General features: G+C 63.7%; 54 protein-coding genes, 1 tRNA gene, 1 pseudogene and 1 riboswitch (1 of these 57 running past the window's edge). Of the genes and pseudogenes, 24 read left to right on the top strand and 32 right to left on the bottom strand.

All coding sequences use genetic code 11. The features are described 5' to 3' along the window. Positions 1 to 604, bottom strand: partial view of a homoserine O-acetyltransferase MetX gene (gene metX, locus AC0L2K_RS24330; RefSeq protein WP_473532517.1) — the 5' portion only. The gene continues 566 nt to the left of window position 1, outside the view; 604 of the gene's 1170 nt are visible here — the first part of the coding sequence; its start codon is at positions 602 to 604; the stop codon falls past the left edge of the window. A gap of 109 nt (positions 605 to 713) precedes the next feature. Continuing rightward, positions 714 to 791: riboswitch (SAM riboswitch) on the bottom strand. A 138-nt stretch (positions 792 to 929) separates the two neighbouring features. Here metX and hisC point away from each other — a divergent pair. Both hisC and AC0L2K_RS24320 read left to right on the top strand, forming a co-directional pair. Next, on the top strand, positions 930 to 2039 hold the full coding sequence (gene hisC / locus AC0L2K_RS24325; RefSeq protein ID WP_128168737.1) for a histidinol-phosphate transaminase: 1110 nt from the start codon (positions 930 to 932) through the stop codon (positions 2037 to 2039). Between the two features lie 6 nt (positions 2040 to 2045). After that, entirely contained in the window at positions 2046 to 2981 is a 936-nt protein-coding gene (locus tag AC0L2K_RS24320) for a prephenate/arogenate dehydrogenase family protein (protein ID WP_473532516.1), read from the top strand. Between the two features lie 21 nt (positions 2982 to 3002). Here AC0L2K_RS24320 and AC0L2K_RS24315 read toward each other — a convergent pair whose 3' ends face one another. Together AC0L2K_RS24315 and AC0L2K_RS24310 are read right to left on the bottom strand one after the other, a co-directional pair. Then, positions 3003 to 3929, bottom strand: a complete 927-nt coding sequence (locus tag AC0L2K_RS24315) for a sugar kinase (RefSeq protein ID WP_128168735.1) — start codon at positions 3927 to 3929, stop codon at positions 3003 to 3005. Between the two features lie 49 nt (positions 3930 to 3978). Further along, the gene (locus tag AC0L2K_RS24310) at positions 3979 to 4977 is read right to left on the bottom strand and encodes a DUF2125 domain-containing protein (RefSeq protein WP_128168734.1); all 999 of its coding nucleotides are present in this window, start codon (positions 4975 to 4977) and stop codon (positions 3979 to 3981) included. Positions 4978 to 5094: 117 nt separating this feature from the next. Between AC0L2K_RS24310 and AC0L2K_RS24305 the strand changes: the two genes are divergently transcribed. The 3 genes from AC0L2K_RS24305 (at position 5095) to AC0L2K_RS24295 (ending at position 7501) form a co-directional block, all read left to right on the top strand. Beyond that, positions 5095 to 5673, top strand: coding sequence for a gamma-glutamylcyclotransferase (locus AC0L2K_RS24305; RefSeq protein WP_128168733.1), 579 nt, complete (start codon positions 5095 to 5097; stop codon positions 5671 to 5673). 115 nt (positions 5674 to 5788) lie between these two features. Then, positions 5789 to 6736: an aldo/keto reductase gene (locus AC0L2K_RS24300; RefSeq protein ID WP_128168732.1), complete on the top strand. Its 948-nt coding sequence runs from the start codon at positions 5789 to 5791 to the stop codon at positions 6734 to 6736. A gap of 147 nt (positions 6737 to 6883) precedes the next feature. Beyond that, a complete protein-coding gene (locus tag AC0L2K_RS24295) occupies positions 6884 to 7501 on the top strand; it encodes a LysE family translocator (RefSeq protein WP_128168731.1) in 618 nt (205 codons plus the stop codon). A 25-nt stretch (positions 7502 to 7526) separates the two neighbouring features. Here the strand turns inward: AC0L2K_RS24295 and AC0L2K_RS24290 are convergent, their stop codons facing one another. After that, on the bottom strand, positions 7527 to 8321 hold the full coding sequence (locus tag AC0L2K_RS24290) for a lysophospholipid acyltransferase family protein (protein ID WP_128168730.1): 795 nt from the start codon (positions 8319 to 8321) through the stop codon (positions 7527 to 7529). 111 nt (positions 8322 to 8432) lie between these two features. Continuing rightward, positions 8433 to 9344: a LysR family transcriptional regulator gene (locus tag AC0L2K_RS24285; protein ID WP_473532515.1), complete on the bottom strand. Its 912-nt coding sequence runs from the start codon at positions 9342 to 9344 to the stop codon at positions 8433 to 8435. A 106-nt stretch (positions 9345 to 9450) separates the two neighbouring features. Here AC0L2K_RS24285 and AC0L2K_RS24280 point away from each other — a divergent pair, with 106 nt between their 5' ends. From AC0L2K_RS24280 to AC0L2K_RS24270, 3 genes are read left to right on the top strand one after another with little or no spacing between them, the layout of a single operon-like run. Further along, complete coding sequence (locus AC0L2K_RS24280; RefSeq protein ID WP_023797207.1) at positions 9451 to 10002, top strand: carboxymuconolactone decarboxylase family protein; 552 nt, start codon at positions 9451 to 9453, stop codon at positions 10000 to 10002. A gap of 20 nt (positions 10003 to 10022) precedes the next feature. Further along, the gene (locus tag AC0L2K_RS24275; protein WP_023797208.1) at positions 10023 to 10493 is read left to right on the top strand and encodes a nuclear transport factor 2 family protein; all 471 of its coding nucleotides are present in this window, start codon (positions 10023 to 10025) and stop codon (positions 10491 to 10493) included. A gap of 12 nt (positions 10494 to 10505) precedes the next feature. Next, positions 10506 to 11138: a pyridoxamine 5'-phosphate oxidase family protein gene (locus AC0L2K_RS24270; protein ID WP_473532514.1), complete on the top strand. Its 633-nt coding sequence runs from the start codon at positions 10506 to 10508 to the stop codon at positions 11136 to 11138. 24 nt (positions 11139 to 11162) lie between these two features. Here the strand turns inward: AC0L2K_RS24270 and AC0L2K_RS24265 are convergent, their stop codons facing one another. From AC0L2K_RS24265 to ftsE, 3 genes are all read right to left on the bottom strand, one after another. Then, positions 11163 to 11882 (bottom strand): YdcF family protein, encoded by a 720-nt coding sequence (locus AC0L2K_RS24265; protein WP_128246093.1) that lies wholly within the window; start codon positions 11880 to 11882, stop codon positions 11163 to 11165. Between the two features lie 81 nt (positions 11883 to 11963). Further along, positions 11964 to 12950: a cell division protein FtsX gene (locus AC0L2K_RS24260; protein ID WP_128168726.1), complete on the bottom strand. Its 987-nt coding sequence runs from the start codon at positions 12948 to 12950 to the stop codon at positions 11964 to 11966. Next, complete coding sequence (gene ftsE / locus AC0L2K_RS24255; protein ID WP_023797212.1) at positions 12943 to 13602, bottom strand: cell division ATP-binding protein FtsE; 660 nt, start codon at positions 13600 to 13602, stop codon at positions 12943 to 12945. The genes AC0L2K_RS24260 and ftsE overlap by 8 nt, the downstream gene beginning before the upstream one ends. 194 nt (positions 13603 to 13796) lie before the next feature. On the opposite strand from ftsE, the gene AC0L2K_RS24250 reads away from it, so the two are divergent. The 3 genes from AC0L2K_RS24250 to AC0L2K_RS24240 all read left to right on the top strand — a co-directional run bounded on the left by AC0L2K_RS24250 (position 13797) and on the right by AC0L2K_RS24240 (position 15447). Beyond that, positions 13797 to 14444 (top strand): hypothetical protein, encoded by a 648-nt coding sequence (locus tag AC0L2K_RS24250; protein ID WP_128168725.1) that lies wholly within the window; start codon positions 13797 to 13799, stop codon positions 14442 to 14444. A 27-nt stretch (positions 14445 to 14471) separates the two neighbouring features. After that, the gene (gene hpt, locus AC0L2K_RS24245) at positions 14472 to 15014 is read left to right on the top strand and encodes a hypoxanthine phosphoribosyltransferase (RefSeq protein ID WP_023797214.1); all 543 of its coding nucleotides are present in this window, start codon (positions 14472 to 14474) and stop codon (positions 15012 to 15014) included. A gap of 61 nt (positions 15015 to 15075) precedes the next feature. Further along, on the top strand, positions 15076 to 15447 hold the full coding sequence (locus AC0L2K_RS24240) for a response regulator (RefSeq protein WP_127316022.1): 372 nt from the start codon (positions 15076 to 15078) through the stop codon (positions 15445 to 15447). Between the two features lie 12 nt (positions 15448 to 15459). On the opposite strand, the gene AC0L2K_RS24235 is transcribed toward AC0L2K_RS24240, so the two are convergent. Next, positions 15460 to 16410, bottom strand: a complete 951-nt coding sequence (locus tag AC0L2K_RS24235; RefSeq protein WP_287229574.1) for a DMT family transporter — start codon at positions 16408 to 16410, stop codon at positions 15460 to 15462. 312 nt (positions 16411 to 16722) lie between these two features. Here AC0L2K_RS24235 and AC0L2K_RS24230 point away from each other — a divergent pair, with 312 nt between their 5' ends. After that, complete coding sequence (locus AC0L2K_RS24230; RefSeq protein WP_128168723.1) at positions 16723 to 17580, top strand: LysR family transcriptional regulator; 858 nt, start codon at positions 16723 to 16725, stop codon at positions 17578 to 17580. A gap of 12 nt (positions 17581 to 17592) precedes the next feature. Here AC0L2K_RS24230 and AC0L2K_RS24225 read toward each other — a convergent pair whose 3' ends face one another. Together AC0L2K_RS24225 and AC0L2K_RS24220 are read right to left on the bottom strand one after the other, a co-directional pair. Then, positions 17593 to 20241: a TIGR02302 family protein gene (locus AC0L2K_RS24225; protein ID WP_128176072.1), complete on the bottom strand. Its 2649-nt coding sequence runs from the start codon at positions 20239 to 20241 to the stop codon at positions 17593 to 17595. Positions 20242 to 20415: 174 nt separating this feature from the next. Next, positions 20416 to 21356 (bottom strand): annotated as a pseudogene (locus tag AC0L2K_RS24220) (threonine/serine dehydratase). 50 nt (positions 21357 to 21406) lie between these two features. Between AC0L2K_RS24220 and AC0L2K_RS24215 the strand changes: the two are divergent. After that, positions 21407 to 21709: an ArsR/SmtB family transcription factor gene (locus AC0L2K_RS24215; protein ID WP_128168720.1), complete on the top strand. Its 303-nt coding sequence runs from the start codon at positions 21407 to 21409 to the stop codon at positions 21707 to 21709. Positions 21710 to 21784: 75 nt separating this feature from the next. Here AC0L2K_RS24215 and lysA read toward each other — a convergent pair whose 3' ends face one another. The 3 genes from lysA to argH all read right to left on the bottom strand — a co-directional run bounded on the left by lysA (position 21785) and on the right by argH (position 24780). After that, entirely contained in the window at positions 21785 to 23053 is a 1269-nt protein-coding gene (gene lysA / locus AC0L2K_RS24210) for a diaminopimelate decarboxylase (RefSeq protein ID WP_128176066.1), read from the bottom strand. A gap of 52 nt (positions 23054 to 23105) precedes the next feature. Further along, positions 23106 to 23312: a hypothetical protein gene (locus AC0L2K_RS24205; protein WP_023797221.1), complete on the bottom strand. Its 207-nt coding sequence runs from the start codon at positions 23310 to 23312 to the stop codon at positions 23106 to 23108. 67 nt (positions 23313 to 23379) lie between these two features. Beyond that, positions 23380 to 24780, bottom strand: a complete 1401-nt coding sequence (gene argH, locus AC0L2K_RS24200; RefSeq protein WP_287175589.1) for an argininosuccinate lyase — start codon at positions 24778 to 24780, stop codon at positions 23380 to 23382. Positions 24781 to 24814: 34 nt separating this feature from the next. On the opposite strand from argH, the gene tlpA reads away from it, so the two are divergent. From tlpA to AC0L2K_RS24175, 5 genes are all read left to right on the top strand, one after another. Continuing rightward, positions 24815 to 25501, top strand: a complete 687-nt coding sequence (gene tlpA / locus AC0L2K_RS24195) for a thiol:disulfide interchange protein TlpA (RefSeq protein WP_128176062.1) — start codon at positions 24815 to 24817, stop codon at positions 25499 to 25501. Between the two features lie 239 nt (positions 25502 to 25740). Then, entirely contained in the window at positions 25741 to 27051 is a 1311-nt protein-coding gene (gene ugpB, locus AC0L2K_RS24190; protein ID WP_128176060.1) for a sn-glycerol-3-phosphate ABC transporter substrate-binding protein UgpB, read from the top strand. A 72-nt stretch (positions 27052 to 27123) separates the two neighbouring features. Next, a complete protein-coding gene (gene ugpA / locus AC0L2K_RS24185; protein ID WP_287229619.1) occupies positions 27124 to 28008 on the top strand; it encodes a sn-glycerol-3-phosphate ABC transporter permease UgpA in 885 nt (294 codons plus the stop codon). Positions 28009 to 28016: 8 nt separating this feature from the next. Beyond that, entirely contained in the window at positions 28017 to 28865 is an 849-nt protein-coding gene (gene ugpE / locus AC0L2K_RS24180) for a sn-glycerol-3-phosphate ABC transporter permease UgpE (protein WP_023797226.1), read from the top strand. A gap of 7 nt (positions 28866 to 28872) precedes the next feature. Further along, positions 28873 to 29940, top strand: coding sequence for a sn-glycerol-3-phosphate import ATP-binding protein UgpC (locus tag AC0L2K_RS24175; protein ID WP_128176058.1), 1068 nt, complete (start codon positions 28873 to 28875; stop codon positions 29938 to 29940). Positions 29941 to 29979: 39 nt separating this feature from the next. Here AC0L2K_RS24175 and AC0L2K_RS24170 read toward each other — a convergent pair whose 3' ends face one another. From AC0L2K_RS24170 to AC0L2K_RS24160, 3 genes are all read right to left on the bottom strand, one after another. Further along, positions 29980 to 31062 carry an ABC transporter ATP-binding protein gene (locus AC0L2K_RS24170; protein WP_128176056.1) on the bottom strand — a complete coding sequence of 361 codons (1083 nt, stop codon included), beginning with the start codon at positions 31060 to 31062 and terminating at the stop codon, positions 29980 to 29982. Further along, positions 31059 to 32639, bottom strand: a complete 1581-nt coding sequence (locus AC0L2K_RS24165; RefSeq protein ID WP_287181195.1) for an ABC transporter permease — start codon at positions 32637 to 32639, stop codon at positions 31059 to 31061. The genes AC0L2K_RS24170 and AC0L2K_RS24165 overlap by 4 nt, the downstream gene beginning before the upstream one ends. Positions 32640 to 32815: 176 nt before the next feature. After that, a complete protein-coding gene (locus tag AC0L2K_RS24160) occupies positions 32816 to 33823 on the bottom strand; it encodes an iron ABC transporter substrate-binding protein (protein WP_128176054.1) in 1008 nt (335 codons plus the stop codon). A 206-nt stretch (positions 33824 to 34029) separates the two neighbouring features. On the opposite strand from AC0L2K_RS24160, the gene AC0L2K_RS24155 reads away from it, so the two are divergent. Beyond that, entirely contained in the window at positions 34030 to 34581 is a 552-nt protein-coding gene (locus tag AC0L2K_RS24155; protein WP_287229571.1) for a sigma-70 family RNA polymerase sigma factor, read from the top strand. A 1-nt stretch (position 34582) separates the two neighbouring features. After that, on the top strand, positions 34583 to 35221 hold the full coding sequence (locus tag AC0L2K_RS24150) for an NrsF family protein (RefSeq protein WP_473532513.1): 639 nt from the start codon (positions 34583 to 34585) through the stop codon (positions 35219 to 35221). A gap of 111 nt (positions 35222 to 35332) precedes the next feature. Here the strand turns inward: AC0L2K_RS24150 and AC0L2K_RS24145 are convergent, their stop codons facing one another. From AC0L2K_RS24145 to AC0L2K_RS24115, 7 genes are all read right to left on the bottom strand, one after another. Beyond that, positions 35333 to 36211 carry a 3-hydroxybutyryl-CoA dehydrogenase gene (locus AC0L2K_RS24145; protein WP_023797239.1) on the bottom strand — a complete coding sequence of 293 codons (879 nt, stop codon included), beginning with the start codon at positions 36209 to 36211 and terminating at the stop codon, positions 35333 to 35335. 117 nt (positions 36212 to 36328) lie between these two features. Next, on the bottom strand, positions 36329 to 37258 hold the full coding sequence (locus AC0L2K_RS24140; protein WP_128168703.1) for an electron transfer flavoprotein subunit alpha/FixB family protein: 930 nt from the start codon (positions 37256 to 37258) through the stop codon (positions 36329 to 36331). 157 nt (positions 37259 to 37415) lie between these two features. After that, positions 37416 to 38165 carry an electron transfer flavoprotein subunit beta/FixA family protein gene (locus AC0L2K_RS24135; RefSeq protein WP_473532512.1) on the bottom strand — a complete coding sequence of 250 codons (750 nt, stop codon included), beginning with the start codon at positions 38163 to 38165 and terminating at the stop codon, positions 37416 to 37418. A gap of 350 nt (positions 38166 to 38515) precedes the next feature. Continuing rightward, positions 38516 to 39310, bottom strand: a complete 795-nt coding sequence (locus AC0L2K_RS24130) for a rhomboid family intramembrane serine protease (protein WP_473532511.1) — start codon at positions 39308 to 39310, stop codon at positions 38516 to 38518. A gap of 23 nt (positions 39311 to 39333) precedes the next feature. Further along, positions 39334 to 39915: a cob(I)yrinic acid a,c-diamide adenosyltransferase gene (locus tag AC0L2K_RS24125; protein ID WP_128168701.1), complete on the bottom strand. Its 582-nt coding sequence runs from the start codon at positions 39913 to 39915 to the stop codon at positions 39334 to 39336. Between the two features lie 28 nt (positions 39916 to 39943). Then, positions 39944 to 40135 carry a twin transmembrane helix small protein gene (locus tag AC0L2K_RS24120; protein ID WP_123149186.1) on the bottom strand — a complete coding sequence of 64 codons (192 nt, stop codon included), beginning with the start codon at positions 40133 to 40135 and terminating at the stop codon, positions 39944 to 39946. A 24-nt stretch (positions 40136 to 40159) separates the two neighbouring features. Beyond that, complete coding sequence (locus AC0L2K_RS24115; protein WP_128168700.1) at positions 40160 to 41026, bottom strand: SDR family oxidoreductase; 867 nt, start codon at positions 41024 to 41026, stop codon at positions 40160 to 40162. Positions 41027 to 41083: 57 nt separating this feature from the next. Between AC0L2K_RS24115 and AC0L2K_RS24110 the strand changes: the two genes are divergently transcribed. Continuing rightward, the gene (locus tag AC0L2K_RS24110) at positions 41084 to 41935 is read left to right on the top strand and encodes a YihY/virulence factor BrkB family protein (protein ID WP_128168699.1); all 852 of its coding nucleotides are present in this window, start codon (positions 41084 to 41086) and stop codon (positions 41933 to 41935) included. A 50-nt stretch (positions 41936 to 41985) separates the two neighbouring features. Here the strand turns inward: AC0L2K_RS24110 and AC0L2K_RS24105 are convergent, their stop codons facing one another. Together AC0L2K_RS24105 and gluQRS are read right to left on the bottom strand one after the other, a co-directional pair. Beyond that, entirely contained in the window at positions 41986 to 42861 is an 876-nt protein-coding gene (locus tag AC0L2K_RS24105) for a DMT family transporter (protein WP_473532510.1), read from the bottom strand. A gap of 406 nt (positions 42862 to 43267) precedes the next feature. Continuing rightward, positions 43268 to 44143 carry a tRNA glutamyl-Q(34) synthetase GluQRS gene (gluQRS, locus tag AC0L2K_RS24100; RefSeq protein ID WP_128168696.1) on the bottom strand — a complete coding sequence of 292 codons (876 nt, stop codon included), beginning with the start codon at positions 44141 to 44143 and terminating at the stop codon, positions 43268 to 43270. A gap of 81 nt (positions 44144 to 44224) precedes the next feature. Between gluQRS and AC0L2K_RS24095 the strand changes: the two genes are divergently transcribed. Both AC0L2K_RS24095 and AC0L2K_RS24090 read left to right on the top strand, forming a co-directional pair. Then, a complete protein-coding gene (locus AC0L2K_RS24095; protein ID WP_128168695.1) occupies positions 44225 to 44866 on the top strand; it encodes a DNA-3-methyladenine glycosylase family protein in 642 nt (213 codons plus the stop codon). 229 nt (positions 44867 to 45095) lie between these two features. Beyond that, on the top strand, positions 45096 to 45653 hold the full coding sequence (locus AC0L2K_RS24090) for an HNH endonuclease (protein ID WP_023797250.1): 558 nt from the start codon (positions 45096 to 45098) through the stop codon (positions 45651 to 45653). Positions 45654 to 45810: 157 nt separating this feature from the next. Here AC0L2K_RS24090 and AC0L2K_RS24085 read toward each other — a convergent pair whose 3' ends face one another. Both AC0L2K_RS24085 and AC0L2K_RS24080 read right to left on the bottom strand, forming a co-directional pair. Next, the gene (locus AC0L2K_RS24085; protein ID WP_023797251.1) at positions 45811 to 46329 is read right to left on the bottom strand and encodes a disulfide bond formation protein B; all 519 of its coding nucleotides are present in this window, start codon (positions 46327 to 46329) and stop codon (positions 45811 to 45813) included. A 92-nt stretch (positions 46330 to 46421) separates the two neighbouring features. Then, the gene (locus AC0L2K_RS24080; RefSeq protein WP_128168694.1) at positions 46422 to 47009 is read right to left on the bottom strand and encodes a YqaA family protein; all 588 of its coding nucleotides are present in this window, start codon (positions 47007 to 47009) and stop codon (positions 46422 to 46424) included. 288 nt (positions 47010 to 47297) lie between these two features. On the opposite strand from AC0L2K_RS24080, the gene AC0L2K_RS24075 reads away from it, so the two are divergent. Next, positions 47298 to 47382 (top strand) — tRNA-Leu (locus AC0L2K_RS24075). A gap of 100 nt (positions 47383 to 47482) precedes the next feature. Here AC0L2K_RS24075 and AC0L2K_RS24070 read toward each other — a convergent pair. The 4 genes from AC0L2K_RS24070 to secA form a co-directional block, all read right to left on the bottom strand. Next, a complete protein-coding gene (locus AC0L2K_RS24070) occupies positions 47483 to 48091 on the bottom strand; it encodes a hypothetical protein (protein WP_128170427.1) in 609 nt (202 codons plus the stop codon). Positions 48092 to 48636: 545 nt separating this feature from the next. Continuing rightward, positions 48637 to 49917: a GNAT family N-acetyltransferase gene (locus tag AC0L2K_RS24065; RefSeq protein WP_473532509.1), complete on the bottom strand. Its 1281-nt coding sequence runs from the start codon at positions 49915 to 49917 to the stop codon at positions 48637 to 48639. Further along, on the bottom strand, positions 49917 to 51317 hold the full coding sequence (locus tag AC0L2K_RS24060; RefSeq protein ID WP_128170429.1) for a lipopolysaccharide biosynthesis protein: 1401 nt from the start codon (positions 51315 to 51317) through the stop codon (positions 49917 to 49919). Before AC0L2K_RS24060 ends, AC0L2K_RS24065 begins: the two co-directional genes overlap by 1 nt. A gap of 375 nt (positions 51318 to 51692) precedes the next feature. Continuing rightward, positions 51693 to 54425 (bottom strand): preprotein translocase subunit SecA, encoded by a 2733-nt coding sequence (secA, locus tag AC0L2K_RS24055; RefSeq protein ID WP_473532508.1) that lies wholly within the window; start codon positions 54423 to 54425, stop codon positions 51693 to 51695. Positions 54426 to 54782: the final 357 nt, after the last annotated feature.

Below are 54782 nucleotides of genomic sequence, written 5' to 3'. Positions count from 1 at the left end.
GGCCGACCTCATGGAAGGCGATGTTCTGCGAGGAATGACGCGCGCCGGTGGCGATCGGCAGCGCCGAGAAAACGCGCTCCGGATAGCTCGACGCCCATTGCAGCACCTGCATGCCGCCCATCGAGCCGCCGAGCACCGAGAACAGTTTTTCGATGCCGAAATGGTCGACCAGCATCAATTGCGCCCGCACCATGTCGCGGATGGTGATGATCGGCAGGTCGAGCCCGTAGGGCTTGCCGGTGGCGGGATTGGTCGAGGCGGGGCCGGTCGAGCCGAGGCAGCCGCCGATGACGTTAGAGCAGATGACGAAGAAGCGACTGGTGTCGATTATCTTGCCGGGGCCGATCAGCACTTCCCACCAGCCCGGCTTGCCGGTCACCGGATTGGTGCTGGCAACATGCTGTTCGCCGGTCAGCGCATGGCAGACGAGGATGGCGTTGGAGCGGGCGTCGTTGAGCGTGCCGTAGGTCTTGTAGGCGATCTGGAACGGCGACAGCAGCGTGCCGGCATCGAGCTTGAGCGGCCTGTCGGCACCAAAACGCAACACCGGGCTCGACGGCTCGTCGGCCTCGTTGTTGGTTCTTTTTGTGCGCAGCGCGACCATCGCGTCCTCTTACATTAACCCTTCGCAAAATCGATTCCGTTTTTCGGGTCGACGCGATTGTCCGGCCGGCTGCGGACAAAAAAACCGGCATTGCCTTCGCAAAGCCGGTTACAGGATGCAAACGGCCCTTTAGCGAGTTGTTTAACGTGGCTGCAAGCCGACCGGCCAAATCACCACGGGATTTCAGCTTCTTCTAGGACCGGCGCGCCTCGGCGTCAACGGCCAGCGCTCTCCGATCATTTGCCGCCTCTCGACATTCCGGGCCACGGCTTGTATTTCCGCTGCGGCTTCCCGGGCGGAAGCGTTCTCGACGGATTTTTGCAATATGGACCAGGCATCGGATCAGGTACGTCCAACACCCCGCGCGGGGATCATGGACATCGAAGCCTATGTGCCGGGCAAGAGCACGGCGCCGGCCGACGTTGGCAAGGTCCATAAATTGTCATCGAACGAGAACCCGCTCGGCCCCTCGCCGAAGGCGATAGAGGCCGCGCGCGACGTCGCGGCCAAGCTCGACCTATATCCCGACGGCACCGCCAGGCGCCTGCGGGAGGCGATCGCCGATGTGCATGGCCTCAACCCGGCGAACATCGTCTGTTCCAATGGTTCCGACGAGATTCTCGGCCTGCTTGCGCAGACCTATCTCGCGCCCGGCGATGAAGCTGTGATCACAGAACACGGCTTCATGGTCTACAAGATATACATCCAGTCGGCGGGTGCTGTGCCGGTGTCGGTCAAGGAAACCAAGGAGCGTGCCGACGTCGATGTGATCCTCGCTGCGGTGACGCCGCGTACGCGGATCATCTTCCTTGCCAATCCCAACAACCCGACCGGCACCTATTTGCCGTTCCAGGAGGTGCGCCGCCTGCATGCAGGCCTGCCTCGAAACGTGCTTCTGGTGCTGGATGCAGCCTATGCCGAATATGTCCGCCGCAACGACTATGAAGCCGGCGTCGAACTGGTGGCTGGTGCGGAAAACGTGGTCATGACCCGCACCTTCTCCAAGCTCGGCCTCGGTGGTGCGCGGATCGGCTGGATGTACGCGCCAATGCATATCATCGATGCGATCAACCGCGTGCGAGGTCCCTTCAACGTCAACGCGACGGCGATCGAGGCCGGCATTGCGGCGATCCGCGACCGGGCCCATGTCGAGCGCAGCGTGGCGCATAACGAGACCTGGCTGACCTGGGTGAGCGAGGAATTGACCAGGCTCGGACTGCGGGTGACGCCGAGCGTCGGCAATTTCGTCCTCATCCACTTTCCCGAGGACCAAAAGCATTCGGCGGCGGCTGCGGACGATTACCTCTCGGCGCACGGCTATATATTGCGGCGCGTTTCCGGCTACGGCTTCCCGAATGCGCTGCGCATGAGCATCGGCACCGAAGAGGCCAATCGTGGCGTAGTCGCCGCCCTCGCGACGTTTCTGAAAAGCTAAAACACCATGACATCACCCATGTTCGAAAAGATTGCGCTGATCGGCATCGGCCTGATCGGCTCGTCGCTGGCCCGCGTAATCCATCGCGAAGGCCTTGCCCGCCACGTTGCCATCGCGACGCGCAGCGAAACGACGCTGGCGCGGGCGCGGGAACTCGGCCTCGGCTCTTCCTACGCGATGGACGCGAAAGAGGCGGTCGGCGATGCCGACCTGGTCATCGTTTCGGTGCCGGTCGGTTCTTCGGGCGAGGTCGCCGAGGAAATCGCACCGGCGCTGAAGCAGGGCGCAATCCTCACCGATGTCGGCTCGACCAAGGTCTCGGTCATTGTGCAGATGCAGCCGCATGTGCCTGCCGGCGTGCATTTCATTCCCGGCCATCCACTGGCCGGCACTGAAAAATCGGGTCCGGACGCCGGCTTTGCCGAACTGTTCGAAAACCGCTGGTGCATTTTCACGCCGCTACCCGGCACCGATCCCGAGGCGCTGGAAAGACTCTCGGAATTCTGGCGCCGCTGCGGCTCCAACATCGACACGATGGATCCTCAGCACCACGACATGACATTGGCCATCGTCTCGCACCTGCCGCACATCATCGCCTATAACATCGTCGGCACCGCCGACGATCTGGAGTCGGTGACCAAGTCGGAGGTGATCAAATATTCGGCCTCCGGCTTTCGCGACTTCACTCGTCTGGCCGCTTCCGACCCGACGATGTGGCGGGACGTCTGCCTGCACAACAAGGAGGCTATCCTCGAAATGCTGGCGCGCTTCTCGGAGGATCTGGCCTCGCTGCAGCGGGCGATCCGCTGGGGCGACGGCGAAAAGCTGTTCGACCTGTTCACCCGCACCCGCGCCGTGCGCCGCTCGATCATCGAGGCCGGCCAGGACATCGACGTGCCGGACTTTGGCCGGCAGGCAGTCGAGCACCCGGCCAAGCAGTAGCCTGTCTCGACCGCCCGGCCGTCAGTCCGCCGGCCAGTGAGCCGCCATCATCGCCAGCGTCTCGGCCCTGTCCGGCGCGCCCAGCCTGCCGCCGAAGCGCATGCATTTGAGCGCGGCGGCGGCGCTGGCAAAGCGCAATGTCCGTTCGATCGGCATGGCCTCGGCCAGCCCGACGGCAAAGGCGCCGTGAAACACGTCGCCGGCGGCAAGCGTATCCACTGCCTTGATCCTTGGCGCCGCGACGTGGCGCACCGACGCCAACGAGCGGTCGAACCACCAGCTTCCCGCTGCGCCGCCGGTCACCGCGACGAATGCATCAGTGCGTCTGGCCAGCGCTTCACAGGCCTCCTGCGGGCCTTGCTCCTCACCGCACAGGAGGAACGCCGCCGGCTCCGACGCGACGATGTGCGAGGCGAGTGGAAACAGCCGTTCCAGCACGGCCCGTGGCGCGGTGTCGGCATCGAGTATGGCTGGACGGCCGATTGCGCGCGCCGCCGTCAGGGCCAGAGCTGCCGCGCCCGGCCAGCGCACGTCGACCAGGACGGCGTCGAATGCGGTGAGATCCTGAATGGGAAGCGCTTCGGGGTCGGCCTGCGCGAGCTTGTCATAGAACGGAACGATAATGCGCTCGCCATGCGTGTCGACCAGGATGGCCGACAGTGCCGACCGCGCGCCGGCGACGCGCCGGACAAAGCTGCAATCGACGCCTTCGGCCTCAATGCCGGCGACCAGCTGATCGCCGACGAGGTCGTCTCCCGCGCTCGCCCACAGCGATACGTGCGCGCCGAGGCGGCGTGCGGCGCAGGCCGCGCTCGAAGCCATCCCGGAGGCGATCTGAACGCCGTCGGCCGCGATGAACTTGCCCTGACGCGCCGGAAGGGTGTCGACACGAAGGATCGTATCGAGCGTCAGCGCGCCAACGCTCAGGAGCTTCACCGGGCGGTTCATCTATTTTCCTGTTTTGCCATGGTCTTTCAGAACTGGAGGTTCGCATCGCCTAGTCGACCGGCTCGATGCTGCCCAGCGGGATAAAACCGAGCGAGGCCTTGCCTTTGACGATCTTAAGCGGCATCGACGGTTCGTTGCCAAGCAGCGCCAGCCCGGAAAAGCCGGTTTTGATCTGGCTTTTCTGCTCGGGAATGGCCTTGCCGAGGATTGCCGCCACCGCCTTCGGATCGTGGAGCCTGATCATCAGGTCGGCGTCGATCAGCCCGTCGGCATCGACCGAAACCGGTCCGGAAACGGTGACGCGCGCGCTCCCCGACGACAGATCGAGCTTGCCGATATCCACCGCCTGGCCGCGCAGGCTCTCTGTTTGTGTCTTGATCAGCGCCACGCCGTTCTTCAGCGTCACGTCGCCGCCGCCGTCGAGCGGCGGCAGCACGCGGCCATCGATTGCGCCCGGATCGATTTCGAGATCGGTAAAACTCCCGGCATAGTCGATGTCTTGGCCGTTCGGACGCAATTCTCCGGCCGCTGTCCCAGCGCTGAACAGCTCGACCGGGTCTGTGCCATCGGCCGGATCGGTCTGGGCTGACAGGCCCTCCGCCTCCAGTGAAACGCTCCGGGGCAGGGGCCAGGACAGTCTGACGTTGGCTCGCAGATCGTCCCAGTCGATCCACAGCGGCGCCATCCCCGGCACGGAGGTCCTGAGCGGCCCGCGCAGGTCGGCGCCAGGCGACAGGATATGGGTGATGTGCGTGACTGCTTTGAGGCTGCCGAGCGAGGCGGCGACGTTCCTGGTGTCGTCCTGATAAGCCAGACTGTCGCAGGAAACGGAGAAGCTCGAGGGATAGCCGCTGACCGTGAGATTGGTGCAGTCTGCCTCGATGCCATTGCCGTTGAGCTCGGCCACCGCTTTGCCGGCTTCGCTCTTGACCTTGTCTGCCAGGTAGAACCAGCCGGCGCTGTAGAGGCCAAACAGCACGACGATGAAAACGCCGAGCCAGAACAGCCGGCGGAGAAAATTCGGCGGGCGTTCGTCATTTGACGTCATGCTGCGGCTCTCGTTGGCGCGTGTTGCAGAGGTGTCGTTTCCGGCAAGATCGGGTAGACGGAGACGGATTGAAAAAAACACCGATTCCAGTGCGGTGCTGCAACCAGGCTTGGCGATATGGGCGATTTTTGGGTTTTTGGCTACGGCTCGCTGATCTGGCGGCCGGGATTTGCGCATGTCGAGACGCGGCGGGCCCGCCTCCATGGCTATCGCCGCTCGCTGTGCGTCTACTCCTTCGTGCATCGCGGCACGCGCGAACGGCCCGGCCTGGTGCTCGGCCTCGACCGTGGCGGCTCCTGCATCGGGCTGGCTTTCCGCGTCCCCGGCGATCTGCGCAACGAGGTCATCACCTATCTGCGTGAGCGCGAACTGGTCACCAATGTCTATCTTGAGCGCATGCTTAGCATTCGCCTCGACAAGGGGGGCACGCGTAAGGCCGACAAGGGTTGGGGCGAGAATGGCGGCGAGACGGACGGAGGCGAGACGGTCGAGGCTGTCGCCTATGTCGTCGACCGTACCCACGAGCAATATGCCGGTGCGCTCGATGCGGCCGATGCGGCGAGCGTCGTTCGCGGCGCCGTCGGCCAGTCGGGAAAGAATGAGGACTACGTGTCCAGCACGCTGGAGCACCTCGAGGCGCTGGGGATCCGCGACCATTGGCTGGAAGAGGTGGCGAAACGGATCGCGCCTTTGTGAAGCGCTGGTCGGTGGAAAAGTCGGCCGGCCCTTTGACGTTGGTGCGGCCCGCCATAGGTTAAGCCGGTCACGGGGCTTTTCGCCCGCTTCTTTCCATTCCCCACGGAGATCAGTCTTGCAGAAACGTCGTCTCGGTCAAACCGACCTGTCCATCGCGCCGCTGGTTCTGGGTGGCAACGTCTTCGGCTGGACCGCCGACGAGAAAACCTCTTTCGACCTGCTCGACCGGTTCGTCGGCGCCGGCCTCAACGCCATCGACACCGCCGATGCCTATTCGCGCTGGGTTCCCGGCAACAAGGGCGGCGAATCCGAAACGATCATCGGCAAATGGATGAAAAGCCGCGGCAATCGCGACAAGGTTGTGGTGATCACCAAGGTCGGGTCGGACATGGGGCAGGGCAGGAAAGACCTCTCCGCGGCCTATATCGAAAAGGCCATCGATGCGTCGCTGAAGCGGCTGCAGACCGATGTCGTCGATCTCTATCTGTCGCACTGGCCGGACCCGGCCACCCCTTACGAGGAAACGCTTGGCGCCTATCAGAAGCTGCTCGACAAGGGCAAGATCCGCCACGTCGGCGCCTCCAATCTCGATGCCGGCCAGATGCGCGCCGCGCTCGACGTGGCAAGCTTGCGGGGCCTGCCGCGCTATTCGGTGCTGCAGCCGGAATACAATCTCTACGATCGCGCCTCTTTCGATGGACCGCTGCGCGATCTGTGCATGGCCGAGGATATCGGCGTCATCACCTATTTCAGCCTCGCCAAGGGGTTTTTGAGTGGCAAGTACCGCAGCGAAGCCGATCTCGGCAAAAGCGCGCGTGGCGACGACGTGAAGAACTATCTCAACGCGCGCGGCATGCGCGTCCTGGCGGCACTCGACGCTGTGTCGGCGCGTCACTCGGCCAAGCCGGCGGAAGTGGCGCTCGCCTGGGTGATCGCGCGGCCCGGCGTAGCTGCGCCGATCGCCAGCGCCACGACGCTGGACCAGGTCGACAGCCTCGTCCGCGCCGCATCATTGGAGCTCAGTCCGGACGATATCGCCGAGCTCGACAGCGCGAGCGCATAGACGCCAGCGCGAAGCGGCGGCTTGATCAAACAGCAGCCAAGAACCCTGCGTGGCCTGCGCCGGAAGGCTCCCTGCACGATCGTTCAAGACGCCCTGGTGTGCCCTGCCATACCCTTGCCGGCATCGCGCCTGGATACTGGTATACAGATGGCCGAACAGGTCTTTTCCCATCCGGAACTATGGCAGCAATTGCTCGCGCTTGTGCTGGCATCGGCGGTTGTGATGGGCAGTCCGGGGCCGGCGACGATAAGCGTCACCGCCGTCGGCGCCGCCTTCGGCCTGCGCGATTCGCTCCGCTATGCCTCGGGCATCATTCTTGGTACGGTCGCCGTGCTTTTGGTCGTGGCGACGGGCATTACGACCATGCTCGCCTCTGTGCCGACGCTCACACCGCTCCTGGCAGTGGCATCCGCAGCCTACATCCTCTACCTCGCCTTCCAGATAGCAACGGCCCCGCCTCTGGCCGTGCGTAGCGGCGGGGCGGCGCGTCCCACATTCCTCGGCGGGTTTCTTCTGGCCGTCGCCAACCCGAAAGCCTATGTGGCGATTGCCGCCGTATTTGCCGGCACGTCGTCCGCCGGTGAGCTCGATGCAGGGCTCAGGTTGGCGGTCCTCGCTTCGATGATCGTCGCCATCCATGTCCTGTGGCTTCTCGCCGGGGCAGCGTTTGCGCGGTTCCTGCGCAAGCCGCTGGCCTCGCGGATCATTAATCTGACGTTCGCGGCAACACTGGTGTTGACCACGGCGCTGGCTGTGATTCGCTAGGGGACAGTGCCGCAAGCTTAGATGGTCAGGTCGGGGCATCGGAGCCAAGTTCCCCCAGCCGCTTTACCGCCGTCGGCGGCATTGGCGGCGGGTTTGGCGCCTGGGACGCCTCGATGAGCAGCTGGTCGCAGGCGGCTTCCGTCTCGCCGATCAGCCGTTCCATGAATTCTTGCTTGCCCAAACCCGCCGGGATCGGCGGCAGGAAGCGGGCCTTGATCGTGCCGGGATAGCGCAGGAATTTCCGCCGCGGCCAGTAGAGGCCGGCGACATGGGCGACCGGCACCACCGGAATGTCAAGCTGGGTATAGAGCTCGACGATGCCGTATTTATAGGCCGGCTCGTCGCCCGGCGCCCGGCGCGTGCCCTCGGGATAGATGATCAGCTGGCGGGGATTGCGCGCCAGCTCCTGCCTGGTCGCGGCGACCACCGCTTTCAGCGCCTTTGAGCGGCTGCCGCGGTCGACCGGGATCATCCGCATTTTCAGGATGTACCAGCCGAAGAACGGGATCCAGGTCAGTTCCCGCTTGAGGATGTAGATCGGATCCTGCAGGAACGGGAAAAAGGCGATCGCGTCCCAGAAGGACTGGTGCTTCGGCGCCAGGATGAAGGAACCCTCGGGCAGGTTTTCCTGGCCGGTGATCTCGCTTTTGGTGCCGGCGATCTTGTCATAGAGCCACATGCTGGTGTGTGACCAGAATTTCGGCACGAACCAGGCGCGGTGGCGTGGCGACAGGAAATAGTACGGGGTCCAGAGGATCATCTGGACGATCAGATTGACGTAGAAGACGAAGTTGAACGCCAGCGAGCGGACATAAAGCATGCAGGAAGAGCCCGGTGAGGAGGTGTGCGTTGGTTACACCAAGCGCGGGCAAAAAGGAAACCGTGCGATGGCCGGAGATCGATCCGCCTTGATGAAGCCGCGGCCCGTTCGTCAGGCCTGCCACGTCTCTTGCACCAGCCGTTTCTTCAGGCGTGGGGCGGCGAAATCGAGAAACGCACGCAGTTTCACCGGCAGCAGGCCATTGCCGGCATGCACCAGGCTGACCGGCCATGGCTGCGGCTCGAATGCCTCCAGCACGGTGCGGAGGGTGCCCGACCGCACTGCAGCTGCGATCTGGTAGGAAAGCACCCTTGTTAACCCGATGCCGGCAATCGCGGCATCGATCGCCGCTTCCGCGGTGTTGACCCGAAGTCGTGAGCGGATCGGAACGGTGAGGTCGGTCTTGCCCGTGGCAAAAGTCCATGCGGCGGGAGCCGTGAGCCCCTCGAAGGTGACGCAGTTGTGTGCCGCGAGGTCTTTCGGCGCCTCCGGCGTGCCGTGCTCGGCCAGATAGGCCGGGCTCGCGCAAACAACGCGCCGGATCGAGCCGATGCGGGTGGCCACAAGGCTGGAGTCGGGAAGCTGGCCGATGCGGACGGCGAGATCGATGTGCTCCTCGGTCAACTGGGTTATCCGGTCCGCAAGCATCAGCCGAATAGTCACGTCGGGGTAGGCAGCGAGGAAGCCGGTGACGACCGGCAGCACATGCAGGCGGCCAAAGACGATCGGTGCGGTGATGATCAGTTCGCCTGTCGGGGCGCTGTATTCGCCGGCGGCAGTCCGCTCGGCCTCGCCGACCTCGTCGAGAATGCGACGGCAGGCAGCGAGGTAGGCGTGACCTGTGTCGGTCAGCGTCAGCTGCCGCGTCGAGCGATTCAGAAGACGCGTCTTCAGATACCGCTCCAGGTCGGAGACCTTGCGGCTGACCGTTGCAAGCGGGATGCCGAAACTGCGTCCGGCGGCCGAAAGGCTGCCGGCCTCCGCCGCGGCGACAAAAAGCGACATGGCCTCGAGGCGATCCATATTTCTCCCGGAAAATGGAAGGATAGGTTGCAAATATGGCATCTACATCCGAGCGATGGAAGGGGCCATGTTTTGGCGGCGAGCTGATCAACGAGAAGGAATGCCGATGCCCCGTATCCCTACACCAGCGTCCATAGAGGCCGCGCCTGCTGCGTCGCAGCCGATGTTACATGCCGTCGAGAAGCAACTCGGCGTCGTGCCTAACCTCTTCAGGCTTGTTTCCAATAGCCCGGCTGCGCTTGAAGGCTATCTCAGCCTGTCTGGAGCGCTTGCCAAAGGCCGACTGCCCGCGCCGACGCGCGAGCGCATTGCTCTGGCGGTTGCCGAGGTCAATGGCTGCAACTACTGCCTTTCCGCTCACACCTATCTCGGCAAGAATCTCGCCAAGCTTGATGATGCCGAAATGGTCGCCAATCGCGCGGGCAGTTCCAACGATCCCAAGGCCGCCGCAGCCGTGCGTTTCGCCACCAAGATTGCGCGCGACCGCGGCCATATCGGTGACGAGGATCTCAGCGCCGTCAGGCTCGCAGGCTACGACGATGCGCAGATCATCGAGATCGTCCAGCATGTCGCTCTCAATGTCTGGACCAACTATGTCAATGAGGTCGCCAGGACGGAAATCGACTTTCCGGTCGTTTCTGCCCGCAGGGCAGCCTGAGTCAGTCGCAAGGAGTTCCCATGTCTGAAAGCCGCCCGCCGCTCCCGCCATTCACCGCCGAGACCGCCGCACAGAAGGCACGCATGGCTGAGGATGCCTGGAACTCCCGTGATCCGGCACGGGTCGCGCTTGCCTACACAATCGACAGCCGCTGGCGCAACCGGGCCGAGTTCCTGCAAGGGCGCGAGGCTATCCAGACATTCCTCACACGCAAATGGGGTCGCGAACGCGACTACCGGCTCATCAAGGAGGTCTGGGCCTTCCGCGACAACCGTATCGCCGTGCGTTTCGCTTATGAATGGCACGACCACAGCGGCTCGTGGTTTCGCAGCTACGGCAATGAGAACTGGGAGTTCGATGAGCTTGGATTGATGCGCCTGCGCATCGCCAGCATCAACGACCTGCCGATCCTCGAGGCCGACCGCAAATATCATTGGCCGCTTGGCCGCCGGCCGGACGGTCATCCCTCTCTATCGGAACTCGGCCTTTGAAGGAGGCTTTCCATGAATGCTCACCTCTTCACCAGCGATGTCGCCTTTACGCCAACCGTCAAGGCGATCCAGGCCCGCAAAGGCTCACGCGAGGCCTATGCCCGCGTCGAACAGCGCGGCAGCTGGCCAGCTGATATCACGCCCGATCTCGCCGCCTTCATCGAGGCGCAGACCAGCGTCTGCCTGTCGACGGCCAATGGTGAGGGCCAGCCCTACATCCAGCATCGCGGCGGGCCGGCCGGCTTCCTCAAGGTGCTCGACGAGCGGACGATCGGCTTCGCCGATTTTTCCGGCAACAAGCAATTCATCACCCAAGGCAATCTGGACGACAACCCGCGGGCTTTCCTGTTCCTGATCGACTATGCGCATCGGCAGCGCATCAAGATCTGGGGCAGCGCACGGGTCGTCGAACAGGACGCCGAACTGATGGCGAAGCTGATGCCGGAAGGCTACAAGGCGCGCCCGGAGCAGATCATCCTGTTCACGGTTTCGGCCTGGGATTCCAATTGCCCGCAGCACATTCCACAGCGTTTCGAAGCGGCCGATGTGGCGGCGGCGCTGGCCGAGCGGGACAAGCGTATCGAACGTCTCGAACACGAGATCGCGCGGCTGCGCAGCATCTCAAGCGCCACGCTCAAGGAATGATAGCGCTGCCGGTTCCAGATCGGCTCAGTTCGGCGCAACAGCCTCGGCCAGCGCGATGCCGGTTGGCGTTGGCTTGACCGGCACGATGCCGCGCGCCAGCGCCAGCAGATATTTGTTGTATTCGGTGAACAGCACGCGCAAGGCTCTCGGCTTGGTCAGCCAGCCGCCATTGCCAAGATTGCTGTTGACCACCGGATAGGGCTCGAGCTTGGCCTTGTGCAGCAGCCGGCCCATTTCCAGCAGGCTGCGCGGCATGTGATAGTTGTTGGTGACGAGAATCACGGTGCCATAGGCGTGGTCTTCCACCCACTTGGCACTTTCCTCGGCATTGCCGATCGTGTCGAGCGCGGCACGGTCGATGTCGACGCAGCAGGAAAACAATTCCTTGTCGCCGCGGGTCGCGACCTGAAGCTGGCGGCGGCTGGCGGAAGGATGCACGCCACTGATCAGCAGCCGCTCGCCCTTGCCGGACGCCAGCAGGCCCATGGCCGCGTCGAGACGCGAATGGCCGCCGGTCAGCACGATGATGGCATCGGCCCTTGCCGGATTGGCGGGCGTCGCGAGACGGCTGACGGTGCTGGCGAACCAGCCAAAGCCGCCGGCAAACAACGTTGCCAGCACGAGCAGAAAGAAAGCTGAGATGCGTAGCGCGCTCGCCAATCGGCGGGGCTTGACGCGCTCGCTAGAACGCGTGATCACCAAGGGCAACTGTCCAGCCATTCCGGTCGAGTCGCGCGCGTCCATCGTCCTTATCGTTAACTCCGAAATACGGCGTTTAGTAGGTCGGAAAGCACAAATTTCGTTACGCTAATTCTCTATTCGTGATCACCCTGCGTCCGGCTGGCGGACATCGATGTCGCTGAGATAGGTGACGACGGTGACATGGGAGGTTGCCGCCGTCAGCGCACCGATGACCAGCACCATGAGAACAACGCCGAGATAGCCCGCCGAACCGATGGCGAAATTGCCGAACAGGGCGGTCGCCTGATCGGCCTGCGGCGTCGCCATGTTTCGCGACGACCACCACGAGAAGACGATGAAGACGAACACCGCCGCCGCACCCCCGGCGGCGGCGCCCTTCATGCCGGTGACGAGAAAGTGGTGGCGGAATTCGCGCGCGATAAAGCGCGCTTCGGCGCCGACGAAATGCAGCACCTCGATGATGTGGCCGTTGCCGGCCATGGCGCCGCGCGTCGCGAACACCACGGTCAGCACGGTTGCCGCCAGCATCAGCGCCAACACGGCGATGCCGATGGTCACCGTGGTGCGGGCCATGGCGACCAGCCGGTCGACCCAGGTGCGATGGTCGTCAAGCGAGGCACTGGGCAGTTTCGGCGTGATCGCGGCGCGCATTGCGGCGAAATCGGGAGGGTTGGTCTCGTCTATGGTGACGATGATCAGACGCGGCACCGGCAGCTCGTCGATGTTGAGACCCGAACCCAGCCAGGGTTCCAAAAGCCGCGCCGTGGCATCGCGGTCGACGATCCTGGCGCTCTTCACGCCAGGGAATTCGCCGGCGATCTGCGAGGCCTGGGCAAGTGCTGCCTCGATGTCGAGGCCGTCCATCGGCTTGATCTGGATCGTCGCCTCGCGTGAGATCTGGTTCTCCCAGACCGAGGCGGTGTCGCGCACCAGCGTCACCGCGCCGAAGGTCAGGCAGGAGAGGAATGTCATGATGGCGATCACCAGGACCAGCGCCCGGCCGGCGATGTTCTGGGCGGGCACGATCGGCGCCATCTTGCGCTGAACGCGCTGCGTCCCAGCCCTGTCAGCGTGTTGGTCTTCGACATGGCGAGCGGAAAGGTCAGTCATAGATATCCAGCCTTCCGCCGGACAGGATCATGCGGCGTGCGTCGACCTGTTCCATCAGGCCGAGGTCGTGCGTTGCGATCACCACGGCGGTGCCCAGCCGGTTGAGTTCGATGAACAGCCGCAACAGGCGTCGCGCCAGCGGCGGGTCGACATTCCCGGTTGGCTCATCGGCAAGCAGGATTTCGGGCTGCTCGATCAGCGCCCTGGCGATTGCGGCGCGCTGCTTCTCGCCACCCGACAGCACCGGCGGCAGCACATGCATGCGCTCGCCAAGACCGACCCATTTCAAGAGCTCGGTCACATCGGTGCGGTAGCTGGCCTCCTCGCGCCCGCGCACGCGCAGCGGCAAGGCCACATTCTCATAGGTCGTCATGTGGTCGAGCAGGCGAAAGTCCTGGAACACCACGCCGATGCGCCGCCGCAGATGCGGCAGCTCGGCGCGCGAGATGCGCGAGCGGTCTTTGCCGAAGATGGTGATCAGCCCACGCGTCGGCTTGAGCGACATGAACAAAAGCCGCAGCAGCGTCGTCTTGCCGGCGCCCGAAGGGCCGCTCAGGAACTGGAAGGAGCGCTCCGGTATGTGCAAGGAAATGTCGCGGAGGATTTCCGGACCCATGCCATAGCGGAGGCCGACATTTTCGAAGCGGATCACGTTCGACGACCTGAAACTTGCGGCGGCGACGAGGCAGCCTTCTCTGAGAAAAGACCATCGGCCGGCATGGTTAACCGGCGGTTAATTTTGGGGTTTTTTGGGCGCGTCACAAGGGGTTTCCGGGGGAAACGTTAACCATTTCCGTTTACGCATAAGAAACGAAGAGCGAACAAGTGCGAAGTGCTGAGGCCGCGATGGCTGACGATCGAACCGCGCGCCCGGTTTCCGGCGAAATCATGACCGATACGGCCGCAAATCCTGCGCCGGAACGCATCATGCGTGATCCGCCTGGTGACATCGTCGACGCCGACTACGAGGTGCTGCCGCGTTTAACCGCCAGCACGGGCGTTTCACCGCCGCTTTTGCGCGTGATCACCACGCCATCGATCAAAGGCATGGACATGCTGCGCAAGCCGGTAGCGGCGATGGAACGGCTGCGGGCGTCGCGCGGCGGGCCGATCTTCTGGATCGCCGGCCTCAGTGCCGCGTTTGCAGCCTTCTGGATCTCGGGCGGGCACGCGCTGGTGCGCCAGACGCCGCTTCTTCTGGCGGCGCGACAAGCGGGCGCTGCCCTGACCATTTCAGGCGTTACGTCGCGTATCGATGCGTCCGGGCCGCAACCTGTCCTGTTCGTCGGTGGCGAGGCCGCGAATGACGGCGCCAGCCCGTCGCCATTGCCACCGCTGGAAGTCCGGGTCACCGGCAATGACAGGCGCACAACCCGTTATAGGCTGGCGACATTTAACCGTTCGCTGGCGCCCGGCGAAAGATTTGGCTTTTCCAGCCGGCTCGACGTGCCTAGAAACGGGGTCAAGACCGTCTCGGTCACCTTCGCCAATTAGCGGCGATCATTTCTGGAAGGGCAGCCAATGCCAATTGTGCGCGGCAAGGATATCGAGGTCCTGTTTTCGGCGTCGGCGATCGCCCGCCGCAATCTGGAGCTCGCCAAGGAGATCGCCGGGCACGACTATCACGACCTTCTGGTGATTTCGGTGCTGAAGGGATCGTTCATCTTCGCCGCCGACCTCATCCGCGCCATGCACGATGTCGGCCTGTCGCCGGAGGTCGAGTTCATCTTCATCTCCAGCTACGGCGCCGGCACCACCAGCGGCGAGGTGAGGGTGCTGCGCGACATCGACAATGAGGTCGCCGGCCGAGACGTGCTGTTGATCGACGACATCCTCGAATCCGGCAAGACGCTGTCCTTCACCCGCGACCTGATGCTGTCGCGCGGCGCCAAAAGCTGCGCCATCGCCGTGCTGCTCGACAAGCGCATGCGCCGCCAGACCACGCTCAACGCCGACTATGTCGGCTTCGACTGCCCCGACTATTTCGTCGTCGGCTACGGCATGGATGTGGCCCACGCCTTTCGCGAACTGCCGTTTGTCGGCGTCGTAAAGGGCGACGCCTAGATTTATCTTCGATGCGGTTGCGGTTCAGGAAAAGTCAACTTTTCCACGCCAACATTCGGCTATGGCAAAGCTCCTGATCGTTGAGGACGATGAGTCCGTCCGCACCCTCGCCGCTCGCGCGCTCGAACGCGCCGGGCATATGATCGACATCGCCGCCGACGGCGCGCAAGGGCTTGCCCTGATCCGCGCTGCACGTGGCGGCTACGACCTTGTCGTCTCGGATATCCGGATGCCGGAGATGGACGGCATCCAAATGGCCAAGGCGGCTGCATCGCTTTTCCCGGCGATGAAGATCTTGCTGATGACCGGCTATGCCGACCAGCGCGAGCGCGCCGAGGAATTGAACGGCGTCATTGTGGACGTCGTGCAGAAGCCGTTCACGCTGGCCGAAATCCGCGCGCGCGTCGAACAGGCGCTCGCCTGTTTTGTTTAAGATTCCGCGCGGTCAGGCCGGATCGCAGGTCGCTGCGATTGCCGGCGCGCTGCTCCGGCGCCGGCTGGCGTTGAGCGCGAACAGACCGGCGCCGATGATGAGGGCGGCGCCGATGACGGTGGTCGATCGCGGCACTTCGGCAAAGAACAGGAAGCCCCACAGCGGCGACCAGATGATGCCGGTGTATTCGAAGGTGGCGACGCCGTTGGCCGGCGCCAGCCGGTAGGCCTGCGACAACAAGATCATCCCGGCCGAAGCCACGACGCCGCAGGCGGCCATCGTCAGGAAGTCGATTGACGTCGGCCAGATCCATGGCCTGACCAGGAATTCTAGGCTCGGATGCGTGGCATGAGCTATTCCTGACAGCCAGAACAGCCCGGCGACCGCTGCAGCGCCCAGGAGATAGACGCCGTTTTGATAGAACGCCATGACCGTGGATGATTCGGTGTCGCCGATCTTGCGGGCCATCAACTGCGAAAAACCGTACAGCACCGCCGAGGCCAGCGACAGCAGCGCCGCCCAGTCGAACAGCCCGGCGCCGGGTCGCAGCATCACCAGCACGCCGAGCATGCCGACCATGACGGTGACCAGCGTCTGCCCCGCTACCCGTTCGCCGAGATAGGGGCCGGCAAGCGCCATGATGAACAGCGGTGCCATGAAATAGAGCGCCACCGCGTCGGCAAGCGGCAGGGCGGCGATCGCCAGGTAGTAGAGCGTGTAGGAGGTGAACAGGATCAAGGCGCGCATCGTCAGCATGCGAAACCGCTTCGAAAAGATCGCCCTGAGCCCGACATCGGCATGAACCAGCACGAGAAGAATGGGCAGGGCGATGATCGAGCGGATCGCCATCACCTCGGTCACCGGATAGGTGCCCGATACGGCCTTGATCAGCGGATCCTGGAGCGAGAACACCAGAACGCCGAGGCAAAGGCTTGCCATGCCGAGGACGATCCGGTTCTGCATGTCGTTCGACGGCTCCTTGCGTGCGCGGCCCGAGAGCCGGGCCTGCGTAACTTTGTTTTATGCATATCGCCCAAAACCGCTTCGCACCCTCGGGTCAGGCCCAGGGTCAGGCCCGAGGACATGCTTTTGGGCGACCTGCATCAAAAAGAACCCGCCACCATTTCGGGCAGCGGGTACGAGTGAGGACTTTTTTGGTCCGCAGCCGATTTCGCAGCCGCATATCCAATGGGTGAAGCGACTATTATCCGCCGTTTGACATGTTGCAAACGAATTGGAATGATGCCAGCGATCAGATTTTCTTATGGCGGACAAATGAAGCCCACGCTCGACAGCGATCTGCTGCGCACCTTCGTCGCGGTCGCCGACGCCGGCAATTTCACCAAGGCTGCGGTGCAGGCCGGCCGTACCCAGTCGGCGGTTTCGATGCAGATGAAGAAGCTCGAAGATATGGTCGGCGACAGCCTGTTCGAGCGCGGCTCGCGGGGTGTGGCGCTGACGCGCCGCGGCGGCGAACTCATCGTCAACGCCCGCCGCATCGTGTCGCTGCTGGACGAGACGGCGGCATCGATGGTCGCGACGCCGCTTGGCGGACCGGTGCGCATCGGCATTCCGGAGGAATATGGCCACGCGATCTTGTCGCGCGCTCTCGGCGCCTTTGCCAAGCGCCATCCTCAGGTCGACATCACCGTCCGCTACGCGCATTCCGGTGCGCAGATCGCGGCGCTCGCCGCCGGCGAGCTCGATCTGGCGGTGGTGTTCGAATGGCAGGACCTCTCCGGCGGTGAGGTGCTGATGCATGATCCGACCGTGTGGGTGACGTCGGAGCTGCACCATATGCATGAGGAGCGGCCGGTGCCGATCGCGCTCTATAATCGCGCCGGCTGGTGCAAGGATTTTGCGATCAAGTCGCTGGAACAGCGTGGTCTCGCCTATCGTGTCGCCTATACCAGCGATACCAATGGCGGCCTGCGGCTTGCCGTCACCTCCGGGCTGGCGATTGCGCCGATCTCGCGCAGCAACATCCCGGCCGGCTGCCGCGAGCTTACCGCCGCCGACGGATTCGGCGACATCGATTCCTCGAACGTGGTGCTGCGGCGCAATCCGAACGCTTCCGGCGAGGCCATCGCCAGCATGGAAGAGGCGATCCGCGAGGCGTTCACCAACCGTTAGAGCAGGCCGGCTTTACTTCAGCTCCAGCAGCCGCTCCAGATAGCTGCGCTCGATGTCGGGGCTGAGCGCGTTGCCGAGCCGCTTGCGGATCGCGTCGAGGATCTGGCGGGCGCGCTGCACGTCGATCTCGTCCGGCACCTTCACCGAATCGCCGAAATCTGGACCCTCGGTGGCGCGTGGCCGGCCGAGCGGATCGCGGTCGGCATTCTGCTGGCGGCCGCCGCGCTGGCCGTCGCCCTCGTCGCCCTGCATGGCCTGCAATTGCTTCATCATGTCCTTGGCGCCCTTGCGCAACGCCTCCAGCGCGCGGCCCTGGTGACCGACCGCCTGATCGCCATCGCTGTCGCCAAGCGCCTGTTCGGCATCGCCCATGGATTTGCCGGCCTCGCCAAATCCCTCATTGGGCTCGAGCCCCATACCTTCGAGACCCTTTCTCAACTGGTCGAGCTCGCTTTGCAGTTTGCCCTGGCCTTCCTGCAACTGCTTCAGCGCGTCGGCGAATTCCTCCGGCGTCATCGGCTTCGGCCGGCCGAGCGGATCGCGGTCTTCGCCTGGGCCGGGCTGCTCGCCCTGTTCGCCCATTTGGCCCTGCTCGCCGTTCTCGCCGAGCTGCTCGTCTCGGTTCTGCCCACGCTGTTGCTGGCCGCGCTGCATCTGGTCCATGCGGAAGGTTTCGTTCATCATCTCCTGCTGGCGCCGCATGATCTCGCCGAGCTTGTCCATCTGCTGGCGCATTTCGCTGTTCTGCTGGCCGCCCTGCTGCTGACGTCCGGCCTGCAGGTTGTTCATCATGTCCTGCAGTTGCGAAAGCAATTGCTGCGCGCTGTCGCGATCGCCGGACTTCGCCAGATTCTCGATCTGGTCCATCATCCGTTCGATATCACTCTGGCGCAGCTCCTGGCCGTTCTGCTGCATCTGCGGAGCGTTCGGATTCTGCTGCGCACGCTGGGCGAATTCCTGCAGGAACTGGTTCATCGCCTCGCGCAGTTCCTTCATCGCCTTGTCGATTTCCTCGTCGCTGGCGCCGTTCTTGATCGCGTCCTGCAACGCCTGCTGCGCCTGGCGCAGCCGCCGCTCGGCATCCGAAAGATTGCCTTCCTCGATGCCGAGCGCGATCTCCCAGAGATAGGCGACCTCGTCGCGCAATTTGTCGTCGCTGTCGGCCATCTTCAGCCGGGTGCGGGCGCTCATGATGGCGAGGTAGTGCGCCATATTGTCGAACGTGTCTTCGGGCCTGAGCGTGATCGCATCCATCAGGTCGAGCACGCGGCTCTTGGCGTTGGCGTCGAGCGCCAGCGCGCGGCGCTGCTCGATCACGGCCCTGGCCAGCGGATTGGAGAATGGCCGCTCCGGCATCACCAGGGTCCTGGTTTCGCTGGTTGCCGTATGGCCGGCATCGTCGGTGGCGACAAGCCTGAGCTTGATGTCGCCGCCGGCCCAGACATGCTCGGTCAGGTCCTTCGTGGTCTTGGCGGCATTCCCCTTGACGCCGCGGCGCGGCAGCGTCAGCGGCATTTCGGGCGGGCCATAGAGCGGATGCGCATTCGGCGCCGGTGGGTCGGCCAATACGAAATCCGCCTTGGCGGAGGCCGCGCCATAGTCGTCGTCGATCTGGTAATTGAGCTCGAAGGAGCCGTTGACGGCGCGTTTCGGCTCGCCGACGAAGCGGATCTGCGGCGGCTTGTCCGGGATCACCGCGAAGGCCCAGCTGCCGAGTTCGTCGCCGCCCGAGTTCAGTGTCAGCGTGCCGTTGGCCGTCAGCTTGCCGGTGAACTGGCGCACCGTGGAGGGCGTTGCCGTGGAGGGCGTTGCCGCCGCCGGCTTGGCCGCGTCGGCCTGCTGACCGGCCGGCTCGATGGTGCGGGCGTTGCCGTCGGCGTCGGCATAGCTCAGCGTTTCCTCGCCCGAGCCGCCGGTGACGCGCAGCGAAACATCGCTGCCTTCCGGAACGGTGAAGGTGGATGGCGCCCGATTGGCATTGCTGGCGAGGGCCGGGTTGGCGAGGGCTGGGGAAGTGAGGAAGACCGGTGCCCTGCCGGTGTAGGCCGGCGGCGTCACCCAAGCGTCGATGCGCGGCGGCACGGCGTCGCGCGCCGCGTGGGCACTGAACCCGTCCGCGATGCGGCCGCCCGACGGTCCGAACGAGAAGGCGAAAGCCGTGACCAACACAAGCGCCGCCACGGCGCGCAGCCCCCACGGGTCGCGCTCCGGCACCCGGGTGCGTGGCAGGTCGCCACCGAGGTTGCCGAGTTTTTCGGCCATGCGTTTCTGGTGCTCGCGCCACAGCGCTTGCGAAAAAATGCTCTCCCTGCCGCTCGGCCGGTCCGTCTGCACCAGCACCGGGCTGTGCAGCAATAAGTTGGCCGCCTCGATTCGCCGATCGATCTCGGCATTGGACGGCACCCGGAAGAAACGCAGGGGATAGAGCGCGACAAGGGCTGCGATGGCGAACACAGCCACAAGACCGATACGCGCCATGTCGGGAAGCAGAAGGAAGAGGCCGAGCCACGAGACGCTGAGGAACAGGCTGGCGACGATGACGAGTGGAAGCAGCAACGGCCAGCCACGCTCGACCGTCATCGAGACCCGCGTTGCCAGCCGGCTCAGGGCAAGGCGCCCGGCCAGGCTGCGATCGCTGGTGAAGGTGGGTCGTTGCGTCATCGGCCCTTCCTGTTCGGGCGGGATAACCCGAACCTCACAAATCTATCGCACCGGCCCGAAAATCGGATGCGAAGGACTCAAAGTCTTAGATGCACGTCGCTCCAAACATACCAAGAAACACGGCGAAGGCGAGGCAGTTCCCTAAAACGTGAACAGGACTGCCCCCCGCTATCGTCAGAATTTACCCGGATTGGCGTTTGCACCGCAGACCAGCACGGCGACACGCTCGCCCGCAGCCGGCGCGTAGCGGCCCGACAGGATCGCCGCGAAGGCCGCGGCGCCGCCCGGCTCGGAGATGATTCGCACCCGGTCCCAAAGCGCCGTCTGTGCGGCGATGATCTCGTCGTCGCTGACCAGTATGGAACGCTCGACGAAGGCCTCGGCGATCGGAAACATCATTTCGCCGACGCGCTTCGGCGCCAGCGAATCGGCGGCGATGCCCTCAGTCGGCGCATCGACAGGCCGGCCGGCCTCGAAGGCGCGATGAAGCGTCGGCGCGCCCTCCGGCTCGACGGCGATGATCCTGATGCGGCCGGCAAACCAGGCGGCGATGCCGCCGATCAGGCCGCCGCCGCCGACGGCGACCAGCAGCGTGTCGAGTTCAGGCAGGTCGGACTCGATCTCAAGGCCGAGCGTGCCTTGCCCGATCAGCGTTTCCTCCTGGTTGAACGCATGGATCTGCAGCGCGCCGGACCTTCGGCAAAGTCTTCGCTGGCGGCCAGCGCTTCGGCATAGCGTGCGCCACCGACGACCAGCTCGGCGCCATAGCCGCGGATGCGTTCCAGCTTGGCCGGCGGGCTGACTTCGGGAACGAAGATGGTCGCCTTGTGGCCGAGCCGCATGGCAGCGTAGGCGACCGCGGCACCATGATTGCCGCCCGATGCGGCGACGACGCCAGCCTTGGGAACCAGCCGCTCGAGAAGATTGGTGAAGGCGCCGCGCGCCTTGAACGAGCCGGAATGCTGCAGGCATTCGAGCTTCAGGTCGACGCCAAGAGGCGGACGGCCGAAATCGGCCATGTCGACGCGCAGCACCGGCGTGTGACGCACGAAGGGCCGGATGCGCGGCTCCATTGCGGCGATGCGTTCGCGGGTGATGCTATTGCCGTTCAGCATGGTCTGCTCCCAAGGGTTGACATCACTTAGTAACTTAGCAAAATGGCTAAATGCAAGAGGTTGATGTCTTCAAGGCGATCGCCAACGAGCGCAGGCTGCAAATCCTCGATTGGCTGAAGGATCCGCGCGCGCATTTTCCGCCGCAGACCGATGGCGATCTGGTCGAGGACGGCGTCTGCGCGCTGCTGATTGCGGAAAAGCTTGGCATCACCCAGGCGACGCTCAGCGAGCATATGCGGGTGCTGACCCAGGCCGGCCTTCTGCGCAGCAAGCGTATCAAGCAGTGGACGTTCTATCGCCGCGACGAAGGGAGGATCGCCGCGACCAGGGCGCTCCTCCAGCACCGGCTGTAGCGCCGCAGACGATCTATTCTTGTTTGACCATGATCCTTTCCGAAAACCGGTTCTCACTTTTTCGGGATCATGGGTCTATTCAAGCCAATCGGGCAGCGAATCCAGGCCGATCAGCTCGTCATAGGTCTGGCGCCGGCGCACGACATGGAAACGGTCGCCGTCGACCAGCACTTCAGGCACCAGCGGCCTGGTGTTGTAGGTGCCGGCCTGCACCGCGCCATAGGCGCCGGCGGTGGCGACGGCGATCAGGTCGCCGGCCTTCAGCCGCGGCAGATCGCGGTCGAGGCCGAGATAATCGCCGGTCTCGCAGACTGGGCCGACCACGTCGACCGTCATGCGCGGCGCCGCGGCCGGCTGCTGCACCACCGGCTTGATGTCATGGAAGGCGTCATAGAGCGTCGGCCGGATCAGATCGTTCATCGCGGCGTCGACGACCAGGAAATTCTTGGCGTCGCCCTCCTTCACGAAGATCACCTGCGAGACCAGGATGCCGGCATTGCCTGATATCAGCCGGCCCGGCTCGAACATCACCTTCAGCCCGAGCTTGGCGACGTGCTTCTTGACAATCTGGGCATAAGCGTCCGGCAGGGGAGGCGGGCTGTTGTCGACGCGGTAGGGAATGCCGAGGCCGCCGCCGAGGTCGATATGCTCGATGGCGTGCCCGTCGGCGCGCAGCACGCCGACCAGCTCCACCAGCAGCGCAAAAGCGTCGTCGAAGGGCTGCAACTCGGTGATCTGGCTGCCGATATGAGTGTCGATGCCGGTGACCTTGATGCCAGGCAGCTCAGCTGCGCGGGCATAGACCTTTCGCGCCTTCTGCCAGGGAATGCCGAACTTGTTCTCGGCCCTGCCGGTGGAGATCTTCTTGTGGGTCCTGGCATCGACATCCGGATTGATGCGCAGCGAGATCGGCGCCACCTTGCCCAACGCCGCGGCTTGGGCCGACAGCAATTCCAGTTCAGGCTCGGATTCGACGTTGAAGCACAAAATGCCGGCCGAGAGTGCAAGATCCATTTCGCGCGCGGTCTTGCCGACGCCGGAAAACAGAATCTTGTTGGCCGGAATGCCGGCGGCCAGCGCGCGGCGCAGTTCGCCTTCCGAGACCACGTCGGCGCCGGCACCGAGTTTTGCCAGGATTTTTAGCACAGCCTGGTTGGAATTCGCCTTCATGGCATAGCAGACCAGCGCGTCGAGCCCGGCAAAGGCCTGCGCAAACACGCGGAAATGCCTGGTCAGCGTCGCCGTCGAATAGCAATAGAACGGCGTGCCGATGCTTGCGGCGATCTCTGATATCGCCACGTCCTCGGCATGCAGCACGCCGTCGCGGTAGTCGAAATGGTTCACGAGAGTGGTTCCGGAAGTTGGAGCACGACGAGATCGGCCGATCTCATCGGCTCTAGATCAACGGATCGAGAATGAACTTTTTGTCCTCGACCGGTTTTTCCGGCTCCGGCGGCACGGGCTGCTCTGCCTTTTGGGCATCCTTGCGCGCCTGCACGGCCGCCTCATAGGGCGTATCGAGCCCGGCTTTCCTACCGCAGGCCGTTACGGTTGCCAGCGCCGCCAGCAGCGTCAGCGTCACCAAAATCCTGCTTGCGGTCATCGATCCATCCGTCCGAAACTTTTGCCCGCCGCTTTTAGCCGAGTTTTTCCGGCATTGCACCCCGGCATCACGCCCTGGCAATGCGCTTTTTCCAGTAGCGGATCTGCTTCCTCACTTCCGATGGCGCGGTGCCGCCGAAGCTCGTGCGGCTCTTCACCGAGTTTTGCACGGCAAGCACCGAAAACACGTCCGTCGTGATGCCGGGGTGAATGGACTGCAAGTCTTCCAGTGGCAGCCTGTCGAGCCCGATCTTCCTCTCTTCGGCCAGCGCCACGGCGCGGCCGGTGACGTGGTGCGCCTCGCGGAACGGCAGACCGAGGCTACGCACCAGCCAGTCGGCAAGATCGGTCGCGGTCGCATAGCCTGACCCGGCGGCCTTCTTCATGGCGGCGGCATTCACCGTCATGTCGCGCACCATGCCGGTCATCGCAGCCAGCATCAGGTCGAGCGTCTCAGCGACGTCGAACACGGATTCCTTGTCTTCCTGCATGTCCTTGCCGTAGGTCAGCGGCATGCCCTTCATGACAGTCAGCAGGCCGACCAGATGGCCGGTGACGCGGCCGGTCTTGCCGCGCACCAGCTCGGCGGCGTCGGGGTTCTTCTTCTGCGGCATGATCGAGGAGCCGGTGGAGAATGAGTCCGACAGCCTGACGAAGCCGAATTGCGGCGTCGACCAGATGATGATTTCTTCGGCCAGCCGCGACAGATGCGTCGCGCAGATCGCCGCCAGCCCCAAAAACTCGAGCGCGAAATCGCGGTCCGAAACGCTGTCGAGGGAATTGCGCATCGGCTCACGGAAGCCGAGTGCCCTGGCCGTCTGGTGCCGGTCGATCGGAAAGCTGGTGCCGGCAAGCGCGGCCGCACCGAGCGGGCTTTCGTCCATCCGTTCGATAGCGTCGCGAACACGCGACAGGTCGCGCGAGAACATCTCGACATAGGCCATGCAGTGATGGCCGAAGGTTACCGGCTGCGCCGCCTGCATGTGGGTGAAGCCCGGCATCACCGTTGCCGCATGCTCCTCGGCCCGCTCCAGGAACGCCGTGATCAGGCCCTTCAGCGCCTCGGCGACGCGAAAGCACTCGTCCTTGACCCATAGCCTGAGATCGACCGCCACCTGGTCGTTGCGCGAACGGGCGGTATGCAGGCGGCCGGCAGCCGGGCCGATCAGCTCGGCAAGGCGGGCCTCGACATTCATGTGGATGTCTTCCAGCCTGGTCGAGAACTCGAACGTGCCGGCTTCGATCTCTGCCAGGATCGTGTTCAGCCCGTGAGCGATTTTTTCTTGATCGGCCGCCGAAATAATGCCGGTTTGCGCTAGCATCTCGCTATGGGCGATCGAGCCTCGGATGTCCTGCGCGTAGAGTTTGCGGTCGAACGAGATCGACGCGTTGATCGCTTCCATGATCGCGGCCGGACCCGAGGCAAAACGTCCGCCCCACATCTGGTTGCTGGCCTTCTTGTCGCTCATCGCTATAACCCGTGCTCCGGAGCAGTTTTAAAAAATGGCAGACGGCAATCGATTTTTCCCGGCCCCGCGCCTCATCCTCGCCGCTTTGGTGGCAGGCGTGCTTGCCGGCGCGGTCGCGGTATATGTCAGCGAAAGCGGTTCTGGCAACAACGCCCCCGCTCAAGTCGCGGTTGGCGACAGCAAGGACGATGTCGCCTGCGCCGCCAAGGCCGACCGCGCCAAGTCGGTCGCGGCGGCTGCCACCGGCCAGGTTGCAGCACTTTTGCCCGCCGATCCGCCGCAATCGCTGAAGGGCCTTGCCTTCAACAGCCCCGACGGCAAGCCGATGACGCTCGCCGACCATGGCGGCAAGACGGTGCTGCTCAATCTGTGGGCGACATGGTGCGCGCCCTGCCGCGCCGAAATGCCGGCGCTCGACGCGCTGCAGAACGAAATGGGCAGTGATGCTTTCGAGGTCGTCGCGGTCAATGTCGATGCCGGCGACGACAGCAAGCCGAAGAAGTTCCTCGAGGAAACCGGCGTCGAGGCGCTCGGCTACTACCGCGACTCGACGATGGCGCTGTTCAACGATCTCAAGACACGCGGCCTGGCGCTCGGCCTGCCGGTCACCATGCTGATCGACGGTGAAGGCTGCCTGATTGCCCACATGAACGGCCCGGCCGAATGGTCGAGCCCCGATGCCAAGCGGCTGGTCGAGACGGCGCTCGGCAAGTCGGACTAATTCATGTCGCGCAAAGTGCGCTCTTTAGGAGGCGCCGACGATTGCCGGTCGTCGTCGTTGTTCGATTGGTAAGCCGGCTTTTCAATTGCTTTCCATCGTGTCTCATCTCGAAGCGCACGCCACTTTAAGTGGAATCAAGTTCATCGGCCCGCAACAAAACCGTTGTCCAATTGTCACGGGCGGCACATATTGGCATTGCGAGAGTGCCCCTTTCGCCAATGACAAACGGGAGATGAAACATGAAGTTCTTCGGCTTCGCGGCCGGTGTCGCCGCCACCTTGACCCTGCTTTCCACCACCTCCGCCTTCGCCGTCACGCAGATCAGCTGGTGGCACGCCATGACCGGCGCCAACGCCGAGGTCGTCGGCAAGATCTCCAAGGATTTCAACACCAGCCAGAGCGACTATGAACTGGTTCCGGTGTTCAAGGGCACCTATCCGGAGACGCTGAACGCCGGCATCGCCGCCTTCCGCGCCGGCCAGGCGCCCGATATCCTCCAGGTGTTCGACGTCGGCACCGGCGTGATGATGGCGGCCGAGGGCGCGATCAAGCCGGTGGCCGAGGTGATGACCGGTGCCGGGATGACCTTCGACAAGAGCCAGTATCTGCCCGGTATCGTCGGCTATTATTCGAAGCCGGACGGCACCATGCTGTCCTTCCCCTACAACTCCTCCTCGCCGATCCTTTACTACAACAAGGATATCTTCCAGAAGGCCGGGCTCGACGTGAACAACCCGCCGAAGACCTGGAACGAGGTATGGGAAGCCGCCAAGAAGATCAAGACGAGCGGCGCCGCCCCTTGTGGCTATACCTCGACCTGGCTGACCTGGATCCATCTGGAGAATTTCGCGGCGTGGAATGATGTGTCGTGGGCGACCCAGCAGAACGGCCTGGCCGGCGGCGATGTCGAACTCAAGATCAACGCGCCGATTTTTGTCAACCACTTCCAGGCGCTCGCGGATCTCGCCAAGGACGGCACCTTCAAATATGGCGGGCGCACCTCCGAAGCCAAGCAGATCTTCCTCGCCGGCGAATGCGGCATCTTCACCGAATCGTCGGGCGGCCTCGGCGACATCGTCAAGTCCGGCATGAACTACGGCATCGGCCAGCTTCCCTACGACAGCGACGCCAAGGGCGCACCGCAGAACACCACGCCGGGCGGCGCCAGCCTGTGGGTGTTCGGCGCCAAGTCGGACGAACAATACAAGGGTGTCGCGGCGTTCTTCGCCTACCTGTCCAAGACCGATGTGCAGGAATATCTGCACCAGAAGTCAGGATACCTGCCGGTGACGCTTGCTGCCTACGAGGCGACCAAGAAATCGGGCTTCTATGACAAGAACCCCGGCCGTGAGACACCCATCCTGCAAATGACTGGCAAGGCGCCGACCGACAACTCGAAGGGCGTGCGGCTGCCGAACCTGCCGCAGGTGCGCGATATCCAGAACGAGGAGTTCGAGAAGATGCTGGCCGGCCAGCAAACCGCTCAGCAGGCGCTTGACAACGCGGTTACGCGCGGCAACGCCGCAATCAAGGAAGCGCTGGAGAACTGACGAGTTTATCTCAGTTGGTGTCTGCCCACGCGAGTTCGCGTGGGCGTCCCCGAGATAGCGAAGGAAATCAGCCTGTCTCCCCGCGTCGTCTTTCCCAACAAGATCCTGCCCTACCTGCTGGTGGCGCCACAACTCGCCATAACACTGGTTTTCTTCTACTGGCCGGCCGGTCAGGCGCTTTACCAGTCGATGCTCAGACAGGATCCGTTCGGGCTGAGGACCAGGTTTGTCTGGTTTGCCAATTTCCGCAAGGTGCTGGCCGATCCGGCGTACCTCAATTCGATCAAGGTCACCGTGGTGTTCTCGCTTGCGACCGCGGTCGTCGCGATGTGCGTGGCCCTGCTGCTTGCGGTCATGGCCGAGAAGGCGGTGCGCGGCAAAGGCCTCTACCGCACCCTGTTGATTTGGCCCTATGCCGTGGCGCCGGCGATTGCCGGCATGCTGTGGCTTTTTCTGTTCAATCCTTCAATCGGCTCGTTGGCCTATTTGCTGCGAAGCCTCGGCATCGCCTGGGACCCGCTGCTCAACGGCACCCACGCCATGATCCTGCTGGTGTCGGCGGCTGCCTGGAAGCAGATCAGCTACAATTTCCTGTTCTTCGTCGCCGGTCTGCAGGCAGTGCCGAAAACGCTGATCGAGGCGGCGGCCATGGACGGCGCCGGCGAGACCAAGCGCTTCTGGACCATCGTCTTCCCGCTGCTCGCGCCGACCACCTTTTTCCTGCTGGTCGTCAACACCGTCTATGCCCTGTTCGATACGTTCGGCATCGTTCATGCCGTCACCGGCGGCGGGCCGGGCAAGGCGACCGAGACGCTGGTCTACAAGGTCTACAATGACGGCTTCGTCAATCTGATCCTGGGCGACTCGGCGGCGCAGTCGGTCATCCTGATGGCAATCGTCATTGCGCTCACCGCTATCCAGTTCCGCTACGTGGAACGCAAAGTCCATTACGGCTGAGGGCAGCGATGATCGGCCAGTCCCCGCTCCGCACATTCATCGCCCATGCCGTGCTTATCCTCGGCATATTGATCGTGGCTTTCCCGATCTACTACACGTTCGTTGCCTCGACACACACGCTGCAAACCATCCTCAGGCCGCCGCTGCCGCTCTTGCCCGGCGGCCAGCTGTGGAACAACTACAGCGAGGCGCTGTTCGGCGGCATTGGCCGCATCGGCGGTGTCAGCGTCGGCCAACTGCTCCTCAACACCACGATCATGGCGCTCGGTGTTGCGGTGGGAAAGATCTGCATTTCGATCTTGTCGGCCTATGCGATCGTTTTCTTCCGCTTTCCCCTGCGCATGACCTTCTTCTGGCTGATCTTCATCACCTTGATGCTTCCCGTCGAGGTGCGCATCCTGCCGACCTACAAGGTGATGGTCGATCTCGGCATGATCGACACCTATGCCGGCCTGATCATCCCGCTGATCGCCTCGGCCACCGCGACGCTGCTGTTCCGCCAGTTCTTCATGACCATACCGGGCGAATTGGTCGAGGCGGCGCGCGTCGACGGTGCCGGGCCATGGCGCTTCTTCTTCGATATCCTGTTGCCATTGTCGCGCACCAACATCGCGGCGCTGTTCGTCATCCTCTTCATCTATGGCTGGACGCAGTATCTTTGGCCGCTGCTGGTCACCAACAGCAACGACATGAACACCATCGTCATCGCGTTGAGAAAGATGGTTTCCTTTGCCGATGCCGATACCGAATGGCACCTGGTCATGGTCACCGCGATGCTGGCCATCGTGCCGCCGATCCTGGTGGTGGTGCTGATGCAACGCTGGTTCGTGCGCGGCCTGGTCGAATCCGAAAAGTGAGAAGCTGATGGCGACCGTCGATCTGAAGGACGTGAAGAAGGTCTATCCGAGCGGCGTCGAAGCCGTGAAGGGGGTCTCCATCGCCATTCCCGACAAGGAGCTTTGCGTGCTGGTCGGCCCATCCGGCTGCGGCAAGTCGACGCTGCTGAGGATGATCGCCGGGTTGGAGACCATTTCCGCCGGTACGGTCGCCATCGACGGCAAAGTGGTCAACGCCATCGGCCCGACCGAGCGCGACATCGCCATGGTGTTCCAGAACTACGCGCTTTACCCGCATATGAAAGTCTATGACAACATGGCCTATGGCCTGCGCAATCGCGGCACGCCGAAGGACGAGATCGACAGCAGGGTGCGTTCGACCGCCAAGGTGCTGGAGCTTTCGGCGCTGCTCGACCGGCGGCCGCGCGAGCTTTCCGGCGGCCAGCGCCAGCGTGTCGCCATGGGCCGCGCCATCGTGCGCAATCCGAAAGTCTTCCTGTTCGACGAGCCGCTCAGCAATCTCGATGCCAAATTGCGCGGGCAGATGCGGGTCGAGATCAAGAACCTGCAGCGCACGCTTGGCGTCACCTCGGTCTATGTCACTCACGACCAGCTCGAGGCGATGACGCTGGCCGACATCCTTGTTGTCATGAACGCCGGGCTGGTCGAGCAAACGGGCGCGCCGCTCGACATCTACGAAAAGCCGGCGTCGATCTTCGTCGCTTCCTTCATCGGCGCGCCGCCGATGAATCTTCTGGCGCTGACCGGAAGTTCCTCAGGCCCGATGCTGGCTGACGGAACCGCGATCGGCTTTGCGGCTCCCGGAACACAAGCCGTGACGCTGGGGTTTCGCCCTGAAGATGCCGACGTCACCTTCAATGCGGAGGCGCTGTCCGGTGCGCTCGTCCTGCCGGCGACAGTCGAAGCGGTCGAGCCGGTCGGGGCCGAAAGCTTTCTTCACTGCGCCGCAGCCGGCAGCCGTATCATCGTGCGCGTCTCAGGGCGCGCCACCGCAAAGCCCGGCGACCAGTTGCGTGTCGTGGCCATTGCCGAAAAGCTGCACTGGTTCGATCAGGCCGGCAAGCGGGTCGATTGAAGCCGGCCCGTCGGCCTGATCGGCGCGCTACCCGAGCGTTCAGGCGAACACATGCGCCTTGCCCGACACCGTCAGCCGGACGATCTCGCCAACCGTCGGTGTGTCCATGCCCGGCTTGCGCAGGACCAGTGGCGTGTTGCCGATCGCGGCTGCGTCCGGCGGATCGGGACTGTTCAAGAGCCGCACCGCGATGGTGCACATCGAGCCGGCGAATTCGGATTCCGTGACCTCGCCGAACAGCATGTCCGGCGTGCCCGACATGCCTTCGCGCGATGTCCGTTTCAAAAGCACCTGTTCCGGCCGCAGCATGATGCGGACGAGATCGCGCCGCTCGGTGCTGTCGACGGCGATGCGGCCGAGCGGCGAGCTGGCGAAGCCGTCCGCGATCCTGGCCGGCAGGATGATGGCGTCGCCGAGGAATTCGGCGACCATCCGGTCCTTCGGCTTGAGATAAAGCTCGCGCGGCGTGCCGACCTGCGAGAATTTGCCGTCGCGCATCACCGCGACCTGGCTGGCAAAGGACAGCGCCTCGGCCTGGTCGTGCGTGACCAGGATCGTGGTGATGCCGGCGGTCTCCAGAAGCTCGGCCACCGCCTTGCGCATCGAGGCGCGCAGGCCGGTGTCGAGTGCCGAGAACGGCTCGTCGAGCAGCATCAGCCGCGGCTTCATGGCCATGGCGCGGGCCAACGCCACACGCTGCTGCTGGCCGCCTGAGAGCTCGTGCGGCCGCCGTTTCAGGATCGCCTTGTCGAGCCCGACGATATAGGCGAGCTCGGCGATACGCTCGCTGCGCTTGTCCTCGTGATGCCGCATGCCGAAACCGATATTGGCGGCGATGCTCAGATGCGGGAACAGGGCGCCGTCCTGCGCCACCACGCCGATGCCGCGCCGATATGCCGGCACCGCGGCGTCGCCATTGGCCAGCACCTCGCCGTCGAGCACGATGCGACCCTGGTCCGGCGCTTCGAAGCCGGCGATCAACCGCAGCAGGGTCGTCTTGCCGCAGCCTGACGGTCCGACGATCGCCGTGCGGCTGCCGCTGGCCACGCTGAGGTCGACGCCGGCCAGTGCGGCCACCGGGCCGTAGTGCTTGTGCACATCGGTGAGTTCGAGGAAGCTCATCGCCCGGCCATCCGCTTCGACTGGACGTAGAGCAGCCAGGTCAGCGGCAGCGACATCGCCACCATGATGAGCGCGTAAGGTGCGGCGGACGCATAGTCGATCTCGCCGCTGTGGGCCCAGAACGCCATCGCCAGCGTGCGGGTGCCGTTGGGCGCCAGCATCTGCGTGGCGGTCAATTCGTTCATGATGCCGAGCGCCACCAGCGCCATGCCCGCCGCGGCACCCGGCGCCGACAGGCGGATCGTCGTCGACCACAGCGCCCTGAGCGGTGGCCGGCCGAGACTGGCGGCGGCGCGCTCGAGCTCGACCGGTGCCTGCGCGATCGATGCTCGCAGGCTGATCAGGGCGCGCGGCAGGAACATCAGCGCATAGGCAACGAGGATCGTGAACAGGGTCTGATAGAGCGGCAGCGCGATGCGAACCGTGATGGTGACCAGCGCCAACGCCACGACGACGCCGGGCAGCGAGCCGACGATGTAGTTGCAGCCCTCCAGAAGGCGCTGCAGCGGCCCCGGTGCCCGGATCGAAATCCAAGCCATCGGCATGGCGGCGATAGTGGCGAGCAGGGCGCCGGCGAGCGCCAGGAACAGGGTCTGGCCGAGCGCTAGGCCGATCTCATCGAGCCGCCAGACATCGGCGCCGCCAGCCACAAGCCAGCGGCCGATGGTGACGAACGGCACGCCGAGCGCCAGCAGCGCGGTGACAACGGGCAGAGCCAAGCACGGGATGGTGGCGCGGCCGAGCCTTGTGCGTTGCTGCTGGCGCGCCGCGCCCGAGCCGACGCGGGCATAGCGCTCCTCGCCGCGCACCAGCACCTCGATCCCAAGCAGCACGAAACAGCATGTCACCAGCACAGCCGCCAGCATGTTGGCGGCGGGGCCGTTGAAGGTCGACTGGAACTGGTCGACGATCGCCGTGGTGAAGGTATCGAAGCGGATGAACACGTAGAGGCCGTACTCGGCCAGGAGATGCAGGCCGACCAGCAGCGAGCCGCCGCAGATGGCGAGCCTGAGCTGCGGCAGCACGACCCGCCGGAACACGCGCCATGGCCCGAGGCCGACGGCTGCCGCGGCATCTTCGAGAGCAGGATCGAGCCGGCGCAAGGCTGCCGCCACCGGCAGATAGAGGAACGGGAAATAGGCGACGACGGAAACCAGGACGCCGGCCCACAGCCCGTGCAGTCCCGGCACCAGGGTAATCCAGGCGTAGCTGTGGACAAAGGCGGGGATGGCGAGCGGCGCCACCGACATCCAGGCCCACACGCGGGCACCGGGAAGGCTGCTGCGTTCGGTCAGCCAGGCCAGCGCCACCGAGAGCACGATGCAGATCGGCACCGCCAGCACCACCAAAAGCAGGGTGTTGACCAGGAGCTCGCCGACCCGCGGCCGGAACACCAGTGCCGATACGGTTTCCCAGCCGGTCTGCACGGCAATCCAGATGATGAAGGCGAGCGGCAGCAGCGAGAAAAGTGAGACCAGGATGGCGGCGAGCGAAATCCAGGATATCGGCCGCCGGCGCTTCCATTGCACAGCCACCATGCCGGTCGGTGAACGTGCAAGGTCGGCCGCAGACTGCATCAGCTCAGGCACCGAGCCGTTGCCGCCCGGTGGCGGAAACGATCGAAGGGCCGCAAACACGGCCAAAGAATGCAGCTTGTCGTCATCGACGAATGCCACCTCGAAAAACAGAGCGCTCCTGCGGAAGCGAATTCCCGCAGGAGCGCAGTCGGTTGCCGTTTTAGGACGAACGCGAACTAAAGCAAGCCGGCTGCCGTCATCAGGTCGGTCACCTTCCTGGAGTTCAGCGTCGTCGCATCGACCTTCGGCGCCTGCAGATCGGCCAGCGGCACCAGCGCCGAATTGGACTCCGCACCCTTGCCGACCGCGTATTCAAAGGAATTGCCGGTCTTCAGCACGTCCTGACCAGCCTTGCCGGTCACCCATTTCAGGAAGGCCTGAGCTTCCTTCGGGTGCTTGCTCGAGGCCAGCACGCCACCGCCGGAAACCGAGACGAACGCGCCCGGATCCTGGTTCTTGAAATAGTGGAGACCGATATTCTTGCTGTTCTCGCCGGTCTTGGCCTGGTCGCCGTAGTAATAATAGTGATAGATCACGCCGCCATCGACCTCGCCGGCATTGACCGCCTTCATCACCGTGCTGTTGCCTTTGTAGGCGGTAAAATTCTCCTTCATCGCCTTCAGCCAGTCGGCCGTTGCGGCCTCGCCTTTGAGCTGCAAAAGCGCGCTGACGATCGCCTGGAAATCGGCGCCGGAGGGCGAAGCGGCCCAGCGTCCCTTCCAGCTCGGATCGGCGAGTTCAAGCAGCGACTTGGGCAACTGCTCGCCGGTCAGTCTGGTCTTGCTGTAAGCAAAGACGGTGGCGCGCGCGGCGATGCCCACCCACTTGCCGCTGGCCGGCTGGTACTCCTTGGGAATCTGCGCCAGCGTGTCGGCGTCGACCGGCGCGAACAGGCCGGCGGATTCGACCAGCACCATGGCGGGCGAGTTTTCCGTCAGGAAGACGTCGGCCGGCGAGGCGGCGCCTTCGGCAACGATCTGGTTGGAAAAATCGCTGTCGCCGCCGTGGCGAACGGTGACCTTGATGCCGGTTTCCTTGGTGAAACCTTCCACCCAGGCATTGGTCAGGCTCTCATGCTGGGCATTGTAGACGACGATGCCGCTGTCCTGGGCCATAACCGGGCTGGCGACCAGGCTGATTGCAAGTGCTGTGGCTCCGGCAAGCACGGAAAGAGCATGTTTCATGGACGTCATCCCGCTCGATCTCGATGGTCTTTGATTTAGCATGGCTGCACTATCAATTCCTGATCGGTGTAGTCAACATTGATGCGCTGCGCAATCGGCCGCCGGAGGTGAAACCGTCGTGATATTCCCATATTTTGGCTTGGACATTATTTCGCCGGCCACGTAACAAATCGGGCCGAGGCGCGAATACTGGGGAGTTAACTCTTGTGACCGGCAAGGACGAGGCCGAGCTTTCCCGGCTGATGCGGGCCGCGATTGCGGGAGATGAAAGGGCCTACGCCGACTTTCTGCGCCGGACGGCTGCCCTCGTTCGCGGCTTCATCAGGCGCAAGATCGTTCAGGGCGGGGTCGATCCCGAGGATGTCGTGCAGGAAACCTTGCTGGCCATTCATGTGAAGCGGCATACCTGGCGCCAGGATCTGCCTGTGCTGCCCTGGGTCTACGCCATAGCGCGCTTCAAGCTGATCGATGCCTTTCGACGGCGCGGGCGGCGCATCGAGATCGAGATCGACGAGATCGCCGAGACCTTCGCCGAACCGGAGGCCGAAACGGTCAGCGGGCGTGACATCAACCGGGCCCTGGAGGGCCTGCCGCCGGCGCAGCGTTCGGTGGTTTCGTCGGTGTCGGTCGAAGGCCGTTCCATTGGTGAAACGGCAGCGAAGTTCGGTATCAGCGAGACGGCGGTGCGCGTGTCGCTGCATCGCGGTCTCGCCGCCATTGCCAAACGCTTCGGGGCCAAACAATTCGGGCGGGAATGACATGAGGACCGACGATCTCATCAAAGCGCTCGACGCCGATGTCCGCAGCACGGCGATGCCCCTTGGCTCGGCCTGGTGGATAGGCGCAGGTGCGGCTACGCTGATCGCGGCGGTGGTTTTCTGGCTGGCGATCGGCCCACGCACCGACATCGCCACCGCCATGTATACGACGCGTTTCGTTGCCAAGTTTGTGTTCACGATGGCTCTGGCGGTCAGCGCCTTCGCCTTGATCCGCGCCCTGTCGACACCCGGTGCAGCAACGAGCAGGGCGGCGACCTGGATGATTGCCGCACCGCTGCTGGTGGCCGTAGCGGTGGGGCTGGAACTCCTTTCGGTGACTGCGGCCGACTGGGGCAGGCGGCTGGTCGGCAGCAACATGGTTATCTGCCTGACCTTCATTCCGCTGATCGGCATCGGTCCGCTTGCCGTCTTCCTGGCGGTGCTGCGCTATGGCGCGCCGACGCGGCCGGTGCTTGCCGGCACCGTGGCGGGCGTGCTCGCCGGCGGGCTGGCGGCAACCTTTTATGCCGCACACTGCTTCGACGATTCGCCGCTTTTCGTCGCCACCTGGTATACGATCGCGATTGCCATCCTCGCCGCGCTCGGAGCGCTCGGCGGGCGGCTTTTCGTGCGCTGGTAGCGACAGCCCCGAAAACGGGTTCGACTTCCGCAAAGCAGCGCGAGGCTGGATGTCGGTATACACGTATACGAAGGAGCGCCATGGGGTCGCTGTCGCCCGCAATGGCATGCCTCAGCGCGTCGGAACCGGATGCTCCCCGCGATAGTCGTAGAAGCCGCGTCCGGTCTTGCGGCCGAGCCAGCCGGCCTCGACATATTTCACCAGCAGCGGGCAGGGCCGGTATTTCGAATCCGACAGGCCGTCATGCAACACCTGCATGATCGACAGGCAGGTGTCGAGGCCGATGAAATCGGCAAGCTGCAGCGGTCCCATGGGATGGTTGGCGCCGAGCCGCATGGCGGTGTCGATCGCGTCGACCGAGCCGACCCCTTCATAGAGCGTGTAGATCGCCTCGTTGATCATCGGCAGCAGGATGCGGTTGACGATGAAGGCTGGAAAATCCTCCGAGACGGTGATCGTCTTCTCGAGATGGTTCACATAAGCCTTTGCCGCTTCGAAGGTCTGGTCCTCGGTGGCGATGCCGCGCACCAGTTCGACCAGCTTCATCACCGGAACCGGATTCATGAAATGGATGCCGATGAAACGCTCCGGCCTGTCGGTCTGCGCGGCGAGACGTGTGATCGAGATCGACGAGGTGTTCGTCGCCAGGATGGCTTCCGGATTGAGCTGCGGGCAGAGCTGGGCGTAGATCTTGCGCTTGACCGTCTCGTCCTCGGTCGCTGCCTCGATCACCAGATCGGCACCGGCAAGGTCGGCCATCGTCGGTGCTGACGAAATGCGCGCCATCGCCTCGTTGCGCAGTTTTTCCTCGAGCTTGCCGGAGCCGACCTGGCGGGCCATGTTGCCGCTGATCGTGGCGATGCCCTTTTCGATGCGCTCGGGCGAGATGTCGTAAACCAGCACCTTGTAGCCCGCCAGCGCGGACACATGGGCGATGCCGCCGCCCATCTGGCCCGCCCCGATGATGCCGATCGTCTCGATCTTATTCATTACACCGATCCCGTCAAATGGCCTTTGCGGCCTGCTTTTTGTGCGGTGCAAACTAAAAGGGCGGGGCGACTTCGTCTACCCCGCCCTTCACAATTTAATACGCTTTGGCAGAAGGCGTCAAAGCGCCTTTTGCAGTTCCGGCAGAATGACGAAAAGGTCGCCGACGAGGCCGTAGTCGGCAACCTGGAAGATCGGCGCTTCCTCGTCCTTGTTGATGGCGACGATGACCTTCGAATCCTTCATGCCGGCGAGATGCTGGATGGCGCCGGAGATGCCGACGGCGATGTAGAGATCGGGTGCGACCACCTTGCCGGTCTGGCCGACCTGCCAGTCGTTCGGCGCGTAGCCGGCATCGACTGCGGCACGAGAGGCGCCGACGGCGGCGCCGAGCTTGTCGGCGATCGGCAGGATGACTTCCTGGAACTTCTCCGAGGAGCCCAGCGCGCGGCCGCCCGAGATGATGATCCTGGCCGAAGTCAGCTCCGGACGGTCGGTCTCGGAAAGCTTGTTCTCGACGAAGCTCGACAGGCCGGGATTGACTGCTGCCTGAACCGTATCGACCGGGGCTGAACCGCCCTCGGGTGCAGCCTGGAAGGAGGCGGTGCGCACGGTGATCACCTTCTTGGCGTCGCTCGACTGCACCGTCTGGATGGCGTTGCCGGCATAGATCGGCCGCTTGAAGGTGTCGGGCGAGACAATCTCGATGATCTCCGACACCTGCGCGACATCGAGCAGGGCTGCCACGCGCGGCGCGACATTCTTGCCCGAGGAGGTCGCCGGCGCGACGATCGTGTCATAGGCATCGGCCATGCCGACGACGAGCGCCGCCAGCGGTTCGGCGAGACGCTCGGTGAGCTCGTCGGCTTCGGCAAGCAGCACCTTGCTCACGCCCTTGAGCTTGGCGGCGGCGTCCGCTGCCGGCTTGGCGCCGTTGCCGGCGACCAGCACATGCACGTCGGAGCCGATCTGCAGTGCCGCCGAAAGCGCCTTGGCGGTCTGGTCGGAAAGCGTCGCATTGTCGTGTTCGGCAATCAGAAGAATTGTCATCTCTCTATTCCTTGATCCACTTCAGCGGGGGCGTCTCGAATTCATGTCAGGCCGAGTCGAAAACGGTTGGTTCGAGAACCGGAGCGGAGCGTACTTCGGTACGTGAGCACCGGAAGCGCAGAACCCTGCCGTTTGCAGGCCGGCATCACATGAATTCCTACAGCACGCCGGCTTCGTTCTTAAGCTTGTCGACCAGTTCGGCGACGCTCTTGACCTTGACGCCCGCCTTGCGGCCGCCCGGCTCCTCGGTCTTGATCACCTTCAGCCGCGGCTTGACGTCGGCGCCGTAATCGGCGGGAGATTTCTCATCGAGCGGCTTCTTCTTGGCCTTCATGATGTTGGGCAGCGAGGCATAGCGCGGCTGGTTGAGGCGAAGATCCGCGGTGACAATCGCCGGCATCTTCAGCTCCACCGTCTGCAGGCCGCCATCGACCTCGCGCGTCACCTTGGCCTTGTCGCCATCGATAACGACCTTGGAGGCAAAAGTGCCTTGCGCCCAGCCCAGAAGTGCGGCCAGCATCTGGCCGGTCTGGTTCGAATCGTCGTCGATCGCCTGCTTGCCGAGAATGACGAGACCGGGCTTTTCCGCCTCGACCACGCCCTTCAGCACCTTGGCGACACCCAGCGGCTCGGTCTGCTCGTCGGTCTTGACCAGGATGGCACGGTCGGCGCCCATGGCGAGCGCGGTGCGCAAGGTCTCCTGCGCCTGCTGCGGCCCGATCGAGACAACGATGATCTCCTCCGCCTTTTCGGCCTCCTTCAGCCGGATCGCCTCTTCGACCGCGATCTCGTCGAACGGGTTCATCGCCATCTTGACGTTGGCGAGTTCCACCGCCGAACCGTCAGCCTTCACACGAACCTTGACATTCGCATCCACAACCCGCTTCACGGGCACAAGGATCTTCATTTGCCTGTCACCTCTTTCACGATAGCCACCTCTTCAAGATAGTCACCTTTTTCAAGATAATCGGCGCGCTATAGCAGCGTGCGCCTCTTCAGAGTTGTCGAAAGCCGACATTCCGGACGGAATTCTGGTCTCCGACCGTCTAAAGCGCGTCGCATTCGACCGACCTCACGCGACGCGCTTCAGGTTGTGTGTTCCATGCATGCAGTTATCGCAAAACCGCTGCACAGTTTTGCGCGACATGCATTGGTGTGGGAACGCTTCCGTAGTTGCGGCGACCCCGCACGTCAATATCCGGGGCGCGCCCAAATCATCCGCGCCGCACTCAAATCGGTTCAGTCGGGCAAATCGGTTCAGTCCGGACTGGAGGCGGTTCCCCGTCCCCAGCGCGACGCCGGCAGCGGTTCGCCTGGCGCCGGCTCTGCGGCAACAGGCATTTGGCCGGCGACCACCGCTGCCTCTTCATCCGCACCGGCAAGCAGCGGTACGGCGCGGTTGCGCAAGACGAGCACCAGCACGGCCCCGGCGATGATGCCACCGACATGGCAGGCCCAGGAAATCTGATCCTCGCCACCGGCGGCGAACATCACGATCTGGAACAGGATCCACAGGATGAGCGGGATGAAGGCCGGGATGCGCAGCGGAATGCGGGCGAAGGCCAGCACCCATACCTTCACCCTGGGATAGAGGATCAGATAGGCGGCGACCACGCCGGCAATGGCGCCTGAGGCGCCGATCAGCGGAACCTGCGAGTCCCACGCGATCAGGCCCTGGAAGAAGGCGCCGGCGATGGCGCAGAGCAGATAGAAGGCGAGAAAGCGGATATGACCGAGCGCGTCCTCGACATTGTCGCCGAACACCCACAGGAACAGCATGTTGCCGCCGAGATGGAAAATATCGGCATGCAGGAAGGAATAGGTGACGTAGCTCAGGCTCTCCGGGATCACGACAGACTGCGGAGCCAGTTCGGCGCTGTCATGGACGACCGACGGGATGAAGCCGAGCCCCAGCACAGCCGCGTTGGTGAACTGCTCGCCGCCAAGCGCGGTGGCGAAGTAGATGAGCGTATTGAACGCGATCAGGCCGATCGTGACATATTGCTGCTTGATGTGGCGCAGCCGGTTGGTGTCATAGAGCGGGATGAACATCGGACCCCTCCGCCTCGGCAGATTCAGCGGTTTTTGCCGGGAACCCATAGCACGTCGGCGTTTCCATTGTCATTGACCGCGCGTGCGGCGACGAACAGAAAGTCCGATACGCGGTTGATGTATCTTATCGCCTCGGGGCTGACGTGCTCGCCTGGGGTTTGCGTCAAAGCCACCATGATGCGCTCGGCCCGCCGCGCCACCGTGCGGGCGAGGTGAAGGGCCGCCGCCGCCGGCGTGCCGCCGTTGAGCACGAAGGATTTGAGCGGCTGCAAATCCTTGTTGAGCAGGTCGATGTCCTTTTCGACGCGGTCGGTCTGCACAGCGGTGATGCGCAGCGGCTCATAACCGAGCGGCTTGCCGTCGTCCGGCACCGCCAGATCGGCGCCGAGGTCGAAAAGGTCGTTCTGGATGCGGCCGAGCATCGCGTCGATCGCCGGGTGTGTTGCCGCGGTGTGGATGCGGGCCATGCCGATGCAGGCATTGGCTTCGTCGATCGTGCCATAGGCGTCGATGCGCAGATCGGATTTCAGCCGCCGTTCACCGGTGCCGAGGCCGGTGGTGCCGTCGTCGCCGGTACGGGTGTAAATCTTGTTGAGCTTGACCACGCTCTGCCTCCCGAAATCGCCACCCTCGTCACTTGCGGGTGAAATACACCGCCAGCATGATCAGCACCAATGCCACGAACTGCAGCAGCACGCGCGTCTGCATCAGCTTGTTGGAGGTCATGCCGGAGCCGCCGCGCATCATGTTGACGAGGCCGCGGATCAGCACGATGACCACGGCGACCATGACGAGAACAGCGAGGATGTTGAAGACGGTTGCCATAGTGTGTTTTCCAGTCGATTGCGTTCAGGCGCGTTTGGCAAGCAGGCGGTAGAGCATTGATGCCGGCAGGATGCGTTTGAGGACGACGCCGATCCTGGCCGGCACCGTTACCACATAATGCGGACGCGGGCGCCGCGACAGAAGCGCATGGCGCAAGGCCGCATGAACCACCGCCGGCCCGGGCTTCAGCCGTGACGTGCTGCCGCCGGCCTGCAGCCGTTGCAGCTGCGCCTCGTAAGCGAGGCGGTGCACGGAATTCTCATGGTCGATATTCCTGAGAAACCACACAAGGCCGTTGCTGGCGATCTTCGATGTCACCGGCCCCGGCTCGATCAGCGAGACATGGATGCCGCTGCCCTGGAGTTCCTGATGCATGCACAGCATCAGCCCTTCGATCGCGTGCTTCGACGCCGAATAGGCGCCGCGAAAGGGCAGTGGCGCCAGGCCGAGGATCGAGGAGCAGTGGACAAGACGGCCATGGCCCTGGCGCCGCATCACCGGCACGACACGGCGGGTGAGGTCATGCCAGCCGAAGACATTCGCCTCGAACTGCTCTCTGAGCGCTGCGACCGGCAGGTCCTCGACGGCGCCGGGCTGGGCGTAGGCGCCGTTGTTGAACAGGGCATCGAGCCGTCCGCCGGTCCGCTCCAGCACCGACGCCACCAGCGTCTCGATGGATCCCGGTTCGCAATAGTCCAGATAGAAAGCCTCGAGGCCGTCGGCCTCGAGGGCGGCGATGTCCTCCGGCTTGCGTGCCGTCGCGAACACCCGCCAGCCTTCCGCCTTCAGCGCCCGGGTGCAATAGGCGCCTATCCCGGAAGAAGCTCCGGTGACGATGATGGTGCGCAACTCTTCTCCAGGAGGAAGCGTGCTTTGACCTAGGCTTGCCATTTGCCGCAATCCCTTCCCATATTCGCGGCGTCGAGACAATCGAAGGGAACGCGGTTCTTGTTGCGGAAGATCGTAGCCCTCAAGCGCGTGCTCTATGACGCGTTCGGCCATTTCGATGCAGACGATGGCTGGGCGATGGCCAGTCATCTGGCGATCACGGCGCTGATGGCGCTGTTCCCTTTTCTGATTTTCGCCACGACGCTGGCCAGCTTCCTCGGCGCACAGGCTTTCGCCGACACCGCCGTGCATATCGTCTTCGACACCTGGCCCGAGCAGATCGCCCAGCCGATCGCGCGCGAGGTGCTCAACGTGCTCACCGTGCAGCGCACCGACCTGTTGACCTATGGCGTGCTGCTTGCCGCCTTCTTCGCCTCGAACGGCATCGAGGCGCTGCGCACCTCGCTCAACCGCGCCTACCGCGTTTCCGAAACGCGCGGCATCATCTACCGCCGGGTACAGAGCATCGCCTTCGTGCTGATCGCCACGGCAGGTTTTCTGGCGATCAGCGTGCTTCTGGTGTTTGCGCCGTTGCTGGCGCGGCTGGCCGAGGCCAATTTCGAATGGGTAAAACCCTATATGGGAACGATCACGCTGTGGCGTTACATCATCGCCTCGGTCGTCATCGTCGGCGGGCTGTTCGCGGTGCATTACTGGCTGCCTGCGGGCAAGCGCCGCTTCGTCTCGATCATACCGGGCATCATCTTCACGCTGATTGCCTGGCTTATCGGGTCGACCATCTTCGCCGCCTATCTCGACCGTTTCTCGTCCTATGTGACGACCTATGCCGGCCTTGCCTCGATCATGGTCGCGGTCGTCTTCCTCTATATGGTCTCGGCGATCTTCATTCTCGGCGGTGAACTCAATGCCGCGATCAGCCGCTATCTGGAGGCACGCGCGCGAGTTGGCTGATTCTTGTTTTGAGCATGATCTTTTCCGAAACCGGTTCCCACTTTTTGGGATCATGCTTTGGTTGGCTGAGCGGTTGCCAGCCCGACGCCGAGCGTCGCGATCGCCATGCCGACGATCTGGACCAGGTTCAACTGTTCGCCGAACAACAGCCAGGCGATGACCGCGGTGACGGCCGGGACCAGATAGAACAGCGAAGCGACTTTCGACATCTCGCCGTCGCGGATCATTACCATCAACAGGAAGATGGCGCCGATCGACAGCACCAGCACCAGCCATGCCATGGCGAAGATCAACTCGCCATTGACGATGACGGTTCGGGTCTCGAAAGCGAGCGAGGCCAAAACCATCACCGATGCACCGCCGACATATTGCCAAGTGGTGGCCGCCACGAGATCGCCGCCGGAGGCGAAGCGCTTCTGCCAGATCGTGCCGGCGCTCATGCCAAGCACCGAGACAAGCGAGGCGGCCAGCGTTTCGGCCGTCACGCCGCCGCCGAGCGTTCCGAGCTTCGGCCAAAGCACGATGACCACGCCGGCAAGTCCGACAGTGAGGCCGGCCCAATGGCGCGGCAGGATCGCCTCGCCGAGAAATCGGCCGGCCATCACTGCGGTGATCAGCGGCTGCAGCCCGACGATCAAGGCCGATAACCCGGCCGGCATGCCCCTGTGGATGGCCCAGAACACGCCGCCGAGATAGACGCCATGCATCAGGATGCCGGCGCCGGTCGCGTGAAACGCCTCCTTGCGCGTCGCTCGCCTGGAGCCGAGTGCTGCCATCAAGGCGGCCAACAGCACGGCGGCCAGCACGAAACGAGCGACCAGGAAGGTGAAAGGCTCGGCCCACGGCATGGCATAACGCGCGCCGATGAAGCCGGTCGCCCACAGGACGACAAAGGAGGCGGGGATGAACCGCTTGATGCTGCGCATTTTTGAAAGGCTGCCGCGTGCTCGGTGAGGGGTTTTGTACGGGACTGCTGTAATGCGGTTCAACCCTGCTAGCAAAACCAAACGGTTGATCCATAGGCTCATCCGAATTGAAGGAAGCGCCCTGGATCAGGGAGGATCAAAACATGATCCAATTCCACTCGGATAAATGCTCATCTGTCGTGATCCTTCGCGCCCCCCTCTGTCCTGCCGGACATCTCCCCCACTTGGGGGGAGATTGGCAGCTTTGGCGTACCGCTCGCTCCCGCGACGGTGGCGGTTCGCGAAGGCGGTGGTGACGGCGATCTCCCCCCTTGTGGGGGAGATGTCCGGCAGGACAGAGGGGGGCGCCTCGCTCCGCCATCAAAGGTTCTGCACCGTCGTGACGTTCTGAGGTAACGGAATTGATTTAAATCCCAACCAGCCGCCGGACGTCTTCCGGTGATGCGCCGGCCTCGCGCAAGGCGGCAAGGCCGGTATCGGCAAAACTCTTCGACAGCTTTCGTCCGTCCGGGCCCAGGACCAGACGATGGTGGAAGTAGCCTGATTGCGGCAGGCCGAGGAGTTCCTGGAGCAGGCGCTGCACGCCGGTGGCGGAATAGAGGTCCTGGCCGCGCACCACATGGCTGACGCCTTGCAGCGCGTCGTCGACGACGACGGCGAGATGATAGCTTGTCGGGATTTCACGGCGCGCCACGATCACGTCGCCCCAGTCCTGCGGCCGGGCTTCTATCGTGCGTGTCGCGGAAAGGCTTTCATCGGAAAATTCCAGCCATGACAGACCCGTGCCGACGCGCGCCACCGCAGCATCGACGTCGAGCCGCCAGGCGAAGGGCACATTCTCGGCCATCCGTTGCTGGCGTTCCTTCATAGTCAGCGCCTTGTCGACGGCGGGATAGAGCGGCACCCCGTCCGGGTCGCGCGGCCAGTCGCGGCCGCGCCTTTCGCGGTCGGCAATGAAGGCGCGGATTTCGCCACGGCTCATGAAGGCCGGGTAGACGAGTTCCTCGCTGATCAGCCGATCGAGCACCGCCTGATAGTCTAAAAAATGCTCGGACTGGCGGCGCACCGGTTGTTCCCAGCCAAGCCCGAGCCATTCCAGGTCGCGAAAAATACCGGCCTCGAATTCCGGTGTGCAGCGCGTCGTATCGATGTCTTCGACGCGCAGCAACAGCCGCCCGCCGGTTGCGCTGGCCAACTTTTGATTGAGCAGCGCCGAATAGGCATGGCCGAGATGCAGTTCGCCATTCGGGCTCGGCGCGAAACGGAATGTCAGGAGTGTCATCGTTCGGCGGCAATCGGGTTGTGCGGCGCTTTCGCCAGTTGCTACTTTGCGCCTGCCACTTTGGGCCGGGAACAAGCAGACATGCAACGCATCGCCACGCTCGACGACGTCTCGCAAGGGCTCGACGCACTCTGCCTGCTCGACCCGCGCCTGGAAAAGGTGCGCGGCATGGCCGGCGAGGTGCCGCTTCGGCTGTCTGAGCCGGGGTTCAGTAGCCTTGCCTCGATCATCGTCTCGCAGCAGGTATCCCGCGCCAGCGCCGACGCGATCTTCGGGCGGCTGACAAAACTCGTCGATCCGCTGACGCCGCAAGCCATCCTTGCCGCTGACGAAGCCATCTTTCGCGAAGCCGGACTGTCGCGGCCGAAACAGCGCGGGCTGATCGCCGTCGCCCAGGCGGTGGTCGATGGGCTCGACCTCGATCATCTCTGTTTGCTCGACGCCGCGGAGGCGATCGCGGCGATGACCAAGGTGTCAGGCATCGGTCCGTGGACGGCGGAAGTCTATCTTCTGTTCGCCGCCGGCCACCCCGACGTCTTCCCGGCACGCGACGTTGCCCTGCAGAGCGCGGTCGGCCACGCGCTCGGCATCGACCCGCGCCCGCCCGAGAAAACGCTGATCAAGCTCGCCGAATCATGGAGCCCGTGGCGCGGTGTCGCATCACGGCTTTTTTGGGCGTATTATCGTGAAACCCGGGGCAGGGACGCCGCGCCGCCTGGCTGAATCCGTAAGAAAGCATGAAAATCATGCATTTTTAGCGCCGCGATTGATCGACAAGCCGCTTCACATCCCTGTCATGTCGGGCTTACAGTATCCGCGCCGACAGGCTACAGCGCCGCGCATCCGACTGGATGCGCAAAGGACGCTGTAAGACTTTTGAATCTGTGCATGATCCTTTCCGAAAATCGATTCGATTTTCGGGGTCATGCACTGGACCAAGGAGGTCAATGACGTGACGGTTGCCGTATCTCCGGATGGGCTTCCAGCACTGGTGCTGAACGCGGATTACCGTCCGCTCAGCTATTACCCCCTGTCGCTCTGGTCGTGGCAGGACGCCATCAAGGCGGTGTTCCTCGAGCGGGTCAACATCGTCGCCGAATACGAGCACGCGGTGTCGTCGCCGACCTTCTCGATGAAGTTGCCGAGCGTCGTCAGCCTGAAAGCTTATGTGAAGCCATCGCGGCATCCGGCCTTCACCCGCTTCAACGTCTTCCTGCGCGACCGTTTCCAGTGTCAGTATTGCGGCACGCCGGAGGATCTGACCTTCGACCATGTCGTTCCCCGCCATCGCGGCGGCGCAACGACGTGGGAGAATGTCGTCGCCGCCTGCTCGCCCTGCAATCTGAGGAAAGGCGGCATGATGCCGGCGCACGCCAAGATGTGGCCGCTGCAGAAACCTTTTCAGCCGACGGTGCATGATCTGCACAACAATGGCCGCCTGTTCCCGCCCAACCATCTGCATGAAAGCTGGATGGATTATCTCTACTGGGATGTCGAACTGGAGCCATAGAGTTCGGCAGAAATCCGCCATGCCGGTCGCCTGACGCAGCTTTCTGCGCTTCCGTTGCTCTGCTCACGTACTGTAAGTACGCTCCGCTCCGGTTCTCGAAACCCACGTCATGCGCTCCGGCCTGACGAATTTCTGGACGAACTCTGCGCTGTGCAGCTCAGCCGCGGGCAAAGGCGCCGCGGAAGGCGATGATTGCCAGGACAAAGCTGGCGATGGCGTTCCAGCCGGCCAGCGACAAGCCGAGGATGCGCACGGCCGCCTTGTCGCAGGAGGGCGGGACGAATCTGTCGAGCGCATCGAGCACGCCCTTGCCGCCGGTGTCGACCGGTCCGGCAGCCGCTCCGCAGTCGGTCGGCCCCGGCCACCACGCCCATTCGACGCCGGAATGATAGACGCCGAGATAGACGCCGTAGACCATCAGCAGGCCGCCGACGGCCAGCAGGCCGCGTGTCAGCCAGGCCGGCCAGCGCAAGGTCGTCGCAAGCGCCGCCAGCAGCATCAGCGGCACGCCGATGTAATAGGGGGTGCGTTGCTCCAGGCAGAGCTTGCAGGGGATGTAGCCGCCGAGATGCTGGAAGGCCAGCGCCGAGCCGACGGTGGCGGCCATGGCGGCGGCGAGGAACAACGCCGTCCGCATGCGCTGGCGTCCAGGGTCGGCATTCACGGTCGCTGTCATCGATCTGCCGTTCGCCTTGTTGTTGAGCATGAACTTTTCCGAAAGCCGGCGCCCACTTTTTGCTACGCTGACCTTCGGTTCGGGATCATGCTCTAAAACGCGTATTTGACGACGATATAGAGCGAAATCAGGGCAGCGGCGCCGGCGCCGGCGATCATGCCGAGGCGCTTTTCGATGAACTCGCGGATCGGCTCGCCATAGCGGCGCAGCAGCCAGGCGAGGAACAGGAAACGGGCGCCGCGCGCCACGATCGCCAGCACGATGAACAGCAGCAAAGGCGTGCCGATGACGCCGGACAGGATCGTCACCACCTTGATCGGCGGCAGATGGGCGAGGCCGGAGGTGATCAGCATCAGCACGATGAATCCGGTGCCCGCCGAGACGCGCAGTGTCTCGAAGTCGTCATACTTGCCGTAGAATTCAAGGATCGGCCGCGCCACCGTGTCATAGGCGTAGTTGCCGATGTACCAGCCGGCTATGCCACCCAGAACGGAGGCCAGCGTGGCGACCAGCGCGTAGCGATAGGCGCGATCCGGCCGCGACAGCGCCATCGGCAGATAGAGCACGTCGGCCGGCACGAGAAATACCGAGCTTTCGACGAAAGCGATGAAGGCCAGCCACCATTCGGCGGATTTCTTCGCCGCCAGCGACAAGGTCCAGTCGTAAAGTCCGCGAAGCATCGGCACTCCTGATGCACGTCGCCCAAAAAAGCGCAGCGCCTTTGGGACAACAATGCATAAAAACCAAGACCAAAAGCACGCCAGATGAATCTCTCCAGACGCGGCGCGCTTCAATGCGCTGCCTGTCTAGAAAGATTTTTCGCGCCGCACAATGGCCGTAGCTTCACGAAATCGAAAGGCCGCGGCCGAGCGAAAGCCGAATGCCCGGAATTGGCCACCCCGAATTGGCCAGTTGACGAACAGGCCTCCAACCGTATAGTCCGCGCCCATCCAGGCCGCCCGGCCTGAGCCCCTATGGCGGAATTGGTAGACGCGCTCGACTCAAAATCGAGTTCCGCAAGGAGTGCTGGTTCGATCCCGGCTAGGGGCACCATTTTCTACCCGAGACACCTTGAAGGCTCGGTGGGAGGTTATCCTACGCGTACCTGGGATAACCCAATTGAGGCCGGGCCATTGCGTAGACTAAGTCGCCATTACATCGGCCCCGGCACCATCTTGGTCGGCTGCTCCGGCATCGGAAACGCGTAATTGTCGCATTTCACGTCGGGGTTCGTCGGGCTGAACATTCCAAGTGGGTTGTCTTTGAACAGCCAGACGTGAAGATCGTAATGGTAGAACTCCACCGGAATAAGCGGATAATGCCCCTCCATCGGCCCCTGGAACGTCTGTCCAAACAGTTTCGGCGGCTCCTTGGTGTCGGGCGTCAGCGGAACAAGCCATTCCACGGCCACCAGGCGCAAGCCGCCGTCGACCGGCTCATAGATAAGGACATTGGGGCGCGCCGGATCTGGTGTCGGGCTGACGCTCGCGACGTTGACGAAATGAATGCCCATCGCGCCCTTCGGGTAATCCATAGCTCCAGCCACTTTTTCGCCGCTGTAATAAACGCATCCGACCGTCGACAGATAGAGGTCGCGAATGGCGGCCTTGTAGTCTTCGTACTTCGAAAGCGATTGTTTCAGGGCATCGATCTCGACCTTGCCGGGCTCGGCGGCCTGACCCGCGGCCGCAGTCAGGCAGGCGCCGATCAGGCCGGTCAAAGCGAGAATACTGCGACGCCTGAAGTGAATTGGTTTCGTCATGCATTCCTCCCAGATTTTTGTTCTGGCCGTGCAGGACCGAGGCGGCAATGATGCTGGTTGCGCGGCCGAGATTGTCGCCGATGCTAATCCTTTCCGCCGGTTGGGAGAATTAACCCTGATGACCTAGGCCTTCGACACAGTTCTTCCACTGAGTCTGAAAGGGACTGTGGACGGTCGCTGCCGTCCGGCCTGCAGCTGCCAATTTCCAGCGCTGGTGATCAGCGTAAGCCCCTGCGCCTTCGTCATTCCCGGGCCGGAGCAAGGAGCGAAGGGACGCGGCGGCGCGGTAGACCAGGCGGTCCTGGATGATGCGCCGCGACCACCAGCCGGCGCTGCCCCTCTCTTCCTTCTCCCCTTGTGGGGCCGAAGGGCGGGCGAGGCCCGTGATTCGCCCCGGGCGGCGGATTGGCGCGTAGCGCCAAGACGGTTACTGGACGGAGCGCTGTTGGGTGCCACTTGAGCACTCCTCATCCGACCTCGCTTCGCGAGGCCACCTTCTCCCACAAGAAGCACAAGAAGGGGAGAAAGGAGAGCCGCACTTTGCCCTACCGCCGTCCCAGCAAGTTCTTCACCCGGTTGCGCAGCAGGCGCGCCATGTTGCGGGTTTCGCGGTAGAGGTGGATCTGCGACGCCGCCTGGCGGGCGAGGCGGTCGGCGTCCGGCGTCAGGCCGATGACCAGCGTGCCGATCGGCCGGCGCTCCGTCCATAGCCGGCTCATCACCGGATGGTCGGGCACGGCGCAGGAATCGGTCATCATGATGTTGGGATCGTCGAGATGCTGCCTGGTCACCTCGATCATCAGCAGCGTGCCCGCCGAATAGGCGGCGAGCGTCTCGTCATAGGCCGTCTTCCAGGTGTAGGCGACGCCGGCCTCGACGAAGACGACCAGGCAAGCGATGGTGCGGTCATCGAGCGTCAGTGAATGGATGCGGCACAGGTCGCGTTCGGCCAGCCGGTGCACGGCCTCGCGGGCAAAGGCGGCGCGGTAGCGGTCGATGGCCATGGCGGTGCGCTCGCGGCCTTTCCAGCCGGCGGCCTCAAGCGTCAAAAAACGCTCGATGGCATGGCGGATGTTTTCCGGTCCGCGCGCCACCTGATGCTCCAGCCTGCCCAGGTCGGCGAGGCGGCGTTTTAGGCGGCGAAACTCGCGATAATGGTGCGAGCGCAGCGAGGCCTTCAGATACTCATCGCCGTCGATCTCGCTTTCGAGCATCGGCCGTTCGGCCTTGCCGGTGGTGACCAGCGTCAGGCCACGCGTCTCGGCGACGGTGGCCAGCAGGCTGGCCACCGGGCCGTCGAGCCGGATGTCGGGCAGCACGAAGACTTTTGGCAGTTTGAGATGCGGCCGCGACAGCATCGCGAAGAAATCCTCGATGACGCCGACGGGATCGTCGCGGTCGACCAGCGGCGTGCCGATCGGCCCGAACGGGCTCGACCATGTGCGCATCACCCGCACGCCGAGCGGCGTCGCCGGCCGCTCCACCGAGAACGGCACCAGCAAGCGCAGCCGGTTGCGGTATTCGTCGCCGTCGCGGATGACCGCCAGCCGCACCTCGCGGTCTTCCAGTCGCGGCATGGCGGGTGCCAGGAAGCGCGGGTTGAAGAACACGTTGGGCTCGATCGTGCGGGCGCAGAGATAGTCGAGTTCCTCGACCAGGTCGAAGCCGGCGGAGGCGGCGTAAATTGCCAGTTTGCGCTGGGGCCGGCCGTTGGCCAACAATTCGATATGGGCGGGATCGGCTTCGCGGGCGAGCCCGGCGAGGCCCGACACCAGGGCGCCGGCCGGGCCGCCGCTGGTTTCCTCGAGCAACGGGATGGCAGCCATCACGCGGCTCCTTTGGCGGCTACGAAAATGACCATGACGATGCCGAGCCTGCGCCAGACCGTGAAGGACAGCGCGCCGGCTTCGAAGATCATCGCGAAGGCGGTGGCCATCGCCGCGCCCCACAGGCCGAAAAGCGGGATCAGCACCAGATTGAGGCCGATGTTGAAGGCCAGCGTCATGGCGTAGACGGCGGCGCAGATATTCTGGTTGCCGCTCATGGTGAGCAGGCTTTCGCAGGGGCCGACGGCGGCGCGGGCGACGACGCCGAAGACCAGCAGGAACAACAGCGGGTAGCCGGCAACGAATTCAGGCCCGAACAAGCTCAGCATCGGCTCGCCCAGCACCAGCACCAGCAGCGCCATCAACAGCGATGGCCAGAACGTCCACGACACGGTTTCGCGGGCGAAGGCGGCGAGCTTTTCGGGCTCGCCATGGGTGAATTGCGCGTAGCGCTGGGCAACGCCCGCCTTGACCGCAAAATAGACGAAATGCACCAGTGCCAGCGTCTTGACCGTGGCGAAATAGACGGCGACGTCGTTGGGATTCATATAGGCGCCGACCATCAGCACGTCGGCATTGGTGAGCAGGAAGAAGAAGCCTTCGACCAGGAAGATCGGCAGCGACACGAGGAACCATTGCGCGAAATGCAGCTTCCTCGGCCCGGCCGGGATTTTTTTGCCGATGCGCGCAGTGATGCCGATGAGCTGGCCGAGCGTGGTGGCATAGGTGGCGGCGATCGAGGCGAAGATCGCCGTCCTGGCATCGGGCGCAAAGCCGACCAGAAGCATCAGCGCCATCAGCGCCAGGATCAGCACCGGCCGCACCAGATAAGTCGGCGCCAGCGCAAACAGCGCCCACGAGTTGGCCCGCGCCAGCCCCTGCAGCAGATCGGACATGGCGATCATCGGCATGCAGATGAGGCCGAGAATGAACGGCACGACATAGTAGTTCTCGATAAACGGCGAGAGCAGCCAGACGCCGAGCGCGCCCAGTCCGGCGATCGCCGTCGAGGCGACCAGCACGAACAGGCGGCTGGTCAGCACGATGCCGCGCAGTTCGGCCAGCATGTTGCGCTCGCGATATTCGGGAATGAAGCGGATGATCGAGGTGTGGAAGCCGAGGCAGGCGAGATTGCCGACGATCACCATCGTCACCCAGACAACGACAAAAATGCCATACTCGAACGAGCCCATCCAGCGCGCCATCAGCACCTGACTGACGAAAGCGATGACGGCGCTGACGATGCGGATGGAAAAGGCGATCAGCGACATGCGGCTGGCTTCGCCGCGCTCGTCGGCGGTGAACAGCACGGCATCGATGCGGCCAAGCAGCGGCTTTGCGCGCAGCGCAAGGCGCTGCGGCAGGAACCGCCCGGCTGTCGTCGCCGCGGAAAAGCGCACCCTGATCACACTCCGTTTTCGGCTTCTTTTCGGGTCTGGGTGTAGTCAAAACACATTAAGAAACGGTTGGGTGAGAGGTGGAAGCCCTCCCTTCTCCCCGTTCACGGGCAGAAGGTGCCGGCAGGCGGATGAGGGGCGCCGGCTTTGTGCCATGTTCACCGTTCGCGGCAGAACGCGACGAAACGACAGGCCAGCTGATGGAAAGAAATAAGAGCTGAAGGCCCATTTCCGGTGTCGACGGGACAGCGCCCCCCTCTCGCAAGCCGGCCATCCCCCCACGGGTGGTGAGATTGGCTAATCGTGGGCGTTGGCGTCGCCCCTCATCCGCCCTTCGGGCACCTTCTCCCCGTGAACGGGGAGAAGGGAAGTGGGTGCTTACGCAAACGCCCCATGGCAATGCTTGTACTTCTTGCCCGAACCACACGGGCAGGCCTCGTTGCGGCCGACCTTGCCCCAGGTGGCGGGGTTTTGCGGGTCGCGGTTTTCGGGGGCGACGGTGGCGTGGGTCTCCTGGCGAACCAGAAGACCGGTCTCGCCGCCGTCAAAATCGTCCTCGCCAGTGGTGCCGTCGAGATGACTGCCGAACATGTCGGGCGCCTCGGGCGGCGGCGCTTCGGCGGCCTGGCGGACCAGCTCGACGCGCATCAATTGCGCGGTGACGGCCTGGCGCAGATTGCCCAGCATTGCCTGGAATAGCTCGAACGCCTCGCCCTTGTATTCCTGCAGCGGGTCGCGCTGGGCGTAGCCGCGGAAGCCGACGACCGAGCGCAGGTGGTCGAGGTTGACGATGTGCTCGCGCCAAAGATGGTCAAGCGTCTGCAACACCACGGAGCGCTCGACATAGGCCATCACGTCGGGGCCGAAGCGCTCTGCACGCTCCTTGGCAGCGGTCTCGGCGGCCTGGCTGATGCGCTCGCGGATATCGTCCTCGGCAATGCCCTCCTCCTTGGCCCAGTCCTCGACGGGCAGGTCGAGATTGAGGAACTCGGCGACCTCGGCCTTGAGGCCGGCGACGTTCCACTGCTCGGCATAGGCGTTTTCGGGAATAGCCTTGGCGACGATCTCCTCGATGACGCCCTCGCGCATCTCGGCGATGGTCTCGGACAGGCCTTCACCGTCCATCAGCTCGAGGCGCTGCTCGAACACCACCTTGCGCTGGTCGTTCGAGACGTCGTCATATTTCAGCAGGTTCTTGCGGATGTCGAAGTTGCGCGCCTCGACCTTCTTCTGCGCCTTTTCCAGCGCCTTGTTGATCCAGGGGTGGATGATCGCCTCGTCTTCCTTGAGGCCAAGCTTCTGCAGCATGCCGTCCATGCGCTCGGAGCCGAAGATGCGCATCAGATCGTCCTGCAGCGACAGGAAGAATTTTGAGCGCCCGGGATCGCCCTGGCGGCCCGAGCGGCCGCGCAACTGGTTGTCGATGCGGCGCGACTCATGGCGCTCGGTGGCGAGCACGTAGAGGCCGCCGGCGGCGAGCGCCTTCTCCTTCAGCCGGGCGACGTCGTCGCGGATTGCCTTTTCCCTGGCGTCGCGCTCGGGGCCGGCCGGCATGTCGCCAAGCTCCTCGGCGATGCGCATGTCGGCATTGCCGCCGAGCTGGATGTCGGTGCCGCGGCCGGCCATGTTGGTGGCAATGGTGATGGCGCCGGGTTTTCCCGCCTGGGCGACGATCGCCGCCTCGCGCTCATGGTGGCGGGCGTTCAGCACCTCGAAATCGGTAAAACCTTCCTTGCGCAGGCGTGCGGCCAGCAGCTCGGATTTCTCGATCGAGGTGGTTCCGACCAAGGTAGGCTGGCCTTTTTCGCGGGCTTCCTTGATCTCCCTGACGATCGCCTTGTACTTCTCCTCGACGGTCCGGTAGACCTCGTCGTCCTCGTCAATACGGATGACCGGCAGATTGGTCGGGATCTCGGTGACGTCGAGATTGTAGATGTTGGCGAATTCCTCGGCCTCGGTCAACGCCGTGCCGGTCATGCCGGCGAGCTTCTTGTAGAGGCGGAAATAGTTCTGGAAGGTGACGGAGGCGAGCGTCTGGTTCTCCGGCTGGATCGCCACATGCTCCTTGGCCTCGAGCGCCTGGTGCAGGCCTTCCGAATAGCGGCGGCCCGGCATCATGCGGCCGGTGAATTCGTCGATGATGACGATCTCGCCGTTGCGCACGATGTAGTCCTTGTCCTTCTGGAACAGCTGGTGCGCCTTGAGCGCATTGTTGACGTGGTGGACGATGGCGACGTTCTCGACGTCGTAGAGCGACTCACCCTTGAGCAGGCCGGCGTCGCGCAAAAGGTTTTCCAGCTTCTCGGTGCCATCCTCGGTAAAGATCGAGGTCTTCTGCTTCTCGTCGATCTCATAGTCGGCCGGTTCGAGCTTCAGCATGAAGGCGTCGATGGTGTTGTACATTTCCGAGCGGTCCTCGAGCGGACCGGAAATGATCAGCGGCGTGCGCGCCTCGTCGACCAGGATGGAATCGACCTCGTCGACGATCGCGTAGCTGTGGCCGCGCTGCACCATCTGGGCGCGCTCGTATTTCATGTTGTCGCGCAGATAGTCGAAGCCGAGCTCGTTGTTGGTGGCGTAGGTGACGTCGGCGGCATAGGCGGCGTGGCGTTCCTCGTCGGACAGGCCATGGACGATGACGCCGACCGTAAGGCCGAGGAATTTGTAGACGCGGCCCATCCATTCGGAGTCGCGTGTGGCAAGATAGTCGTTGACGGTGACGACATGGACGCCTTTGCCGGCGAGCGCGTTGAGATAGACGGGCAGGGTGGCGACCAGCGTCTTGCCCTCGCCGGTGCGCATCTCGGCGATGCCGCCATTATGCAGCACCATGCCGCCGATCAGCTGCACGTCGAACGGGCGCATGCCGAGCACGCGGCGCGCCGCTTCGCGCACGGTGGCGAAGGCCGGCACCAGGAGATCGTCGAGACTGGCGCCGTTGGCGACGTCCTGGCGGAATTTTTCCGTGCGGGCCGTCAGTTCGGCATCGGAGAGCGCCCGCATCTCGTTTTCCATGGCGTTGATCGCTTCGACGCGCGGTCGGGTCGACTTGACCCGGCGATCGTTGGAGGAGCCGAAAACCTTACGGGCGAGACCGCCAAAACTGACCATTCAATGGTCCTTTCGATAGCATTCCAAGTCGATGCGACGGGTGCCGGCCGGCCCCATCAAATCCACGTGAAACGCGGACAAACGCAAAAAGCGCCCGGAAAACGGTTCTGGACGCAAAGTCGTTGGACAGATAAGAGGGGGCTCAATCGATGTCAACGGCGCGCTGGCCCTGACGACCGTGCCAAATTCCGCCACAATCCGGCTGGTCTGGAAGCCATCCCGCCCTAGCTATCCCCATTGGAGTTAATTGTATGTCCTTATTGTTCCGCCGCGCGTCGCTCGCCAGCCTTGGCTTGGCATTCGGGCTGACGGCGCTGTCGCTGTCGCCAGCGATGGCGCAGGACACCGCGCCCGCCC

The sequence above is a fragment of the Mesorhizobium sp. WSM4817 genome, from assembly GCF_055811135.1.
This window is presented reverse-complemented; position numbering and strand designations above follow the sequence as displayed.

What these genes read in the sequence shown, in the direction of transcription:
- hisC (WP_128168737.1), top strand. Translation starts at nt 930, where the DNA reads ATGGACCAGGCATCGGATCAGGTACGTCCAACACCCCGCGCGGGGATC.
- AC0L2K_RS24320 (WP_473532516.1), top strand. Translation starts at nt 2,046, where the DNA reads ATGACATCACCCATGTTCGAAAAGATTGCGCTGATCGGCATCGGCCTG.
- AC0L2K_RS24315 (WP_128168735.1), bottom strand. Translation starts at nt 3,929, where the DNA reads ATGAACCGCCCGGTGAAGCTCCTGAGCGTTGGCGCGCTGACGCTCGAT.
- AC0L2K_RS24310 (WP_128168734.1), bottom strand. Translation starts at nt 4,977, where the DNA reads ATGACGTCAAATGACGAACGCCCGCCGAATTTTCTCCGCCGGCTGTTC.
- AC0L2K_RS24305 (WP_128168733.1), top strand. Translation starts at nt 5,095, where the DNA reads ATGGGCGATTTTTGGGTTTTTGGCTACGGCTCGCTGATCTGGCGGCCG.
- AC0L2K_RS24295 (WP_128168731.1), top strand. Translation starts at nt 6,884, where the DNA reads ATGGCCGAACAGGTCTTTTCCCATCCGGAACTATGGCAGCAATTGCTC.
- AC0L2K_RS24290 (WP_128168730.1), bottom strand. Translation starts at nt 8,321, where the DNA reads ATGCTTTATGTCCGCTCGCTGGCGTTCAACTTCGTCTTCTACGTCAAT.
- AC0L2K_RS24285 (WP_473532515.1), bottom strand. Translation starts at nt 9,344, where the DNA reads ATGGATCGCCTCGAGGCCATGTCGCTTTTTGTCGCCGCGGCGGAGGCC.
- AC0L2K_RS24280 (WP_023797207.1), top strand. Translation starts at nt 9,451, where the DNA reads ATGCCCCGTATCCCTACACCAGCGTCCATAGAGGCCGCGCCTGCTGCG.
- AC0L2K_RS24275 (WP_023797208.1), top strand. Translation starts at nt 10,023, where the DNA reads ATGTCTGAAAGCCGCCCGCCGCTCCCGCCATTCACCGCCGAGACCGCC.
- AC0L2K_RS24270 (WP_473532514.1), top strand. Translation starts at nt 10,506, where the DNA reads ATGAATGCTCACCTCTTCACCAGCGATGTCGCCTTTACGCCAACCGTC.
- AC0L2K_RS24265 (WP_128246093.1), bottom strand. Translation starts at nt 11,882, where the DNA reads ATGGACGCGCGCGACTCGACCGGAATGGCTGGACAGTTGCCCTTGGTG.
- AC0L2K_RS24260 (WP_128168726.1), bottom strand. Translation starts at nt 12,950, where the DNA reads ATGACTGACCTTTCCGCTCGCCATGTCGAAGACCAACACGCTGACAGG.
- AC0L2K_RS24250 (WP_128168725.1), top strand. Translation starts at nt 13,797, where the DNA reads ATGGCTGACGATCGAACCGCGCGCCCGGTTTCCGGCGAAATCATGACC.
- hpt (WP_023797214.1), top strand. Translation starts at nt 14,472, where the DNA reads ATGCCAATTGTGCGCGGCAAGGATATCGAGGTCCTGTTTTCGGCGTCG.
- AC0L2K_RS24240 (WP_127316022.1), top strand. Translation starts at nt 15,076, where the DNA reads ATGGCAAAGCTCCTGATCGTTGAGGACGATGAGTCCGTCCGCACCCTC.
- AC0L2K_RS24235 (WP_287229574.1), bottom strand. Translation starts at nt 16,410, where the DNA reads ATGCAGAACCGGATCGTCCTCGGCATGGCAAGCCTTTGCCTCGGCGTT.
- AC0L2K_RS24230 (WP_128168723.1), top strand. Translation starts at nt 16,723, where the DNA reads ATGAAGCCCACGCTCGACAGCGATCTGCTGCGCACCTTCGTCGCGGTC.
- AC0L2K_RS24225 (WP_128176072.1), bottom strand. Translation starts at nt 20,241, where the DNA reads ATGACGCAACGACCCACCTTCACCAGCGATCGCAGCCTGGCCGGGCGC.
- AC0L2K_RS24215 (WP_128168720.1), top strand. Translation starts at nt 21,407, where the DNA reads ATGCAAGAGGTTGATGTCTTCAAGGCGATCGCCAACGAGCGCAGGCTG.
- AC0L2K_RS24205 (WP_023797221.1), bottom strand. Translation starts at nt 23,312, where the DNA reads ATGACCGCAAGCAGGATTTTGGTGACGCTGACGCTGCTGGCGGCGCTG.
- argH (WP_287175589.1), bottom strand. Translation starts at nt 24,780, where the DNA reads ATGAGCGACAAGAAGGCCAGCAACCAGATGTGGGGCGGACGTTTTGCC.
- tlpA (WP_128176062.1), top strand. Translation starts at nt 24,815, where the DNA reads ATGGCAGACGGCAATCGATTTTTCCCGGCCCCGCGCCTCATCCTCGCC.
- ugpB (WP_128176060.1), top strand. Translation starts at nt 25,741, where the DNA reads ATGAAGTTCTTCGGCTTCGCGGCCGGTGTCGCCGCCACCTTGACCCTG.
- ugpE (WP_023797226.1), top strand. Translation starts at nt 28,017, where the DNA reads ATGATCGGCCAGTCCCCGCTCCGCACATTCATCGCCCATGCCGTGCTT.
- AC0L2K_RS24175 (WP_128176058.1), top strand. Translation starts at nt 28,873, where the DNA reads ATGGCGACCGTCGATCTGAAGGACGTGAAGAAGGTCTATCCGAGCGGC.
- AC0L2K_RS24170 (WP_128176056.1), bottom strand. Translation starts at nt 31,062, where the DNA reads ATGAGCTTCCTCGAACTCACCGATGTGCACAAGCACTACGGCCCGGTG.
- AC0L2K_RS24165 (WP_287181195.1), bottom strand. Translation starts at nt 32,639, where the DNA reads ATGCAGTCTGCGGCCGACCTTGCACGTTCACCGACCGGCATGGTGGCT.
- AC0L2K_RS24160 (WP_128176054.1), bottom strand. Translation starts at nt 33,823, where the DNA reads ATGAAACATGCTCTTTCCGTGCTTGCCGGAGCCACAGCACTTGCAATC.
- AC0L2K_RS24150 (WP_473532513.1), top strand. Translation starts at nt 34,583, where the DNA reads ATGAGGACCGACGATCTCATCAAAGCGCTCGACGCCGATGTCCGCAGC.
- AC0L2K_RS24145 (WP_023797239.1), bottom strand. Translation starts at nt 36,211, where the DNA reads ATGAATAAGATCGAGACGATCGGCATCATCGGGGCGGGCCAGATGGGC.
- AC0L2K_RS24140 (WP_128168703.1), bottom strand. Translation starts at nt 37,258, where the DNA reads ATGACAATTCTTCTGATTGCCGAACACGACAATGCGACGCTTTCCGAC.
- AC0L2K_RS24135 (WP_473532512.1), bottom strand. Translation starts at nt 38,165, where the DNA reads ATGAAGATCCTTGTGCCCGTGAAGCGGGTTGTGGATGCGAATGTCAAG.
- AC0L2K_RS24130 (WP_473532511.1), bottom strand. Translation starts at nt 39,310, where the DNA reads ATGTTCATCCCGCTCTATGACACCAACCGGCTGCGCCACATCAAGCAG.
- AC0L2K_RS24120 (WP_123149186.1), bottom strand. Translation starts at nt 40,135, where the DNA reads ATGGCAACCGTCTTCAACATCCTCGCTGTTCTCGTCATGGTCGCCGTG.
- AC0L2K_RS24115 (WP_128168700.1), bottom strand. Translation starts at nt 41,026, where the DNA reads ATGGCAAGCCTAGGTCAAAGCACGCTTCCTCCTGGAGAAGAGTTGCGC.
- AC0L2K_RS24105 (WP_473532510.1), bottom strand. Translation starts at nt 42,861, where the DNA reads ATGCGCAGCATCAAGCGGTTCATCCCCGCCTCCTTTGTCGTCCTGTGG.
- gluQRS (WP_128168696.1), bottom strand. Translation starts at nt 44,143, where the DNA reads ATGACACTCCTGACATTCCGTTTCGCGCCGAGCCCGAATGGCGAACTG.
- AC0L2K_RS24095 (WP_128168695.1), top strand. Translation starts at nt 44,225, where the DNA reads ATGCAACGCATCGCCACGCTCGACGACGTCTCGCAAGGGCTCGACGCA.
- AC0L2K_RS24085 (WP_023797251.1), bottom strand. Translation starts at nt 46,329, where the DNA reads ATGACAGCGACCGTGAATGCCGACCCTGGACGCCAGCGCATGCGGACG.
- AC0L2K_RS24080 (WP_128168694.1), bottom strand. Translation starts at nt 47,009, where the DNA reads ATGCTTCGCGGACTTTACGACTGGACCTTGTCGCTGGCGGCGAAGAAA.
- AC0L2K_RS24070 (WP_128170427.1), bottom strand. Translation starts at nt 48,091, where the DNA reads ATGACGAAACCAATTCACTTCAGGCGTCGCAGTATTCTCGCTTTGACC.
- AC0L2K_RS24065 (WP_473532509.1), bottom strand. Translation starts at nt 49,917, where the DNA reads ATGGCTGCCATCCCGTTGCTCGAGGAAACCAGCGGCGGCCCGGCCGGC.
- secA (WP_473532508.1), bottom strand. Translation starts at nt 54,425, where the DNA reads ATGGTCAGTTTTGGCGGTCTCGCCCGTAAGGTTTTCGGCTCCTCCAAC.